Origin of the sequence: Streptomyces roseicoloratus (assembly GCF_004117935.1) — a bacterium.
GTDB lineage: Bacteria > Actinomycetota > Actinomycetes > Streptomycetales > Streptomycetaceae > Streptomyces > Streptomyces roseicoloratus.
Genome location: NZ_SDOY01000062.1, coordinates 1 through 56,865, shown reverse-complemented (window position 1 = coordinate 56,865; position 56,865 = coordinate 1). Strand labels below are relative to the sequence as shown.

Below are 56,865 nucleotides of genomic sequence, written 5' to 3'. Positions count from 1 at the left end.
GGCGGGCTCGTCGAGGAGGAGCAGGTCGGTCGGGCGGGCGAGGAGCCTGGCGAGCGCGAGCCGGCGGCGCTGTCCCGCGCTGAGGCTGCCGACCGGCACCGTGAGGTCGGCCGGGCGGAAGAGTCCGTACGAGAGGAGCAGTTCGGCCCCCTCGTCCTCGGCGAGGGCGAGTCCGCGTCCGAAGGCGGCGAGGACCCGCTCGGCCGGCCGGTGTGCCGGTATCTCCTGGGCCAGGAACCCGATCCGGCCGCGGCGGGTGACCCGTCCGGCGTCGGGCTCGACGAGGCCGGCCATGACCCGGAGCAGGGTGGACTTGCCGGCCCCGTTGCCGCCGTGGACGAGGAGCCGCTCGCCGGCCTCGACGGTCAGTCCGTCGACGGTGAGCCGGTCGCCGACCCGTACGCCGTCCAGCTCGACCAGCCGGCCCTCCGCGCGGCCGGCGAGGGGCCGGGCGGTGAAGGCGAGCGGGCGAGGCGGTTCGGCGACCGGCTCCTCGTGGAGCCTGCGCAGCCGTTCCTGGGCGTTGCGCACGCGTCCGGAGACCGAGGCCTGCACGCGGCCTCCCGCCCGGTCGTACGCCATCTTGTTGTTGTCCTTGATGGCCCGTCCGGCGGCGACGCCCTGCGCCGTGGTCCGGGTGTAGTCCTCCAGGCGGGCGATCTCCGCGCGCCATTCCGCGTGGGCCTGTTCCCAGCGGCGGCGGGCGGCCGCCCGCTCGGCGCGGAAGCCCGCGTACCCCTCGCCGTACCGCACGACCGTGCGGCGGTCGGCGTCGACCTCCAGGATCGCCGTGGCGACCCGTTCCAGGAAGACGCGGTCGTGGGAGACGGCCACGACCGTGCCGCGGTGGTGGAGCAGGGCGTCCTCCAGCCAGTCGAGGGCGGCGGCGTCGAGGTGGTTGGTCGGCTCGTCGAGGAACAGGACCTCGGGGGCGGCGGCGAGCGCGCAGGCGATGCCCAGCCGGGCCTGCTCGCCGCCCGACAGGCTGCCGAGCGACCGCTCCCGTCCTATGTGGCCCAGCCCGAGTCCGTGCAGAGCCTTGTCGACGCGCGCGTCGGCCTCGTAGCCCCCGCGCTGCTCGAAGGCGGTGAGCAGCTCCCCGTACTCCTCCAGGGCGCGCTGGTCTCCGCTGCCGAGCGCGGCCTCCAGCGTGCGCAGTCCGCGCTCCATGGTCCGTAAGGCGACGAGAGCGGCGTCGACGGCGTCCTCGACCGTGGCGTGCGGAGGGAGTTCGGGCGTCTGGGCGAGGAGCCGGGATCCGCCGTCCGCGACGGTGACGGCGTCACCGCTGTCGGGCGTGTCCAGTCCGGCGAGCACGCGCAGCAGGGTGGACTTGCCCGCGCCGTTCTCCCCCACGATCCCGATCCGCTCGCCGGGACGCACGGCGAGCGAGACCTGATCGAGCAGCAGTCGTTCGCCGCGGGTCACGGTCACGTCGTGAAGAGAGATCTGGGTGGGCAAGAGGCGCCTCCAAAGCAACAGGGAAACTGATTAACGCAACCGGTGTCGCGTTATGGAAAGTGTGGCACACTCGATCCACTAACGCAACGGGAGTAGCAATTGAACGTGTCGCGCAACGAGCCGCCGGCGGAGGAGAACGGCCCCGCCCCCGCCCCCACCTCCGGCGCCGCCCCCACCTCCGCCCCCGCCCCCGGACCCTCTTCCGGCTCTTCCGCCTCTTCCGGCTCTTCCGCCTCTTCCGGCGAGGCCCCGGCTCCCGCCCCCGGCAGTCGGCGCCCGGGCGGACGCACCGCGCGGACCCGGGCCGCGGTCCGCGACGCGGTCCTCACCGGACTGGCCGAGCGCGGCTATCCGGCGCTGACCGTGGAGTACGTGGCGGAGCACTCGGGTGTCCACAAGACGACGCTGTACCGGCGCTGGGGCGGGGTGGAGGGCATGGTCGCCGACGCGCTCGCCCTCGCGGGCGAGGACGAGTGGAGGGCCCCTGACACCGGAAGCCTCGGGGGTGACCTGCGCGCGCTCGCCGGCGAGGTCGCCGAGGCCTTCGCCGATCCGGCGCGGGCGGCGGCGCCGACGGCGTTCGTCGCCGCGGCGTTCCAGTCGCCACAGGCCGCCGACTCCCTGCGGGCGTTCTACGAGGAACGCTTCCGGCGCTGCGAGCCGGTGGTCGACCGGGCCGTCGCCCGCGGCGAGGCGCCGGCCGGCACGGACGCGGGCGCGGTCGTCCGCGCCGTCTCCGCGCCCCTCTTCCTCCGCCTCTTCGTGACGCGCGAGCCGGTGGACACCACCGTGGCGGAGCAGGCGGCCCGCGCGGCCCTGGCCGCCGTGGAGGCGGGCGCGTTCACCGGCGGGACCGAAGGCACCCACGACCCCCGCGCCGACACGCCCGGCGCACCCGGCGCACCCGGCGCACCCGGCGCACCCGGCAGCTCTACCCCTGCCTCGTCTGCGTCTGCGTCTGCGTCTGCGTCGACCTCACCCTCGGCCGGCCAGACGACCTAGCCTCCGGACCTCACACCGTCCAGGCGGATTCGAGCTGCACCACGTCGCCGGTCATCGCCGCGACGTCGGCCTCGGTCTGCGCCCGCAGACCGAGGCGTTCGATGCGCTCGACGCGGTACTTGCCGTGTTCCGCCGTCGAGTTCCACATCGACAGGACCAGGAACTCGTGCCCGGGCGCCTCGCCGAACAGGCCCCTGAGCATGCCGGGGGACCCGGCCATCGCCGGGTTCCACACCTTCTCCTGCATCAGGGCGAAGTGCTCGACGCGCTCCTCGTGCACCCGGCAGTGCGCGACCCGGGCGACGTCCGCGTCGGCGAACCGAGGCTCGAAGCCGGTCTTCACGTCGAAGCGGTGGTCGAACAGTTTGACCTGGGCGCCCCGGAACGTGCCCACCTGAGCGGCGGCGAGACGATCGTGCGAGCGGGCCATGAACGAGTCGTAGAAAGCCCGGCTCTCCCAGAACGAGAAGACATGGGCGACATCCGGCCGCCGCCGGCTCCACCCTCCGCCCTGTCCCCGGAATCCCGGCTCACCGAGCAGCCCCGCCCACTTCCGCTGCCCCCGTTCGAACCCACGACGGTCCACCACGGTGCAGCGAATCCACTTGACCAGCACCGCGCCATGGTACGGGGCGGAACGACCCGCCGTCAGACCTCGCCGGAGTGGACCCGCAGCAGACCCGCGGCCTCCTCCTCGTCCGGTTCGATCCCGAAGACCTCGGAGAGGGTGGCCACCAACTGCCCTGCATCCACGAGGCGTTCCTGACGCGAGCCGTCGACGTTCACCGAGGTCAGGCCGTCGCGCACCAGCGCCCGGCGCACGGTCGCGCCCGGCAGATGGGCCACCACCTGACCGAGGAAGCGGGACCGGGGATGTCCGGAGCTGTAGTGGTTCATCAGCTCGAAGTCCACGGGGAACAGGGTGTGCGGCGCGAAGGCGTAGAGGTCGGTCCACCCCTCCGGGCGAAGCGCGCGCAGCACGTGGACGCCCTCCGCCTCGACACCGACACCGAACACCCAGCCGTCCTGCTCGACCCGCACGCCGTCGGCCAGCGGCACCGGCTCCAGCGGCCCCTGCCAGCCGAATCCGGCGTCCGCGAGCCACGGCTCGCCGTCGACGGTGACGACGAGCACCGCGTGGGTGATCGGCGTCACGACGTCCGCGTGGCCCCGGCTGCGATTACGGGCGCCGCGTCCCGCGACCTCGAAGCCGATCCGTTCCAGGGCGGCCGCCAGCAGCGAGTTCTGCTCGTAGCAGTAGCCGCCGCGGCGCCGGCCGACCAGTTTGGCCTGCAGGCTCTTCACGTCGAGCGGGATCCGGCGCCCGAGCGCCACGTCCAGGTTCTCGAAGGGGATCGTCTCGACGTTCGCCCGGTGCACGGAGCGCAGGGTGGCGAGATCCGGGGCGAGCTCGCCCGAGTGTCCGATCCTCGCCAGATATGCGTCCAGATCCAGCTCTTCCCCGCCCCACATGCGGCACTCCCCCGTCGACCGATGACATGTTGATCACATGACACCATGAGCAGCTCTCAGGCGTCAGGAACCGTACAGAGAGAGGGGATTCACCGTGAGCGGGCTCAACAAGGGGGTCGGCAAGGTCGAGGTCTCGCTCAAGTGGGACCCCAGTCCGGCCGGTGCTCCCGCACACGACCTCGACCTCGTGGCGGCGGTCTACGCGGCGGACGCCCCGTACGGCCCCCCGGCCTATCTGGTGCACTTCGACAGCCGCTCCCCCGACGGCACGATCACCCTGCACCGCGACAGCCGCACGGGCCAGGGCCTCGGCTACGACGAGTCGATGACGCTGGAGCTCACCAGGCTCGCGCCGCGCTACGCGCGCGTGGTGGTGGGCGTCGCCATCCAGCAGGGGGGTGGGCGGCTCACGTTCGGGCAGGTGGCACGGACCGGCGTGCGGGTGCGCGAGGGCTACACCGACCTGCTCGAGGACGAGCTCGCGTCCGTCGCGGACGCGACGGCGGCGACGGTCGCCGAGTTCGTCCGCGACGGGTTCGGCGAGGGCGACCAATCCGACGGCTCCGAGGAGTGGCTGTTCCGGCCCCAGCTGCGAGGCTTCGACATCGACCCGAGCGCCTTCGGCACCGTCATGGGCGAGCAGCACCCCTGACCGCGCGGGGGACCCGATCGGTCACACGACGAAGGGGACCGGCCTCGATGGCCGGTCCCCTTCGCGCACCAGCGGTCACCCTTCAGCGCGTCGGCACGTCCGTGCGTCGGCGCCTGCGCGTCACCACGTCAGTGCCTCGGCGCGTCGGTGCGTCACCACGTCCGTGCGCCTGCGTGCCAGTGGGTCAGTGCGTCAGCTGCAGCCGCTCGTCGAGCCGCAGCCCTCGCAGATGTAGCAGGAGCCGGCGCGCTGCATCTTCGTGCCGCAGGAGAAGCAGAGCGGGGCGTCGGCGCTGATGCCGAGCTGCATCTCGACGAGCTCCGCGGAGGTGTGGGCCTGCTTCGGGGCCGGGATCTCGGCCTTCGCCGGGGCGGCGACGGCCTTCAGCTCCTGGGTGCGGGGCGCCGACTGGGCCAGGCCCTCGACGTCGACCTCGGCATCGTCGATGGACGCCTCGTACGAACCGGTCTCCAGGTGGCGCTGGCGCTCCTCGGCGGAGTGGATGCCGAGCGCGGAGCGGGTCTCGAAGGGCAGGAAGTCCAGCGCCAGGCGGCGGAAGATGTAGTCGACGATCGACTGCGCCATCCGCACGTCCGGGTCGTCCGTCATGCCGGCCGGCTCGAAGCGCATGTTGGTGAACTTCGAGACGTAGGTCTCCAGCGGCACGCCGTACTGCAGACCGACGGAGACGGCGATGGAGAAGGCGTCCATCATGCCCGCGAGGGTCGAGCCCTGCTTCGACATCTTCAGGAAGACCTCGCCGAGACCGTCGTCCGGGTAGGAGTTGGCGGTCATGTAGCCCTCGGCGCCGCCGACGGTGAAGGAGGTGGTGATCCCCGGGCGGCCCTTCGGGAGGCGCTTGCGGACCGGGCGGTACTCGACGACCTTCTCGACGGCCTCGCGGATCGTCGCCTCGGTCTTCGCGGTCACCTCGGCCTTCTCGTCCTCCTTCTTCTTCGCGGAGAGCGGCTGGCCGACCTTGCAGTTGTCGCGGTAGATCGCGAGCGCCTTGACGCCCAGCTTCCAGGCCTCGAAGTAGATCTCCTCGACCTCCTCGACGGTCGCCGTCTCCGGCATGTTGACCGTCTTGGACAGGGCGCCCGAGATCCAGGGCTGGATGGCGGCCATCATGCGGACGTGGCCCATCGCGGAGATGGAGCGCTCGCCCATGGCGCAGTCGAAGACCTCGTAGTGCTCGGTCTTCAGGCCGGGGGCGTCGATCACGTTGCCGTGCTCGGCGATGTGGGCGACGATCGCCTCGATCTGCTCCTCCTGGTAGCCCAGGCGGCGCAGGGCCTGCGGAACGGTGCCGTTGACGATCTGCATCGAGCCGCCGCCGACGAGCTTCTTGAACTTGACCAGGGCGAGGTCGGGCTCGAGGCCGGTGGTGTCGCAGGACATCGCGAGACCGATGGTGCCGGTCGGGGCGATGACCGAGGCCTGGGAGTTGCGGAAGCCGTTCTTGGCGCCGAGGCGGATCACGTCCTGCCAGGCCTCCGTGGCGGCGGCCCAGATCGGGGTGTCCAGGTCGTCCATGCGGACGGCCTTCTCGTTGGCGTCGGCGTGCTGCTGCATGACGCGCTGGTGCGGCTCGGCGTTGCGGGCGTAGCCGTCGTACGCGCCGACGACCGCGGCGAGCTCGGCGGAGCGCTTGTACGAGGTGCCGGTCATCAGGGAGGTGATGGCACCGGCGAGGGCGCGGCCGCCGTCGGAGTCGTACGCGTGGCCGGTCGCCATCAGCAGGGCGCCGAGGTTGGCGTAGCCGATGCCGAGCTGGCGGAAGGCGCGGGTGTTCTCACCGATCTTCTGGGTGGGGAAGTCGGCGAAGCAGATGGAGATGTCCATCGCGGTGATGACGAGCTCGACGACCTTGGCGAAGCGCTCGACGTCGAAGGACTGGTTGCCCTTGCCGTCGTCCTTGAGGAACTTCATGAGGTTGAGCGAGGCGAGGTTGCAGGACGTGTTGTCCAGGTGCATGTACTCGCTGCACGGGTTCGAGCCGTTGATGCGGCCGGACTCGGGGCAGGTGTGCCAGTGGTTGATCGTGTCGTCGTACTGGATGCCCGGGTCGGCGCAGGCCCACGCGGCCTCGGCCATCTTGCGGAAGAGCGCCTTGGCGTCGACCTCCTCGATGACCTCGCCGGTCATGCGGGCGCGCAGGCCGAACGTGCCGCCCTGCTCGACGGCCTTCATGAACTCGTCGTTCACGCGGACGGAGTTGTTGGCGTTCTGGTACTGGACGGACGTGATGTCGTCGCCGCCCAGGTCCATGTCGAAGCCCGCGTCGCGCAGGGCGCGGATCTTCTCCTCCTCCTTGACCTTGGTCTCGATGAAGTCCTCGATGTCGGGGTGGTCGACGTCGAGGATGACCATCTTGGCGGCGCGGCGGGTGGCGCCACCGGACTTGATCGTTCCGGCGGAGGCGTCGGCGCCGCGCATGAAGGAGACGGGGCCGGAGGCGTTGCCGCCGGAGGACAGCAGCTCCTTGGAGGAGCGGATGCGGGAGAGGTTCAGGCCGGCGCCGGAGCCGCCCTTGAAGATCATGCCCTCTTCCTTGTACCAGTCGAGGATCGACTCCATGGAGTCGTCGACGGACAGGATGAAGCAGGCGGAGACCTGCTGGGGCTGCGGCGTGCCGACGTTGAACCACACCGGGGAGTTGAAGCTGAAGATCTGGTGCAGGAGGGCGTAGGCCAGCTCGTGCTCGAAGATCTCGGCGTCGGCGGGCGAGGCGAAGTAGCCGTAGTCCTCGCCGGCCTTGGTGTAGGTCTTCACGATCCGGTCGATGAGCTGCTTGAGACCGGTCTCGCGCTGCGGGGTGCCGACGGCCCCGCGGAAGTACTTGCTGGTGACGATGTTGACCGCGTTCACCGACCAGAAGTCGGGGAACTCGACGCCGCGCTGCTCGAAGTTGATCGAGCCGTCGCGCCAGTTGGTCATGACGACGTCACGACGCTCCCAGGTCACCTCGTCGTACGGATGCACGCCGGGGGTGGTGTGGATGCGTTCGATTCGCAGGCCCTTGCTCGCCGCCTTGGCTCCCTTGGCGCGGGAACCACGTGCCGGACCGCTCGCCGTCTCTGTCATGCCGCCTCCCATATACGGGCAAAACACCCTGGAGCGCCCGGAAAATTCCAGGGCTCCGTTTTCTGTACCGCTGTCTGTAGTGCTCTTGCCGCGAACGCCTCACGGAACGCTCGGGGCAGGTCTTGTGGGCCGCGTGGCGGCCGGTCGCCGGACCTGCGCGGCCCGGCCCGCCGGCCTATTCGGCGGCGGTGGCGGGGACGGGGACCCCGGGGGTCACCCCGGCGCCACCGCCCTCGGCGGGAGGCCGCTCGCGGAGTTCCGCGATGGCGGCCTCGAAGTCTTCGAGGCTGTCGAAAGCCTTGTAAACGGACGCGAAGCGCAGGTAGGCGACGAGGTCGAGTTCCTGCAGGGGGCCGAGGATGGCCAGACCCACGTCGTGGGTGGTCAGCTCGGCGCTCCCGGTGGCGCGCACCGCCTCCTCGACCCGCTGGCCGAGCTTGGCGAGGGCGTCCTCGGTGACGGGCCGTCCCTGGCACGCCTTGCGCACGCCGGAGATGACCTTGGTACGGCTGAAGGGTTCGGTGACCCCGGACCGCTTGACCACCATGAGCGAACACGTCTCCACCGTCGTGAAACGACGGGAGCAGTCGGGGCACTGGCGGCGGCGGCGGATCGACGTCCCGTCGTCGGTCGTACGACTGTCGACGACGCGGCTGTCGGGGTGCCTGCAGAAGGGGCAGTGCATTGGTTCCGACCCTCCCTCATGGCACGACTGAATAGCCCCGCCCGGCCCTTCGAGGCCCTGCGAAGCGACCACCAGCATAGGCGATCCGAGCGGCTCCGGCCGACCGGGGATCCCTGCTCGACCACTACTTGTGGGTGGCTGATGCCATACAACCACTAGATCTTGGGTTGGCCCGCATTTCCGGCACCACGCGCGTGTCGCCCGTCCAGCGGGCTCGCGGGGCGCCCACGACCGGCCACGAGGGTACGGGAAGGGCGCGGCGCCACGGATCCCGGGGGGGGCCGGTGCGAAACTGGGAGGGCACCCTCGGCGAGCGCCCGGCCGGCCGCGGGGCCCGAGCGGAACCGTCGCTTCCACGCCGGTCGACCGGACGTCGAACGTTACCGTAATGACCGTTTTGAGAAGGGCCCCGGGGTCTGCATATACACCCACCCATGGGCACACGTAAGGCGAACTGCAAATTTTCACTCGAACGTGTGTTTGGCGCAACCTTTCGAAAGCCACTACCGTTGTGCCAGCCAGGGAGACCATTCGAGAGGGGCCGCCGACGTGACCACCACCGCAGACAGTGCCACCATCACTGCCCAGGGCCGCGCCCAGGGCCGACTCGAGCCGGTGCATGCCATGAATGACGCCGCCATGAACGGGGAGGAGCCCGGCCGGCCCGCGCGCTCGCTTCCCGGACGACCTCCGGGCATCCGCGCCGACAGCTCCGGCCTGACCGACCGGCAGCGCCGCGTCATCGAGGTCATCCGCGACTCCGTGCAGCGCCGCGGCTACCCGCCGTCGATGCGCGAGATCGGCCAGGCCGTCGGCCTCTCCAGCACCTCCTCCGTGGCACACCAGCTCATGGCCCTCGAGCGCAAGGGCTTCCTGCGCCGCGACCCGCACCGTCCCCGGGCGTACGAGGTCCGCGGCTCGGACCAGCCCAGCACCCAGCCGACCGACACCACCGGCAAGCCCGCCGCCTCCTACGTCCCCCTGGTCGGCCGGATCGCGGCAGGCGGCCCCATCCTGGCGGAGGAGTCCGTCGAGGACGTCTTCCCGCTGCCCCGGCAGCTCGTCGGTGACGGCGAGCTGTTCGTCCTCAAGGTGGTCGGCGACTCCATGATCGAGGCCGCGATCTGCGACGGCGACTGGGTCACGGTCCGCCGCCAGCCCGTCGCCGAGAACGGCGACATCGTCGCCGCCATGCTCGACGGCGAGGCCACGGTCAAGCGCTTCAAGCGCGAGGACGGTCACGTCTGGCTGCTGCCGCACAACGCGGCGTACCAGCCGATCCCCGGTGACGAGGCCACCATCCTCGGCAAGGTCGTCGCCGTGCTCCGGCGGGTGTGACCCCGCCTCGCCGGCCCTGAACCGGGCCCCGGGACCCACTGCGCCGGTCCCGGGGCCCTGCCGTGCGCCCGGCCCCCCGAACCCACGCCCCCCGCTACGCCTCCGCGGCCTTGGCCGCCGCGTCGATGGCCGCCAGGGACTTCCGCACCTGGTTGCGGTCCGTCGTGTACCAGAAGTCCGGCAGCGAGGCCTTCAGGTAGCTGCCGTACCGCGCCGTCGCCAGCCGCGGATCCAGCACCGCGACCACGCCACGGTCCCCCGTCGCCCGTACGAGACGGCCGGCGCCCTGCGCCATCAGCAGCGCCGCGTGGGTCGCCGCCACCGCCATGAAGCCGTTGCCCCCGGCGTCCTCGACGGCCTTCTGGCGCGCGCTCATCAGCGGGTCGTCCGGGCGCGGGAACGGGATCTTGTCCATGACGACCAGCTGACAACTCGGCCCGGGGACGTCCACGCCCTGCCACAGCGAGAGGGTGCCGAAGAGACAGGTCTTCGGGTCGGCGGCGAAGTTCTTGATCAGCTCGCCGAGGGTGTCCTCGCCCTGGAGGAGGATCGGCAGCTCGGGAATCCTCGTGCGCAGCTCCTCGGCCGCCTGCTGGGCCGCGCGCATCGACGAGAACAGCCCGAGCGTGCGGCCGCCGGCGGCCTGCATCAGCTCCGTCAGCTCGTCGAGCATGTCACCGCGCTCGCCGTCCCGCGCGGGCCGGTTCAGATGCTTGGCGACGTAGAGGATGCCCTGCTTCGGGTAATCGAAGGGCGAGCCGACGTCGATGCCCTTCCAGACCGGCATGTCCTCGCCGTGGCTGCCCTCGGGGGCCAGCCCCAGCGAGGCGCCCACCCCGTTGAAGTCGCCGCCCAGCTTCAGCGTGGCCGAGGTCAGCACCACCGAGCGGTCCGCGAACAGCTTCTCCCGCAGCAGGCCCGAGACGCTGAGCGGCGCGACCCGCAGCGAGGCGCCGAAGCGGTCGTGCCGCTCGTACCAGACGACGTCGTACTCCGAGCCCTGGGTGATCCGCTCCGCGACGCCGTGGACCGTCTCCACCGAGGCGAGGGCCTGCTTGCGGACGGCGTCCTCGTCCTGCACCGAACGGTCGCGCGTGTTGCCGAGGGCCGTGATCACCGCGCGCGAGGCGTCGCGCAGCGCCATCAGCGCGTACCCGAGGTCCTCCGGGATCTCCTCGAGGCGGCCCGGCAGCGCCAGCTCCATCAGCCGTTCGAAGCCCTCGGCCGCGGTCTGCAGCTGGTCGGCGGCCTTCTCGTCGGCCAGCTTCGCCGCGCGGCGCACCGCCCGGTTCACCTGGCCCGGCGTGAGCTCACCGGTGGCCACCCCGGTCACCCGGGAGACCAGCTCATGGGCCTCGTCGACGATCAGCACCTCGTGCTGCGGCAGCACCGGCGCGCCCTCGATCGCGTCGATGGCGAGCAGCGCGTGGTTGGTGACGACGACCTCGGCGAGCTTGGCCCGCTCACGGGCCGCCTCGGCGAAGCACTCCGCCCCGTACGCGCACTTGCTCGCACCCAGGCACTCCCGCGAGGAGACCGAGACCTGGCCCCAGGCCCGGTCGGACACACCCGGCGTGAGGTCGTCGCGGTCGCCCGTCTCCGTCTCGTCCGACCAGTCGCGCAGCCGCAGCAGGTCCTGGCCGAGCTTGCTGGTGGGGGCCGCCGCCTCGAAGGGGTCGAAGAGGCCCTCCTCCTCGTCCTGCGGCACGCCTTCGTGGAGGCGGTGCAGGCACAGGTAGTTCGACCGGCCCTTGAGCATGGCGAACTCGGGGCGGCGGCGCAGCTGCGGGTGCAGTGCGTCGACCGTCCGCGGCAGGTCGCGCTCGACGAGCTGGCGCTGGAGCGCCAGCGTCGCCGTCGCGACGACGACCCTCTCTCCCTGCGCGAGGGCGGGAACGAGATAGCCGAGGGACTTTCCGGTGCCGGTGCCGGCCTGGACGAGGAGGTGAGAACCGTCGTCGATGGCCTCGGTCACGGCCTCGGCCATGGCGACCTGGCCGGGGCGCTCCACACCGCCGACGGCGGTCACGGCGGCGTGGAGGAGATCGGGGAGGGATGGCTTCGTCATAGCCCTCCCACCCTACGGGGCACCACCGACAGCCGGGCCCGTCCCGGCGGTCACGCGAGCGGGTTCGGCACGGTGCCGTGGACGGCGGCGTGCGGCCGCTCGGGTCGGTCGCGGTAGCCGTCGAGATGGAGACGGTTCCGGTTGAGACAGAGCCGCTCGATCCGCGGGACCAGGAGATCGAACAGCTCGAACCGTTCCTTCAGCTCCGGGAAGCGGGCCTGGTGGCGCAGGATCTCGGCGCGCACCAGGGACCAGAACTCGTCCTCCGGGACGCCGAGTTGCTCCTCGCACAGCGGTGCCAGGAAGCGGAAGACTCCCACGAAAAGGCCCGAATGGATGAACTGGGTGAGGAAGTCGGGCTGCTCCGTGAGGAGCACGGCCCGGACGTCGTCCGGCATCGTGTCGTGCTCGGGAAGCGGCACGGCGCTGATGTTCACGTCGTCGACGAAGTCCTTGATCGCCAGCCGGACGGGCACGTCCTGCTCGTCGTAGACGACGATGGCGTTCTCTCCGTGCGGGGAGAAGACGGTGCCGTACCGGTAGAGGAAGTGCAGCAGCGGCGGCAGGAGGGCCGCGAAGAGCCGCTGGAGCCAGGCCCGCGGCGCCAGGCCCGAGCGCTCGACGAGCTCGGCGACGAAGGCCCGGCCCCCGGGGTCGGTGTGCAGCAGCGCGGCCAGGGTGCGGGCGCGCTCCCCCGGCGGCAGCCGCAGCGGCTCGCGCCAGATCGCGCCGAGGAGCTCCTTGTACTGGTACGGGACCTCCGGCAGCCGGTCGTAGAGCGGGTGCTCGACCGTGATGGAGGCGACCTCGCCGAGGAGGATCACTCCGCATTCCTCGCGCAGGAAGGGGTCGGCGTCCCGCAGGCCGTGGACCCAGGAGGTGACGGCGGGAGCGGCGAGCGTGCGCTCGGTGGGCAGTCCGCGCCAGACGAGGGTGTTGAGGACGGACAGCGGCAGCTTCACGGTGTGCCGGTCGGGCCGGGTGGTGTTGAGGAAGGTACGGACGGACTGCTGCGGCAGCCGGAGGTCGCCGTCGGCGGGCAGCGGGACCACGGCCCCGGAGGCGATGGCGGGGGCGAAGAGCGGCAGCAGGACCTCGTCCCACTGCCAGGGGTGGACGGGCAGCAGCAGGTAGCCCTCCGGGTCGAGGCCGCGGGCGCGCAGCACGGCGCGGAAGGCCTCGCGCACCTCGGGGTCGAGCTCCCGCTCGTAGAGCACGTCGGGGGTGTCCAGACCGGGGACGCCCCGGTAGGCGGCCATGCGGCTGCTGACGGCGATCCACGGCAGCCGGGCGGGACGGCGGGCCTCGGGCGACCAGCGGGCCGCGTCTCGGGCGGAGAACCCGATCCGGCCCTTGTTGACGACGAGCCACGGATGACCGGTCTGGTGGCCTTCGAGTTCCGCGTAGCCGAGCTCGGCGAGGCGGGCGGCGGGCAGGGCGGTGTGGTCGAGCCGGGTGTCGGCGGCGAGCGTGGTGCTGAGCTCGCGGATGAGGTGGCCGAGGGTGGCGCCGTCGAGGCCGAGGAGTCGGCGGGCGCGGACGAGGAAGGCGAGGGGGTCGGTCGCGGGCGCGCCGTCGAGGGTGAGCGAGCCCGGGTCGACGCGCCAGCCGCCGTAGGCGCCGCGCCGGGCGGTGAAGGCGAGGGTGCCGCCGTCGTCGAGGGCGAGGGTGTGACGGCCGGGGCCGTCGGCCGGCCGCGGTGTGACGATCTCCTCGTACGCGAACTCGCCGACGGCCTTGGCGAGCAGACGGGCGCCGGCCCTGGCCCAGGCCTCCGGGGTGAGTTCCGGCGGGCCGTACAGGTCCGGCGGGACGGGCGGCTCGGACGGTGTGGGTCGTGCGGAGTCGTGGGGTGCAGGGGACGTCGACACGAGGACTCCTCGGAGTGGGAACCGCTGTGGGTCGAGCGGTGTGCGTGAGGCAGAGGGGTGGTCAGAGGACGTGACGGAGGGCCCGGTCGCGGACCATGAGCGCGGCTCGTTTGTCGGGGAGGTCGACTTCCGCGGAGAGGCGGAAGCCGGCGCCGAGGAAGGCCGCCACGGACGGGGTGTTGCGCAGGTCGGGTTCGGCGAGGACGCGGGTGCAGCGGGGCCGGTGGTCGAGGACGAGGTCGGCGGCGGCCCGGATCAGGGTGGTGCCGACGCCGCGGCCCCGGTCGGCGACGCCGCCGATGAGGAGGTGGATGCCGGTGTCGTGCGGGCGCGCGGGGTAGTGACGGGCGAGCGGGTCGAGGTCGGCGCGGTAGACCTCGAAGTAGCTCATGGGCGTGGAGTCGAGCACGCCGAGGCAGGGCACGCTGCGCCCGTCGCCGTCGAGCTGGGCGCGGAGGTGCTGGGCGGTCACGTCCTCGGGGCCCTGAAGCTCCCAGAACGCCGCCACCGCCGGGTCGTTCATCCAGCGCGTGAGCAGCGGCAGGTCGCGGTCGAGACGGACCGGGACGAGCTGGAAGAGGCCGGCGGAAGTGACGGCCGGCTGCCACCTCGCGAGGTCGTCGAGGAGGTCGCCTTCGGCGCTCCGGCTCTGCTCGTCGGCGGCGAGCAGGGCGACGAGTTCCTCGGGCAGGTGCAGGTCCAGGGTGTCGTCGGGGCTCGGCTCGGCGCCGGGCGGGGTCGTGCTGCCGGGGCGCGCTTCGGTGGGAGGCACGGGGCGCCCTCCTCTCGGCGGTGGATGGTCGGTTGATCGGTGGCGGGTTACCCGGTGGCGGGTTACCCGGTGGTGGGCTTCTCGGTGGTGGGTTTCCCGGTCGTGGGCTTCGGCGGGCTTCCCGGTCGTGAGCTTCCCGGGGGTGGTTTCCGGTGGCGGGTTTCCGGTGGTTTCCGATGGTTTCCGGTGGTGGCTTTCCGATGGTGGCTCAGGGGCGGAGCGGGTTGGTGATGGTGACGTAGACCGACTGGGTGTCGACCGGGCCGACGAGCTCGTCGAGGCCGTGCAGCCGGGTGAGGAGGTTGGCCTTGCAGCGCAGGGTCGCGGCTTCCAGGAGCCGGTGCGGCAGCGGCGAGCCGAGGCCGGTCGCGCCGGTGAGGAAGCGGCGCAGGGCCGCGAGCAGGACGCGTTCGTCGGCCAGGTGCTGGGAGCCGAAGGCTCCGATGAGGCCGAGGACGTTGTTGATGCCGAGGTAGTAGGCGAAGCGCTCGTCGGTGACCTGGTCGGACACGAAGGTGTCGCTGGTGCGGCCGATGCCCGGAAGGCGGCTCTCCAGCTCGTCGCGACGGGACTCGCGGAAGTAGTAGCCCTGGTTGTCGCGGTAGCGGCCGCCGGCGGGCCAGCCTTCGGCGTCGAGGAGGACGAGGGTGTTCTGCTGGTGGGCCTCCAGGGCGACGCCGGCGTGGCCGTCGAGCCACAGCACCGGGCGGACCACGAGGTCGAGGTAGCGCAGGAACCACTCGGTGGCGACGGCCGTGGTGGGGCGGCCGGTGCGCGCGGCGAGGCGCAGGACGAGTTCGGCCAGGCGCGAGCGCATCCGTACGGAGCCGGGCCAGGGCCGCGGGGTGGTGAGCGCGGCCAGGCAGACGGCGTCGTCGCCGGCGGTGAAGGGGTTGTGCCGGATCATCACGTCGAGTCCGGGCACCGGCTCGCCGTCGGGGGTGTCGACGGCCAGCCAGGCCGGGTCGCGGACGATGTCGAAGCCCGGGTGGGCGGCCTGCCACTGGTCGACGAGGCCGGTGCGCAGCAGGCGGTGCACCTCGACGCCGCGGTGGAGTTCCTTGCGCAGGTTCTCCCGGCGGGAGTTGGTGATCCGGACGCCGAGGGAGAGCTTGAGCATGGCCCGGGCGCCGGGGCGGTGCACGGTGCGCACGGAGGAGGTGGGGTGCCAGGGGCCGCCGTGGGTGCCGAGGTCGTGGAGGAGGCCGGCGTCGAGGAGGGCGGCGACGGCGGGGCGGTGCCGGAGCTCCCGGGCCTGCCAGGGGTGGAGCGGCAGGGCGGCGGTGCCGGCGGGGAGTTCGAGGTCGTCGGCGAGGCCGGCGGTGAGCTGGGCCGCGGCGACCGGGCGGCCGTGTTCGGTCCAGGCGGAGTCGGTGGCGAGGACGGTGTGGTCGACGGCCATCCAGTGAAGCGGGAAGGAGCCGTGCAGTTCGGGCGAGTAGAGGCGGGCCTCGGCCTCGGAGAGCCCTTCGCGGCTCTTGGGCGTGGGGTGGAGCGGGTGGCCGAGGAGCAGGGACTGCTCAGCGCTGAGGAAGAGGTCGGCTTCGGGGGCGGGACGCGGGTCACGACGGCGCTCGGCGATGAACTCGGCGGTGCGGCGGGCCGAGTCGGCGACCCGGCCGACGAGTTCGGTGGCTTCGGAGCTGCCGGTCTCGCGGCTGAGCAGGGCGGCGAGGGTGACGGCGTCGACGGCGGGGGCCGTGGCGGCGAGGCCTTCGAGGACGGGGGTTCCGAATCGGTGCCAGCCGGTGGGCGACCAGTGGCGGACGGGGACGAGGAGGGCGGTGCCGCTGGCATCGAGCGGGATGCGCAGGGTGGGGGCGCCGTTCGCGGTGCCGCCCGGCGCGGCCGGCCGGGGTGCGGGGAGGTTCTTCTCCCGTACCCAGCAGCGCAGGAGGTTCTCGACGGCGGCGCTGTCGGCGGCGCGCGCGGGATCGGGGTGGTCGAGCGGGTCGGGGTGGTCGAGCGGTTCGGGGGTCCTCGCGGTGGCCGGGGCGGCCGGGGCGGAAGGGGCAGTCGGGACGGAAGGGGCGGCCGGGGCGGAAGGGGCGGCCGGGGCGGAAGGGGCGGTCGCGGCGGCGGGGCCTGAGGCCGGGGTGACCGGCGCGGCCGCGCCGGAGGGGCCGGCGTGGGGCAGGGTGTGGAGGCCGGTCCGGTGCCCGGCGTGGGAACCGGCGCGGTGTCCGGGGTACTGGCGGGGCACCGTCGGCTCCGCGACCGGCAGTTCGTCGGCGGCACCGCTCGCCGCGGCGGACGACTGGGCGTCGGCGATGGTGAGGGAGCCGGCCGTGGTGGGGGCGCTCGTAGCGGGGTCGGCGTCGGCCGGCGTCTCGGTGGCCGGCAGACCGTCGAGGGTGGCGGTCGCCGTGAGGGAGGCGGCGGTGGCCGAGGCCGCGACGGTCGCCATGGCGGCTCCCGCCGGCACGGCCGTGTCATGGGCCATGGCGGCTCCCGCCGGCTCGCCCATGACATGGGCCATGGCGGCTCCCGCCGGCTCGCCCGTGACGAGGGCCATGGCGGCTCCCGCCGGCTCGTCCAGAACATGGGCCGTGGCCGGTCCTGACGGCTCGGCCGTGACGGTCGCCGTGGCCGTGCCCGTCGTCCCGGCCGCGGCGGACGCCGGGGCGCGGGCGGGGTCTGGAGCGGAGCCGGGGCCCATGGCGGGAGCGGGGGTGGTGGGGGTGGGGTTCACGGAGGCTTCCTTGGGAGGGGGAAGGGGCCCGGGTGGGGCGGGCCGGTTCAGCGGGACGGCTCGGTCGGGCGGGGGCGGTGGACCCGTTCGGCCGCGGTCAGGGCGTCGGCGAAGCGGTCGAGGACGGCGGCCGCCTGCTCGTCGGTGAGGGTCAGCGGGGGAAGCAGCCGGACGACGGCGTTGTACCGGCCGCCCAGTTCGACGATGAGGCCGCGGTCGAGGCACTGGCGCTGGACCTCGCCCGCGAGCTCGGGGTCGGGCGGCGGGGCGAGGTCGTCCGGGCCGGTGCTCCCGGCGTCCGGGTCGACGAGTTCGACGCCGAGCATCAGCCCGCGCCCGCGGACGTCGCCGATGCGGGAGTGCGTGGCGGCGAGACCCTGGAGCTGTCCGAGCATGCGGGCGCCGAGGGTGCCGGCGCGCTCGGCCAGTCCGTTCTCCCTTACGTACGCCAGGGTGGCGGCGCCGGCGGCCATGGCGAGCTGGTTGCCGCGGAAGGTGCCGGCGTGGGCGCCGGGCTCCCAGGCGTCGAGCTCGGAGCGGTAGACGACGACGGCGAGCGGGAGGGAGCCGCCGATGGCCTTGGACAGCACCATCACGTCGGGGACGATCCCGCTGTGGTCGACCGCCCAGAAGGCGCCGGTGCGGCCGACGCCGGTCTGGATCTCGTCGGCGATCAGCGGGATGGAGCGGGCCGCGGTGAGTTCTCGCATGCGGCGCAGCCAGCTGTCCGGGGCGGGGATGACGCCGCCCTCGCCCTGGACGGGTTCGAGGATCATCCCGGCGGGGGCGGGGATGCCGCTCTTGGGGTCGTCGAGCACGGTCTCGGTCCAGCGGGCCGCCAGTTCGGCACCGCGCTCGCCGCCGACGCCGAAGGGGCAGCGGTAGCTCCGCGGGTAGGGCAGGCGGGCCACGCGGACGTCCTCGGCGCCGCCGGAGACGTCGAGGGCGCCGGCCGTCATGCCGTGGTAGGCGCCGCTGAAGGCGAGGACGCCCCGTCGGCCGGTGGCGGCGCGGACGAGTTTGAGCGCCGCTTCGACCGCGTCGGTGCCGGCGGGTCCGCAGAACTGGATGCGGGCGTTCGCGGCGAGTTCGGCGGGAAGCGTGGCGAACAGCTCGGTGACGAAGGCGTCCTTGACCGGGGTGGCGAGGTCGAGGACGTGCAGCGGGGCACCCGAGTCGAGGACCCTGCGGACGGCCTCCAGGACGACCGGGTGGTTGTGCCCGAGGGCGAGGGTGCCCGCGCCGGAGAGGCAGTCGAGGTAGCGGCGGCCGTCGGCGCCCTCGATCGTCAGGCCCCTGGCCCGTACGGGGACGATCGGCAGGGAACGCGCATAGGTACGCGCGGCCGATTCGCGCTGCGCCTGGCGGCGCAGGATGCCTTCGTGGGCGCCCCCCTCGCCGGTCGTGCGGGCGTCCTCACGGATCCGCGCGCCCGGTGGTACGGCCGGAGCTGGTTCGGTCACGGCCACGGCTCGTCGTCCTCCCGCTGTAACGGTTGCGTTGCACATCGGTACGTTGCAGGGCCGCACGCAACGGCGCCCGGGAAGCCGCCGACGTGTCCCCCGCACGTACCAACGACGGGGTCTGCCGGGGATCACGGGCGGGAGGCAAGTTCCTTGGCGTGTCCCGGATCACGGCATGGCAACGGCCGGTCGGGGTCCGGAACCGCGGACCTGCGTCGTACCGTCCCCTCCGGCACCGGCATAGTGGGGGCTTCATGTGACGTGGGTGTCCACGTCGCCGCTGTTCACTGATGCACAAGTTGACGTAGTCCCAGGGGGATCACGAGATGCGATCGATTCGTCCGCTGCTGGCCGCAGCGTCCGCCGTCGCGGCGCTGACGCTGACGGCGACTGCCTGCGGTCCGACCGAGGACAACGCGGGGGGTGACAAGCCCAGCGCCGCGACGCCTTCCGCCGACGGCAAGATCACGATTCCGGACGACCTGAAGGACCGTCTGAAGGAGCACGGGATCGACGTCGACAAGTGGCGTGGCGGGGAGTGGAAGAACTGGGACCGGGACAAGTGGCTGCGTGAGGCGAAGGACTTCGTCAACCCGATCATCGAGGACCTCTGGGACCCGGACCGGATGCGGGACGCCGAGCGCCCCGACAAGCCGGTCGAGGAGGAGGACATCTCGGGTGACGAGGGCGTGACCGACCCGACGCCGGCCAAGGTGCGGGCGAAGGCCGTGCAGCCGCCGTACCACTCCAGCTCACCCGCCTCCGGCAAGGTCTTCTTCGACGGTCCCGAGGGCTCGATGGTCTGCTCGGCGACGGTCGTGCAGGACCCGGCGCACCCGGGCAAGTCCAACATGGTCTGGACGGCCGGACACTGTGTGCACGCCGGCAAGAAGGGCGGCTGGTACCGCAACATCGCCTTCGTGCCGTCGTACAACGACAAGGGCCGGCCGACGTCCGCGCTGGAGAACGCGACCCGCGAGGAGATCGCTCCGTACGGCGTGTGGTGGAGCGACTGGGCGCAGACCTCGGACCAGTGGATCGACCAGGGCGGTCAGACGGGCGGCAAGGGCGCCCCGTACGACTTCGCGGTGCTGCACGTGACGCCGGAGAAGGGCTCCACGGGCAAGTCCCTGGAGGAGACGGTGGGTTCGGCGCTCCCGGTCGAGTTCAACGCCCCTGCGGTGCCGAAGATCGCGAGCATGACGGCGACCGGCTACCCGGCGGGCAAGCCGTTCGACGGCCAGAAGATGTACCAGTGCACGGACAAGCCGGGCCGGCTGTCGGTGAAGGCCGACCAGCCGACGATGTACCGGATCGGCTGCACGATGACCGGTGGTTCCTCGGGCGGCGGCTGGGTGGCCACCGGCCAGGACGGCAAGCCGGCGCTCGTGTCGAACACCTCGATCGGCCCGGTCACGGCGGGCTGGCTGGCCGGTCCCCGGCTCGGCCCCGAGGCGAAGTCCCTCTACGAGGGCGTGAGCAAGAAGTACGCGAACCAGTAGGACCCGACGTACCCGTTAGAGAACGCGAAACGGCGGTTCGCGAAGCAGAAGTACGCGAATCGCCGTTTCGGCGCGACGGTGGGGGCGGACCCAGGCTGTCCCGCCCCGACCGGCCGTGCATACTGCGCACTTGCAAGTGACGCGTCCATGGCAAGGCCATCGGTGGCGGCCACCGCAGGCCGCCCGTCCGCAGGACGTGCGAACACCCCAGGGGGACACCACTTCATGCGTTCCATACGACTCCTGCCCGCCGTGTCCGGCGTGGCGGCGGCGCTCGCGCTCGCGCTGACCGCCACCGCCTGCGGCCCCACGGAGGACCAGTCGGCGGACAAGCCCGCCGGCAGCACCGCCACCGCGAGCCCCGCCGAGGGCGGCTCCGGCACCGACGTCTCCGACCTGTCGAAGGGCTTCGCCGACAAGCTGAAGAAGCACGGCGTCGACGTCGACAAGTGGAAGAACGGCGAGTGGAAGAACTGGGACCAGTCCACCTGGCTGCGTGAGGCCGAGGACTTCGTCAACCCGGTGATCGACGACCTCTGGGACTCCGAGCGGATGCAGACCGCGAAGAGCCCCGACCAGACCATCGAGACGCAGGCGACCAGCGGGGGCAGCGACCCCACGCCGCGGCCGGTGACCGCGCAGCGCGAGAAGACCCCGTACCACCGCCACGCGGCTCCGGTCGGCAAGATCTTCTTCGACGCGCCCGAGGGCCACATGGCCTGCTCCGGCACGATCGTGAAGGACCCGCGCCACCCCGGGAAGTCCAACCTGGTGTGGACCGCCGGACACTGCGTGCACGCGGGCAAGCGCGGTGGCTGGTACCGCAACATCATGTTCGCGCCGGCCTTCAACGACAAGGGCAAGACGCCCGGCGCCCTGCGCAACTCCCAGGCGCACGAGGTCTACCCCTACGGCCAGTACTGGGCCGACTGGGCCGTGACCTCCGGCGAGTGGATCCGGTCCGGCGGCACCAACCAGGCCTGGCCGTACGACTACGCCGTGCTGCACGTGAAGCCGCAGAAGGGCCGCAAGTCCCTGGAGGAGACGGTGGGCGTGGCCCTGCCGATCGACTTCTCCGCCCCGCAGCCGGCCCAGGCCGGCACCATCGGCGCCTGGGGCTACCCCGGAGCCGCGCCGTACAACGGCGTGATCATGCACAAGTGCCTGGACCGCGCCACGCGCATGTCCACGGCCCCGGCGACCCCGGTCATGTACCGGATCGGCTGCACGATGACCGCCGGCTCGTCGGGCGGTGGCTGGTTCCGCGTACTGCCGAACGGCAAGACGGCGCTGGTCTCGAACACCTCGATCGGCCCGGCGGGCAGCAACGGCTGGCTGGCCGGACCGCAGCTGGGCAGGGGCGCGAAGGCGGCCCACGAGATGATCAGCAAGAAGTTCGGCTGATCCGGACGTAGGGACGGCCAGGCCGTTTCCTCCGGATCCGGTCGCGGACCGGCCGCGGTACGGAAACGGCCGGGGCACGGAACAAGCGGCCGAGGTACGGAGCAAGCCGCCGAGGTACGGAAACGGCCGGGGTCCGGGTCCAACGGCCGAGGCACGGAAACGGCCGAGGGCGCCGGCCGTCTCCCGAGAGGGAGGCGGCCGGCGCCCTCGTGCGTGTCGGAGCGTCGTCCGGAGCCGACGGTCTCAGTGCGCGTCGCCCGGAGCCGACGGTCTCAGTGCGCGGCCGGAACGAACGGCGCGAGCAGCGCCGCCAGTTCCTCGTGCACCCGCGCCTTGAGCAGCGTGCCCTCCGGGGTGTGCTCCTCGGAGATCACCTCGCCCTCGGCGTGCACCCGCGAGACGAGCCCGCCCTGCGTGTACGGCACGAGGACCTCGAGCTCGACCTTCGGCCGCGGCAGCGCGGCGTCGATCAGGCCCAGCAGCTCCTCGATGCCCGCGCCCGAGCGGGCGGAGACGGCGATGGAGCGCTGCTCGACCCGCAGCAGTCGCTGGAGCACCAGCGGGTCCGCCGCGTCCGCCTTGTTGATCACCACGATCTCCGGCACGTCGACCGCGCCGACCTCGCGGATCACCTCACGCACGGCGGCCAGCTGCTCCTCCGGGGCCGGGTGCGAGCCGTCGACCACGTGCAGGATGAGATCGGAATCGCCGACCTCCTCCATCGTGGAGCGGAACGCCTCGACCAGGTGGTGGGGCAGATGCCGGACGAAGCCGACCGTGTCGGCCAGGGTGTAGATCCGGCCGGTGGGCGTCTCGGCCCGCCGGACGGTCGGGTCGAGGGTGGCGAACAGCGCGTTCTCCACCAGCACGCCCGCGCCGGTGAGGCGGTTGAGCAGGGACGACTTGCCGGCGTTGGTGTATCCGGCGATGGCGACCGACGGCACCTTGTTGCGACGCCGCTCCTGCCGCTTGACGTCGCGGCCGGTCTTCATCTCCGCGATCTCCCGGCGCATCTTCGCCATCTTCTCGCGGATCCGTCGCCGGTCCGTCTCGATCTTGGTCTCACCGGGACCACGGGTGGCCATGCCGCCACCGCCGCCGCCACCCATCTGACGGGACAGGGACTGACCCCAGCCGCGCAGTCGCGGCAGCATGTACTGCATCTGCGCGAGCGCGACCTGCGCCTTGCCCTCTCGGGACTTGGCGTGCTGGGCGAAGATGTCGAGGATGAGGGCGGTCCGGTCGACCACCTTCACCTTGACGACGTCCTCGAGGGCGATCAGCTGGCCGGGGCTGAGCTCACCGTCGCAGACGACGGTGTCGGCACCGGTCTCGAGGACGATGTCCCGGAGCTCCTGCGCCTTGCCCGAACCGATGAAGGTCGCCGGGTCCGGCTTGTCGCGGCGCTGGATCACGCCGTCGAGCACGAGGGCACCCGCCGTCTCGGCGAGGGCCGCGAGCTCCGCGAGGGAGTTCTCCGCGTCCTGCACCGTCCCCGAGGTCCACACACCGACCAGCACGACGCGCTCGAGGCGCAGCTGGCGGTACTCGACCTCGGTGACGTCCTCGAGCTCGGTGGAGAGGCCCGCGACACGGCGCAGAGCCGCTCGCTCGGAGCGGTCGAACTGGTCGCCGTCCCGCTCTCCGTCGATCTCGTGGCTCCAGGCGACGTCCTCTTCCATCAGGGCATCGGCCCGAAGGCTCTCGGTGCGGCTGGTCTCCGCGAAACTCGACTTGTCCTGGGAAGGGGATGAAGAGGAGGTCATTGGATCCTTACGTCGAAGAGACATCCGTTACGGCAGTCACAACGCGTGACGCCCGGGAAGAATTCCCGCCGCCCGGCCGCGCCGCCGACCCGACGATGGTGTCACGGCCCCGGCGGGCCCGTCACCCCGGTTTTCCCGCCTTCGGCGCCCGGGAGCGCCAGTCGGGGTGCCCGGGCATGGGCGGTGTCTTCTCCGCGTACAGCCAGTCGGCGAAGAAGCGGGTGAGGTCCCGCCCGGAGACCTCGGCGGCCAGGGCCGTGAAGTCGGCGGTCGTGGCGGTGCCGTCGCGGTGGTCGGCCACCCAGCGGCGCTCCAGCCGGTCGAAGGCCTCGGTGCCGATCTCGTACCGCAGCGCGTAGAGCGCCAGGGCGCTGCCGTCGTAGACCACGGGCCGGAAGAGGCTGATCTTCTCGCCGGGCTCCGGGGGCTTCGGGGCGGCCGGCGGGCCGCCGTCCCTGCGCCACTGGTCGGAGGCGGTGTACGCGGCCTTCATGCGGCGCTCCAGGGTGGGCCCGCCGCGCTCCTCGGCGTACATCGCCTCGTACCACGTGGCGTGTCCCTCGTTGAGCCACAGGTCGGACCAGGTGCGCGGCGCGACGCTGTCGCCGAACCACTGGTGGGCGAGCTCGTGGACCATGATCGAGTCGACGTACCACTCCGGGTAGCCGGGCTCGGTGAACAGGCCGCGCTCGAAGAGCGAGAGGGTCTGGGTCTCCAGCTCGAAGCCGGTGTCGGCGTCGGCGACCAGGACACCGTAGTTCTCGAAGGGGTACGGGCCGACCCGGCTCTCCATCCACTCCAGGTGCCCGGGCGTGCGCCGCAGCCAGGGTTCGAGCAGTTCCCGGTCGGCGGCGGGCACCACGTCGCGTACGGGCAGGGCGTGCGGGCCCTCGCGGTGGACGACGGCCGACTCGCCGATGGACACCTGGGCGAGCTCGGTGGCCATGGGGTGGGCCGTGCGGTAGGTCCAGGTGGTGGTGCCGTCCGCTCGGCGCCGCCGGTCCTCGCGGAGGCCGTTGGCGACGGCGGTGAAGCGGTCGGGCGCCGTGATCCGGAAGGTGAAGAAGGCCTTGTCGGAGGGATGGTCGTTGGAGGGGAAGACCCGGTGGGCGGCGTCGGCCTGGTTGGCCATGGCGAGGCCGTCGCCGGTGCGGACCCAGCCGCCGGAGTCCGCGGGACCCGTCGGGTCGCTGGTGTGGGTGACGGCGATCTCGACCGCCTCGCCGCGCCCGACCGGGCGGTCGGGGGTGATCACGAGGTCCTCGCCGCTGCTCGCCCAGTCGGCCGGTGCGCCGTCGACGGTGACGGCGGAGACGGTGCCGTGCGTGAAGTCGAGGTTGATCCGCGGCAGGTCGTCGGTGGCGAGCGCCTGGATCCGGGTGACGCCGGCGAGCGGCTCGGTGTTGCGGCCCGTGTAGGTGAGGCCGATGTCGTACGTCAGGACGTCGTAGCCGGGATTGCCGAGATGCGGGAAGAGCCGGTCGCCGATGCCGAGCGGAGCGGGGGCGGGCAGGGCGGCGGCGACGAGCCCGGCGGAGAGGGCGACGAGGACGGCGGAACGCAGCGCACGCGCGCGTGGGGAGGGCCGGCGGGAGGCGCGTCCACGCGCGCGTGGAGAGGGGCCGGCGGAGAGGCGGGTGGGGAGCGGCATGGGCTACCGCTACCAGGGCCCGGGCCGCTCCCCCGGGCGGCGCGCGCGCCCGCCACCCGAAGGGGTCAGGCCGCGGGGTACGCGCGCGGGGCGCGGGATCGGCCGGGTGGCTCCGGACGGTGCCGGCCGCCGGTTCCCCCCGGTCCCGGCCCCCGGCCCTCCGCCCCGGCCTCCGGGTCAGAGCGCGGGGGACGCGGGGTGACGGGCGCGGCGCACGTCGTAGACGCCGGGCACGTCCCGCATGGCCCTCATCAGGGCGGGCAGCCCTGCGGCGTCCGGGAGTTGGAGGGTGTACGTGTGGCGGACCCGCTGCTCGCTCGGCGGCTCGACGGTGGCGGAGACGACGGCGGCGCCCTCGCCGGCGATGGCCTCGGTGAGGTCGGCGAGCAGCCGCGGACGGCCGAAGGACTCGGCGACGAGGGTGACCCGGCATTCGGCCGTGTCGCCCCAGTGGACGGTGACCGGGGTCCGGCCGAGCCGTGCCATGGCGTCGGCGGAGGCGCAACCGGTGCGGTGGACGGTGACGGAGCCGCCGCGGACGACGAAGCCGGTGATCTCGTCGGGCGGTACGGGCGTGCAGCAGCCCGCCGGGCGGACGGAGGGCGGTGCGGCGCCCGCCGCCGCCTCCGGGAGCTCGGCACGCAGCCGGGTGCCGGAGCGCCGGTCCACGGTGACGCTCGCGGGCGGGCGGGGGGTCGCGGCGGGGATCTTGGCGGCTTCGGGGTGGGTCTGGAGCCAGCCGGTGATGGCGATCCGCGCGGCGGGCGTACGGGCGTGGTCGAGCCACTGCGGCGAGGGACCCGAGGTGGCGTCCTGGGCGAGCAGCAGCTGCACGGTGTCGCCGTCGTGGAGCACGGTGCTCAGCGGGGCGAGCCGGCCGTTGACGCGGGCGCCGAGACAGCCGTGGGCGGCCTCGCCGTGTCCGGCGTAGGCGGCGTCGACGCAGGTGGCGCCGGCGGGGAGGCTGATCATTCCGGGCGTGCCGCCGTCCGCGCGGAAGACGGTGATCTCCCGGTCCTGGGCGAGGTCGTCGCGCAGGGAGGTCCAGAAGGTGTCGGGGTCGGGGGTGGACTCCTGCCAGTCGAGGAGCCGGGACAGCCAGCCGGGGCGGGTGGGGTCGACGCGCTCACCGTCCTCGGCGCCGTCGCCGGCGTCGGTGCCGGCCGCGTACGGGTTGCCGAGGGCGACGACGCCGGCCTCGGCGACCTTGTGCATCCGGTGGGTGCGGATGAGGACTTCGGCGACGGCGCCGTCGGGGGCGGCGACGGCGGTGTGCAGCGACTGGTAGAGGTTGAACTTGGGTGCGGCGATGAAGTCCTTGAACTCGGACATCACCGGGGTGAAGCAGGTGTGGAGCTCGCCGAGGACGGCGTAGCAGTCGGCGTCCTCGGCGACCAGGACGAGGAGCCGTCCGAAGTCGCTGCCGCGCAGGTCGCCGCGCTTGAGGCGGACGCGGTGGACGGAGACGAAGTGCCGGGGCCTGACGAGGACTTCGGCGCCGATGTCCGCTTCGCGCAGGACGGCGGAGACCTGTTCGGCGATCGTGCCGAGGGCGTCCGCGGCGCCGGCGTTGTCCGCGATGAGGGCGCGGGTGGCCTCGTACTCCTCGGGGTGGAGGATCGCGAAGACCAGGTCCTCCAGCTCGGTCTTGAGCGCCTGGACGCCGAGGCGTTCGGCGAGCGGGATGAGGACGTCGCGGGTGACCTTGGCGATGCGGGCCTGTTTCTCGGGGCGCATCACGCCGAGGGTGCGCATGTTGTGCAGCCGGTCGGCGAGTTTGATCGACATGACCCGGACGTCGTTGCCCGTGGCGACGAGCATCTTGCGGAAGGTCTCGGGCTCGGCGGCGGCGCCGTAGTCGACCTTCTCCAGCTTGGTGACGCCGTCGACCAGGTACGCGACCTCGTCGCCGAACTCGCGGCGCACCTGGTCGAGCGTCACCTCGGTGTCCTCGACGGTGTCGTGGAGCAGGGCGGCGGTCAACGTGGTGGTCTCGGCGCCGAGTTCGGCGAGGATCAGGGTGACGGCGAGCGGGTGGGTGATGTACGGCTCGCCGCTCTTGCGGAACTGGCCGCGGTGGGAGGACTCGGCGAGCACGTACGCGCGGCGCAGTACGGCCAGGTCGGCGTCGGGGTGGTGGGCGCGGTGGGCCTCGGCGACGTGTCCGATGGCGTCGGGCAGCCGGTGGCGGGCGGCGGGCCCGGCGGTCGCGCCGAGCAGGGCGGCCCGTCCGAGCCTGCGCAGATCGATCCTGGGGCGGCCTCGTCTGCGGCCGGGAGCGTCCGGGCCGGCGGCCTCGGCGTCGCTCACGGGGTTGGTGGCCTCTGCGCTCATGGGCAACCTCCGGCGGCGTCGACCGGCGGTGGGCCGGGCAGGCGTGCCCGGTGGGGCCGGTGCTTGATGCTACCGACCCCACCACGTGGCGCAGTCCCGCTCTCGCCGAGCGTGAACGGGATCACCCATTCGAGCGATGAATCCGTCGTTGACGGTTTCGATTCCCTCACGTCGGACGAGGGCGCCGGCCGGCCCGCGCGACGGCCCGGGACGGTCCGCGTGGGGCCGGTCGCGGGGGGCCCGGTGGCGTCAGACGGTCCGGGCAGGCGGTTCCGCGTCGGGCCGGTCGCGGAGGGGCCGGTGGCGCCAGACGGTCCGTGGCAGGCGGTTCCGCGTCGCGCCGGTCTCGTCGGCCCGGTCGCGTCAGGCGGTTCCTCGTCAGCAGTTCCGCGTCAGGCGTCGAGCCAGGTCGGTTCGACGGTGCCCTCGGCCACGATGACCGCGGGGCCGGTCATCTCGATCTCGCCGTCGGGGTGCTCGGTGATCACCAGAGTGCCGCCGAGGACGTCGACGGTGTACGTGGCGGGCATGCCGGTCACGGCCGGGTCGGCGCCGTCGCGGCGGGCGGTGGCGACGGCGACGGCGCAGGCGCCGGTGCCGCAGGAACGGGTCTCGGCGGCGCCGCGCTCGTGGACCCGCATGGCGACGTGACGCGGACCGCGGTCGGCGACGAACTCGATGTTGACGCCCTCGGGGTAGACGGCGGCCGGCTCGTACGGCGGCTCGGCGTCGAGGCTGCCGGCGTGGTCGAGCGACTCGACGAAGGCGACCGCGTGCGGGTTGCCCATGTTCACGTTGCGGGCGGGCCAGCTGCGGCCGTCGACGGTCACGGTGACGCCGGCCTCGGGCAGCACGGCCTTGCCCATGCGGACGGTGACGGAGCCGTTCTTGTCGAGGTGGACGTGCTTGATCCCGCCGCGGGTGGCGACGGGGACCTCGCCCGCGGTGACGTGACCGGCGTGCTGGAGGTAGCGCGCGAAGACGCGGACGCCGTTGCCGCACATCTCGGCGACGGAGCCGTCGGCGTTGCGGTAGTCCATGAACCACTCGGCCTCGTCGGCCAGGTGCTTGGCCTCGGGGTGGGCGGCGCTGCGCACGACGTGCAGCACGCCGTCGCCGCCGATGCCGGCCCGCCGGTCGCAGAGCCGGGCGACGACCGCCGGAGGCAGGTCGACGGCGTTCTCCGGGTCCGGAAGGATCACGAAGTCGTTCTCGGTGCCGTGTCCCTTGAGGAAGGCCAGGGGCGAGGTCATCTGCGCGTTGCTCACGCGACCAACTGTACGGGGCGGGCCCGGCAGGGGGCGCGGTCGTCCGGGTCGCGATACGGGGCGGGCCGCGGGCCGTACGGGGGGGCCGCGGGGCCGTACGGGAGGCCGGCGCGGGGCGGTCCGCCCGGCGGCGCGTTCAGCGCAGGCGGGCCACGCGCCAGACCGCCAGGGCCACCAGGACGGCGCTGAAGACCACGTACAGGGCGAGGGCGCGCCAGTTCGGGCGCTCACCGGAGCCGCGGGCCGGCAGGCCCGGCCAGGTGTAGCCGACCCGGCGGGCGGCCATCATGCCCCAGCCGGCCGCGCAGCAGCTGATCAGCAGCCCCAGCATGGCGACGACGGCGCCGCCGTCGCCCGAGCCGAAGGCGAGCGGGAAGGCGAACATGAGGGAGCCGACGGCGGCGAGCGCGACGATCGGGGCGAGCTGCCAGATCCGCAGCCGGCGCTGCGGGCGCAGTTCCACCTCGACTTCCGCCGCGTCCACCTCGACGGCGCTGCCCTCGGCCTCGTCCGGGCCGTCCGGCGTCAGACCGGGCGCCTCACCGGGGACGTTCCCCCGGACGGCGGCCTGCTGCTCGGTGTCGCGAGGGCCGGCCTCCATCGCCACGCGCCCTCCCAACTCGGACTCCACTTGGTCGATCGATGCTCGATGATGGCACGCCGCACACCCCCGGAATGACGGGCATGACGTCCCGATGCCATCACGTGATCAGGCTGTAACCGCTCGTTCGACCAACGTCAGCGCGCGCCCCGGGAGTTCCCCCCGGTCCTCGGCCGCGCCACTGAGCCAGTGGACCCGGGGATCGCGCCGGAACCAGGAGTCCTGACGGCGCGCGAAACGCTTGGTGGCGCGGATCGTCTCGGCGCGCGCCTCGTCCTCGGTGCACTCCCCCGCGAGCGCCGCGAGCACCTGCTGGTACCCGAGCGCGCGGGCGGCCGTGCGCCCCTCGCGCAGACCGCGCGCCTCCAGGGCGCGGACCTCGTCGACGAGACCGGCTTCCCACATGCGGTCCACCCGGGTGGCGATGCGCTCGTCGAGCTCGGGGCGGGCGACGTCGACGCCGATCTGCACGGTGTCGTAGACGGAGTCGTGCCCCGGGAGGTTCGCCGTGAACGGCTTGCCGGTGATCTCGATGACCTCCAGGGCGCGGACGATGCGCCGCCCGTTGCTCGGCAGGATCGCCCGGCCGGCCTCGGGGTCGGCGGCCGCGAGCCGGGCGTGCAGCACTCCGGGGCCGCGCTCCTCCAGCTCGGCCTCGAGCCGCGCCCGGAGCTCCGGGTCGGTGCCGGGGAAGTCCATCACGTCCAGGGCGCCCCGGACGTACAGCCCGGAACCACCGACCAGGATCGGTGTGCGGCCCGCGGCGAGGAGCCGGTCGATCTCGGCGCGGGCGAGGCGCTGGTACTCGGCGACGCTCGCGGCCTCGGTCACGTCCCAGATGTCGAGGAGGTGGTGCGGGACGCCGCCGCGCTCCTCCACCGTCAGTTTGGCGGTGCCGATGTCCATCCCCCGGTAGAGCTGCATGGAATCGGCGTTGACGACCTCGCCGCCGAGCTGCTGGGCGAGGAATACGCCCAGATCGGACTTTCCGGCCGCTGTGGGACCGACGACGGCGATGACCCGCGAGGCGGGAGCTGCACTTCTCACCGCCCCAGTCTCGCAAACCTCACGGCGCGTCCCCGAACGAGCTACGTGACGGCCCTCATCCGCCTTCGTTGCCTGTTGCGGAATGAGGACCCTGAGTACGCTAGGGAGCAGATATGGGCGTTTTCTCACTGTTTCGCCGTAAGAGTAAGGACAATGTCGCGGAGGTTTCCGAGGTTTCCGAGGCATCGGAGGCGACGGCCGCGGCGGACGACGTGACCGAGGCGGAGGACGGGACGGAGGAGTCGACCGGCTCAGGGACGCCGGAGGCGTCCTCCGAGACGGTGGACTCGTCCGAGACCGTGGTGACCGTGGACACCGCCGACGCCGTGGAAGCCGCGGAGGCCGCGGAGGCCGTGGCCGTCGCAAGCCGGGAGACCGCGGACGCGGCGACCGACGCGGAATCCGCCGGGTCCCTCGACTCCGCCGGATCCACCGGGTCCGCCGGATCCACCGGGTCCGTCGAGTCCGTCGAGATCCCGAAGCAGCAGTCGGCGGAGGAGGCCGCGGACAACGAGGCAGGCGAGGGCGCCCGGAAGTAGGCCCCGGAAGGGGCACGACGAACGCGGAGGGACGGTGACCCCATGGGTCTCCTGGATTCACTGAAGGCCAAGCTCGCCCCGGCCCGGGACAAGGTCTCCCACCAGGTCTCCCACCTTGCCCAGGAGCACGGGGGCAAGGTCGGGCACGGCCTGGAGAAGGCCGCCAGGAAGGTCGACGAGAAGACCAAGGGCAAGTACAGCGACAAGATCGAGTCCGGCACCGGGAAGGCGAAGCACGCCATCGACCGCCTCGCCCACAAGGACGAGGGCCCGGCGGGCCCCTCCGATCCGCCCCCGCCGCCGGCCTCCTGACTCCGGTCGCCCTCCCCGCGGAACACGCAGCTCACGCAGGACCCGCACAACCCGCAGGACCGTAAGACACGCAGGACACGCAGAACGGCGGACGGCCGCGGAGCGCGAAGCTCCGCGGCCGTCCGCCGTCACGTCGTCCGGGGTCAGCTCCAGGCAGCGACGAAGTAGCCGACTCCGTAGGGCGCGTCCTCGTAGAGCAGCCGCCCCGCGAGGTCCGCGCCCTCGGCGGCGCCCGCGAGCACCTGCCAGGGCGCCCGTCCGGCGGCCTTCAACTCGTGCGCCAGGTCCGCGTCCAGGGCGAGCAGTGCGGCCGGATCCGCCGCGCCCAGGGCGCGGGCGACGGCCGCGTCGAAGTCCTCGGCGCGCTCGTCCAGGTAGCCGGGTGCCTTGACCGTGCGGCAGGCGCTGCCGTCGCCCATCACGAGCAGGGCGACCCGGTCCGCCGACGCGGCGAGGTCCCGGCCGGTCGCGGCACAGCGCGCGGTCTCCAGTGGCTCGCCGACGCCCAGGCCCTCGATCGGCGCGTCCGCCCAGTCGGTGTGCTCCAGGAGCCAGGCCGCGACGGCCAGCGAGGCGGGCAGCGGCCGGTCGCCGCCGGGCCCGTCGCCGAGCCGTACGGCCAGGTCGACGCCGAACGCCGCGAAGGAACCGCCCGCACCCGCCGGGTGGACGCCCCAGCCTTCCTCGGCGGCGGGCCCGACGACCACGAGCCGGTCGGGCCGGGAGGCGGCGAGCACGCCGAGCGCGTCGGAACACGCCGTACGCGCCTCGGCGAGCTCGGACGCCGCCCCGGCCGCGACGGCGGGGACGAGGAGCGGGGGGCAGGGACACACGGCGGCGGCGACAAGCATGATCCGCAGCCTAACGCGACCGCACGCCGCAGGCGCCCGAACGGGCCGCCGTCACGGGTTCCGTCAGTGGCTGCCGCAGGCCGGTGCGTCCATCGCCGGGAGGGGCTCCGGGACGCCGATGCGGGGCAGGCCGAGCAGGACGCCCGCCGGCTTCGCGGCCGCCGCGGCCTGGCGCTTCTCCCAGGCGTCGCCCGCGCGGGTGCGGCGGACGGCGGTGGTCGGGCCCTCGGCGAGGAGGTGGTGCGGGGCGGCGTAGGTGATCTCGACGGTCACGACGTCACCCGGGCGCACGTCGTCGTCCGGCTTGGTGAAGTGGACGAGACGGTTGTCGGGGGCGCGGCCGGACAGGCGGTGGGTCTCGCCGTCCTTGCGGCCCTCGCCCTCGGCGACCATGACCTCGAGCGTGCGGCCGACCTGCTTCTTGTTCTCCTCCCAGGAGATCTCCTCCTGGAGGGCGACCAGACGCTCGTAGCGCGCCTGCACGACCTCCTTCGGGACCTGGCCCTCCATGGTGGCCGCGGGGGTGCCGGGGCGCTTGGAGTACTGGAAGGTGAAGGCGTTCGCGAAGCGGGCCTCGCGCACCACGTGCATGGTCTGCTCGAAGTCCTCCTCGGTCTCGCCGGGGAAGCCCACGATGATGTCGGTGGAGATGGCGGCGTGCGGGATCGCGGCGCGCACCTTCTCGATGATGCCGAGGAAGCGCTCCTGCCGGTACGAGCGGCGCATCGCCTTCAGGACCGTGTCCGAGCCGGACTGCAGGGGCATGTGCAGCTGCGGCATCACGTTCGGCGTCTCGGCCATGGCGGCGATCACGTCGTCCGTGAAGTCGCGCGGGTGCGGCGAGGTGAAGCGGACCCGCTCCAGGCCCTCGATCTCGCCGCAGGCGCGCAGCAGTTTGCTGAAGGCCTCGCGGTCGCCGAGGTCGGAGCCGTACGCGTTGACGTTCTGGCCGAGCAGCGTGATCTCGGAGACGCCCTCGGCGACCAGCGCCTCGATCTCGGCGAGGATGTCGCCGGGACGGCGGTCCTCCTCCTTGCCGCGGAGCGCCGGGACGATGCAGAAGGTGCAGGTGTTGTTGCAGCCGACAGAGATCGAGACCCAGGCGGCGTACGCGGACTCGCGGCGGGTCGGCAGGGTCGACGGGAAGGCCTCCAGGGACTCCGCGATCTCGACCTGCGCCTCCTCCTGGACGCGGGCGCGCTCCAGCAGGACCGGCAGCTTGCCGATGTTGTGGGTGCCGAAGACCACGTCGACCCAGGGGGCCTTCTTGACGATGGTGTCGCGGTCCTTCTGGGCCAGACAGCCGCCGACGGCGATCTGCATGCCGGGCCGGGCGGCCTTCTTCGGCGCGAGGTGGCCGAGGTTGCCGTACAGCTTGTTGTCGGCGTTCTCGCGGACCGCGCAGGTGTTGAAGACCACGACGTCGGCCTCGCCGTCCGAGCCCTCGGGGGCGCGGACGTAGCCGGCGTCCTCCAGGAGGCCGGACAGCCGCTCGGAGTCGTGGACGTTCATCTGACAGCCGTACGTCCGGACCTCGTAGGTACGGGGGAGTTCGGTCATGATCAACAACAATCCAGACGAGACGGTGGACGGGTACGCACGGCGGGTTCCGGCAGAAGCGCGGCGGGTTCCGACAGAAGCCCAGTGAGACAGTCTACGGGTACGGCTCCCCCCTCCAGCGCGCGAAGGCGCCGCATCCGGGCGGGCCGATCGCCGTCGCCGTGACGGCCCTCCTCGTGGGCCGGAGGCGGACGGGCGCCGCCGGCCGCCCGCCCCCGGCTCGTCGATCCGGTCACCGGCCGGGCGCTGCGGCCGCCTCCGTGAGCAGGGCGTGGAGGCGGAGCAGGGCCTCGTCGTCCCCGAAGCCGCCCGCCTTGACGAGAACGGGCAGCCGGGGCAGGCGGCCCGGCGCGTGAAGGGTGCCACGGGCGATACCGGGTTCGGGTTCGTCGTGGAGCTCGACGCCGTCGGCTCCGAGGGCGTCGAGGACGGCCGCGGCGGTCTCGCCTCCGGTGAGGACGAGGCCGTCGGCGCCGCCGTCGGTCACCGCGCGCCAGACCTTCTCGACGAGCAGGGCCAGCAGGACGGCCGGATCGGTTCCCCGTTCCTCGGGCGTGTGGAGGACGGCGACGGGACCGGTCGCCCGCTCGCGCAGGACGGCGAGCTGGCGGCGGCTCGCGGGATGGGCGCTGCCGACGACGACCAGCGGGCTCTTCACCGGCGGGAGCGCGGACAGTGCGGCGGCCGGGTGTCGGGAGTGGCGGCGGGCCAGGGCGTCGGCGAGGCCCGGCGAACCGACCCAGAGGACCTCATCGGGGCGGGGCACGGCGGCCACGATCGCGTCCAGGTCGGCGTCGGTGGCCGCCGAGCAGACCAGTACCCCGCCCTTCCCGGCCGCGTCCGGCAGCCCGTCGGGGCCGACGAGCACCGCCTCCGGGAACACGCGCGCGAGGTCGGCCGTGCGGACGGGGTGCGCCGGGTCACGGTCGAACTCGCTCTCGTCGACGCGTACGCCCCGCACGTACTGGACGCCTTCGACCGTCGTACGGCCCTCGCCGGGGAACGCGGGCGCGACGATCGCGGCGCGGCGCCCGGACCCGGCGAGCGCGGCGCGCAGCTCGGCGGCCACGTGACCGCGCAGCGTGGAGTCGACGGTCTTGATCAGCAGCTCGGCGCCGGCGAAGACCCCGGCCGCCCGGCGGGTACGGGCGGCCGCCTCGGCCGCGTCCACGATCCGGGTCCCGAGGTCGACGGCCGTGACGCCCTCCCCCGGCGACGCGGCCGACGGCCCGGCCGGCGGACCGGAGGGCGTGCGGGAGGACGGGGCGGCGGCGGGACCGGCGGGCACGTCGCACAGGACGACGGCGCTGTGGCCGTTCCTGCGGAACGGCGCGGCGCCGTCGGCGGCACTGGTGAGATCGTCGGCGAGGATGGCAACGGTGGCGGGCGACATGGGGAGATGATCGCTCAGGCCGCCGACCCACCGGGGCGGGTCGGCGGGAGCGACCGCGGCGATGCCGACCGCGGCGGGACCGGTACGGCGGCCTGCCCGCCGCGGGCAGGAGGAGCAGGCGGAAGCGGCAGGGCGAGCCCGCCTGCCCTCCCGCCCTCGCCCCGCCCTCGCTCCGTGGCGCCACCCGCCTATCCCCCGTAGTCGCCTACCCCCCGTAGTCGCCCCACCCCCGTCCCGTGGCGCCACCCGCCCGCGCCACGGCCGGCCTGGCCAGGAGGCTTCGGCAGCTGGCAGGATCGCCGCATGTTCCCCGCGCTGTCCCGTTCCGCCCGTCGTCGCCTGCTCCAGGTCTCGGCGGCGTTGCTGGTGCTGGCCGGGGTGCTGGTCTGGTGGCTGGTTCCGTTCGGCGCGAAGACGCCGAGCGGGCAGGTCACCTTCAGCACCGGCGTGCCCACGGGTGTCTACCAGCGGTACGGCAAGCTGCTCCAGCAGGCCCTCGCGCGCGACCTCCCCGAGGTCCGCATAACGCTGACGGACAGCGAGGGATCCCAGCAGAACCTCGCCAGGCTCGCCTCGGGCGAGGCCGATTTCACGCTGGCGACGGCGGACGCCGTGGCCCAGTACCTGCGGGACCGCAGGCCGGGCTTCGAGAAGCTGCGCGGTTGCGCCCGGCTCTACGACGACTACGTGCAGCTGATCGTCCCCAAGGGCTCGCCCGTCGAGACGGTGGCCGATCTGCGCGGGCGCCGCGTCGGCGTCGGCCAGCCCGGCTCGGGCGTGCGGCTGATCGCCGACCGGGTGCTCGCGGCGGCCGGGGTCACGCCCGACGTGGACATCGTCCCGGTCTCGGCCGGCATCGACACGATGCCGGACCTCATGGAACGGCGGCAGCTCGACGCCTTCTTCTGGTCGGGCGGTCTGCCCACCCAGGCCGTGCAGGAGCTGTCCGAGCGGCTGCCGATCCGGCTGGTGCCGCTGGACTCCGCCCTGGTGGACAGCCTGCACGACGTGGGCGAGTCGACCCGCCACTACCGCTCGGCGACCATCCCGGGCGACGCGTACGGTCTCGCCCAGAGCGGCAACCCGGTGGACACCCTCGCCGTGGCCAACATCCTCGTCACCACGGACGACGCCGATCCGGACCTGGTGGAGGGCTTCACCCGTACGGTGATCGCCAGCCGGGACGGGATCGGCAAGCAGGTGCACCCGGCCCAGCTGGTGGACCTGCGGACGGCGATCTACACGGAACCGCTGCCCCTGCACGAGGGCGCCCGGCGCTACTACCGCTCCGTGAAGCCCTGATTCCGGCTCTGAGCCGGGGCCCTGTTCCTGCCCCTCGCGGCCCCAGCCGCGGTCCAGCTCCTGACCCTCGCGACCTCAGGCACCGCCCTGCTCCTGGCCCTCGCGACCTCAGGCGCCGCCCTGCTCCTGACCCTCGCGGCCCCAGTCCCGTTCCTGCTCCCGGCCTCCCCGGCCCTGCGAGGCACCCCGCGGCCTCGGGTCCTCGCGCGGCACCGCGACCGTCACCCGCAGGCCGTGGGGTGTGTTGCGGGCGAACGTGATGGTGCTGCCGCCCGCGGCCAGCAGGACCCGGGAGATGGACAGGCCCAGGCCTGAACCCTTGACGTTCTGGTGCCGGTTGGAGCGCCAGAAGCGGTCGCCGACCCGCTCCAGTTCCTCGTCGGTGAGTCCGGGTCCGCGGTCGGCGACCGCGATCTCGACCGTGCGGCCGTCGGCGGCCAGCCGTACCGTCACTCCGACGTCCTCGCCGGCCGGGGTGAACTTCAGGGCGTTGTCGATCACCGCGTCGAGGGCGCTGGACAGGGCCACCGGGTCCGCCCAGGCCGTGACGGCCACGGTGGCGGCGTCCAGCGTCACGCCCTTGTCCTCGGCGACCGCCCGCCAGGACGCGACCCGCTCGTCGGTGAGCGCGCCGATGTCGGTGAGCCGCAGGTCCGCTGCCGTGTGCTCGGCGAGCGCGAGGTCGAGGAGGTCGTCGAGGACCTGGGCGAGCCGCTTGCCCTCGGTGCGTACGGACGCGATCTCCTCGTTGCCCTCGGGCAGTTCGAGGGCGAGCAGCTCGATCCGCAGGAGCAGCGCGGCGAGCGGGTTGCGCAGCTGGTGGGAGGCATCGGCGACGAAGGCCCGCTGCTGGTCGAGGACGTCCTCGACGTGGTCGGCCATCTCGTTGAACGAGCGGGCCAGGCGGCGCAGTTCGGGCGGGCCGCCGGTCTCGGCGACCCGGGAGTTCATCCGGCCGGTGGCGATGTCGTGGGTGACGGCGTCGAGCACGCGGACGGGCCGCAGCACCCAGCCGGTGAGCCGGAAGGCGGCGCCGACGGCGAGGAGCATGGCGGCGGTCTCGCCGGCGAAGAGCAGCAGCCAGTCGTGCAGGATGCGGGAGCGGAGCCGGCCGGTGGGCGAGTCGGTGACGACGACGGCGAAGACGTCCCCGTCCCGGACGACCGGGGAGGCGATGGTGAGCCGGGCGTCGCCCTGCCAGGGCCACACCTGCGGCGGGTCGTGGCTGCGGCGGCCGAGCAGGGCCTCGTTGAACGCGCGCCTGCCCTCGCCGTCGTACGGGACGACCCAGTCCTCGGGCGCGCTCGTCATGGTCCGGTTGTCGCGGTAGAAGATGCCGGTCCTGATCCCGTAGACCTCGTGGTAGCTGGCGAGTTCGCCGCCGAGGGTGGCACGCCGCTCGTCGGGGCCGAAGCGGCTCTCGTTGACGAACTGGGCGAGCGCCGCGAACCGTGCGGCGTCCTCGAGCCGGTCGACGACCACCCGCTGCTGCTCCGACGCGGCGGTGCTCGCCGCGAGCGGAAAGCCCAGGGCGAGCAGGACACCGGCCATCAGGACGATGAGGAGCGGGAGGAGTCGGGTGCGCACGGGCGGACGGTCGGGGGGTTACGCGGTGGGCGGGACCAGGCGGTAACCGACGCCCCGCACGGTCTCGATCAGGGCGGGCATGCGCAACTTCGAGCGCAGGGAGGCGACATGGACCTCCAGGGTGCGGCCGGTGCCTTCCCAGTTGGTCTGCCAGACCTCGCTGATGATCTGCTCGCGGCGGAAGACCACGCCGGGGCGCTGGGCGAGCAGGGCGAGCAGGTCGAACTCCTTGCGGGTGAGCGGCACGGCGTCGCCGTCGACGCTGACCCGGCGGGTGGGCAGCTCGACGGTGACGGAGCCCAGCCGCAGGGTGCTGTCCTCCGCCGTGGTGCCCTGGTCCTCGCCGCCGGCGCTGCGCCGGCTGACCGCGTGGATCCGGGCGAGCAGTTCGCCGGTGTCGTAGGGCTTGACCACGTAGTCGTCGGCGCCGAGATTGAGACCGTGGATCCGGGAGCGGACGTCGGCGCGTGCGGTCACCATGATCACGGGCGTGCTGGTGAGCTTCCGGATGCGGCCGCAGACCTGGTAGCCGTCCTGGTCGGGCAGGCCCAGGTCGAGCAGGATCACCCCGTACGAGGGCCGTTCGCCGTGCGCGGCGGGCAGCACGGCCTGCAGCGCCTCCTCACCGTTGCGGGCGTGGGTGACGGTGAAGCCGTGCCGGGCGAGGATCGCGGAGAGCGCGGCGGCGACGTGGTCGTCGTCCTCGACGAGCAGCAGTCTCATGCGCCCTCCTTCGTTTTCTCGTACGGACTCGTGGGCGGTGACGGCGGGTGATGACTATCTGTGTACCAGGGCGGGAACTACGGGGCCATCCCGTTCACGCAGAGTGTCCGGTTGCGACCGTATCGTTATGCTCAAACTTCGCTCAGATGTGGTGACGCCCCTCCGCCCCGATCTCTAGTGTCCTCCCCAACCGAGCAGGACGGAGCAAGAAGCCGATGAGCGGAGTGTCAGTGACCAAGGTTTCGAAAGGCCCCGTGCCGGCCACGGACGACCTGGTCGTGCTGTCCGACGTCAACAAGCACTTCGGCGCGCTGCACGTGCTGCAGGACATCGACCTGACGATCCGCCGCGGCGAGGTCGTGGTGGTCATCGGGCCTTCCGGGTCCGGCAAGTCCACGCTGTGCCGCACGATCAACCGGCTGGAGACCATCGACTCCGGCAGCATCACGATCGACGGGAAGCCGCTGCCCCAGGAGGGCAAGGAGCTGGCGCGGCTGCGGTCCGACGTCGGCATGGTCTTCCAGTCCTTCAACCTCTTCGCGCACAAGACGGTGCTCGAGAACGTGATGCTGGGGCAGATCAAGGTCCGCAGGACGGACAAGAAGGCGGCGGAGGCCAAGGCCCGCGCCCTGCTCGACCGGGTCGGCGTCGGCACCCAGGCCGACAAGTACCCGGCGCAGCTCTCCGGCGGTCAGCAGCAGCGCGTCGCCATCGCCCGCGCCCTCGCGATGGACCCGAAGGTCATCCTGTTCGACGAGCCGACCTCGGCCCTCGACCCGGAGATGATCAACGAGGTCCTGGAGGTCATGCAGCAGCTGGCGAGCGAGGGCATGACGATGGTGGTCGTCACGCACGAGATGGGCTTCGCCCGCTCGGCCGCCAACCGCGTGGTCTTCATGGCCGACGGGAAGATCGTCGAACAGGCCACCCCCGACGAGTTCTTCAGCAACCCGCGCAGCGACCGCGCCAAGGACTTCCTTTCCAAGATCCTCCACCACTGAGACGGCGCGCCCGGAACTCCGTAGTGACAGCGTGCGACGTACTGCACACTGACGATCAACCAACCACGACCTGAGGGATGTTCACGATGAAGCTCCGCAAGACCGCGGCCGTGGCCGTCGCCGTGCTCGCGCTGACCGCGACCGCCTGTGGCGGCAAGGAGGGCTCGGCCGGCGACAAGCCCGCCACGAAGCCCGGAGACGCCTCCGCGCCCAAGCTGCCCACGTACACCGTCGCGAGCGGCGTCTCCCTCGACTCGCCGACCTTCAAGAAGGCCAAGGAGCGCGGCAAGCTGGTCATCGGCTCGAAGGCCGACCAGCCGTACCTCGGCTTCGAGGACCAGGCGACCAAGAAGCGCTCCGGCTTCGACATCGAGATCGCCAAGATGATCGCCGCCGACCTGGGCTTCTCCGAGGAGCAGATCGAGTGGAAGACGGTCGACTCCAAGCTCCGTGAGACCGCCATCTCCACCGGCCAGGTCGACTACTACGTGGGCACCTACACGATCAACGACAAGCGCAAGGCGCAGGTCGGCTTCGCGGGCCCGTACTACAAGGCCGGCGCCGACCTCCTGGTCCGCAAGGACGAGACCGCCATCACCGGCCCGCAGTCGGTGAAGGGCAAGAAGGTCTGCTCCATCTCGGGCTCGACCCCGCTGCAGGAGATCAAGAAGCCGGAGTACGGCGCGGAGACGGTCGAGCTCGGCAAGTACTCCGACTGCGTCCAGCAGCTGCTCACCAAGCAGGTCGACGCCGTCACCACCGACGACTCGATCCTCAAGGGCTACGCCGCCGCCAACGCCGGCAAGCTGAAGGTCGTCGGCAAGCCGTTCACCGAGGAGCCGTACGGCATCGGCATGAACAAGGACGACAAGGTCCTCCGCGACAAGGTGAACGACATCCTCGCCAAGTACCAGGGTGACGGCACCTACAAGAAGATCTACGAGGCCACCCTCGGTCTCTCGGGCTCCGGCTACGTCGCGCCGCCGGCGATCGTCCGCTACTGACGCCGCCCGAACCCCCGTACGCGAGCGCCCCGCACGCCCTGTGCGCCGCGGGGCGCCGCGCCCCCTGCCCGTACGCCTGCCGCACGTAGCCCCGCCGCACGCACCAGCCTGCCGCGGGTCCGTCCGCCGCACGCCCGCCCGCCGCCGACTGCCGACGCGGAGTCCTCATGAACGTACTGCTCGACCATTTCGCGGAGTTCCGCAACGGCTTCATAGGAACCGTGGAGATCACCGCCGTCAGCTCGGTCATCGCGCTGCTCCTCGGCATCGTCGTCGCCGGCTTCCGGGTCTCCCCCGTCCCTCCGCTGCGTGCCTTCGGCACCGCGTGGGTGACGCTGCTGCGCAACACCCCGCTGACGCTGCTCTTCCTGGTCTTCGTCTTCGTCGTGCCGGAGATCCTCTTCCCGGGCATGAGCCCGTTCGTGCTCGCGTCGCTCGCGCTCGGCTTCTACACGTCCTCGTTCGTGTGCGAGGCCGTCCGCTCCGGCATCGGCACCGTGCCGCTGGGCCAGGCCGAGGCGGCCCGCTCGCTCGGTCTGACGTTCTCCCAGACGCTGCGCCTGATCGTGCTGCCGCAGGCCACCCGGACCGTGCTGCCGCCGCTGAGCTCGATCTTCATCGCCCTGACGAAGAACTCGGCCATCGCCGGCGCCTTCAGCGTGACCGAACTCTTCGGCTGGCAGACGCTGATGAGCGAGCAGGGCTACGCGATCATCCCGATCTTCCTCTGGGTCGCCGCCGCCTACCTGGTCATCACCTTCGCCATCAGCGGACTCTTCCGACTCCTCGAGCGCAACCTGGAGGTCGCCCGATGAGCGCCAGCGTTCTCTTCGACGCCCCCGGCCCCAAGGCCCGGATCCGCAACCGGATCTACGCCGTCGTCGGCAGCCTCGCCATCCTCGCGCTGCTCGCGGTCAGTCTGATGCGGCTGGCCGACAAGGGCCACCTCGCCCCCGAGATGTGGGACATCTTCAACTACGCGGGCATCCGGCAGAACATCGCCGACGCGCTGCTCGCCACCCTCAAGGCGTTCGCCCTCGCGGCCGTCGGCTCGCTCGTGCTCGGCGTGCTGCTCGCCGTGGCCCGGCTCTCCGACCACAAGCCGGTCCGCTGGTTCGCCACCGCCTTCATCGAGGTCTTCCGCTCGATCCCGCTGCTCATCACGATCTTCGCGGTGTGGGTCGCCTTCCTGACGGACTACTCGATGTGGGCGCTCGCGCTCGGTCTGTCCGTCTACAACGGCTGCGTCCAGGCCGAGGTGCTGCGCGCCGGCGTCAACGCGGTGCCGCGCGGCCAGCGCGAGGCCGCCTACGCACTGGGCATGACCAAGACGCAGGTGATGACCTCCGTCCTGCTGCCGCAGGCGGTCCGGTCCATGCTGCCGACGATCATCAGCCAGCTGGTGGTCACCCTCAAGGACACCTCGCTCGGCTTCGTGATCCTCTATCCCGAGCTGCTCTACTCGGCCCGGCTGATCGCGTCCAACACCCTGGTCAACGGCCAGTACCCGTACGTCTCCGTGATCGTGGTCTTCGGCGCCATCTACATCGCGCTGTGCCTCGCCCTCTCCGCCCTCGCCACCTGGATCGAGAAGCGGGGACGCCGCTCGAAGACCGGCACGCCGGTCTCCGACTCCGAGGCCCGGGCCGTCGTGCTCGCCGCCGACGCCGGTGGCGCGGGTGGCATCGCAGGGGCGCTCGGCGCGCCCGCCGACGGCCCTGACATCACGAAGAACTGACGGCATGTGACATCATCCGGGGGCAGTGGCGACGCCGCTGCCCCCGTCACTTGACGCACGCACCCCCAGTGGGTTGCATACGTTCTGTGATCAAGCTCCGGGACCGCGCCACACCCTGCTGTGCTTCCCGTACGACCGTACGGATCTGCCCGCCTCCAGGAGTCGCGCCGTGGACCCGGTGATCATCGTGGGCGCGGGGCCCGTCGGCCTCGTGCTCTCCCTCGCCCTGGCCGCCCAGGACGTGCCCAGCGTCGTCCTCGACGAGGGCCCCGGCAAGGAGGAACCGCGGCCGGCCCGCACCGCGGTGCTCCGCGCCGACATGGCCGCCCTGGTCGAACGGCTCGGCTGCGCCACGCTCCGTGACGAGGGGGTCCGCTGGGTCGGCTGGCGCACGCTGCGCCGACGGCAGCAGACCCGGCACGTGCGGCTCGACCTCGGCCTCGGGATCGCCGGCGACGGCTCGGACGGTGAGCCCGCGGGGCCGCCCGCACCGCTGCACATCCCCCAGCACGCCCTGGCCCGCGGGCTGCGCGACGCCATCGCCCGGCAGGACCTCGTCACCCTGGTCACCGAGGCCCGGGTCGACACCATCGAGCAGGACGAGCACGGCGTCAGCGCCCACACCCGGGGGGTCGACGGCACCTGGTGGCGCGGCAGCCATCTGGTCGGCTGCGACGGCGCGCGCTCCACCGTCCGCAAGCTGCTCGGCGTCCGTTTCCCCGGCCGTACGGCGGTGGAACGGCACGCGGTCGCCGCGCTGCGCACCGAACTCCCCTGGGCCGGCGAGGCCCTGCTGCACCGTCAGCCGGTCTGGCGCGGCGTCGGCGACGAGATCACGGCCAGGCCGCTGCCCGACGGGGTGTGGCGGATCGACTGGCTGCTGCCGCCGCGCGGCGAGCTGGTCACGCCCGACGCCCTGGTCGCCCGCATCCGCGACACCCTGGCCGGCTGGTGCGAGGGCGCCACCCCGCCGTACGAGCTGATCGACACCGGCGTCCACACCGTCCATCACCGGCTGGCCCGGCGCTGGCGGGTGGACCGGGTCTTCCTCGCGGGCGACGCGGCGCACCTGCTGGGCGCGGTCGGCACCCAGGGGCTCGACGAGGGCCTGCGGGACGTCGACAACCTGTCCTGGAAGCTGGCCCACGCCTGGCACCACCGCGACGCCTCGCCGGCCCTGCTCGACAGCTACCAGAGCGAGCGGCGCTCGGCCGTCGCCTCCCGGCTGCGCGCCGCCGACCAGTCGCTGCCCGTGCTGCGCGGCGGCGGAGGGCTGCGGACCTATCTGCGGGGCGGGTCGCGCGGCCATGACGCCCTGCTCACCGACGGGCACCTCGGGCGCGGGCCGCTGGGCGCGCCGCCCGCGTATCCGCACTCGCCGCTGGCGCCCGAACCCGCCGAGGGCCGGATCCCGGTGGGCACGCCGGACGGCGCGCCGGTCGAGGACGTCCGGGTGACCGCGCCCGACGGCACGACCGTACGGCTGCGGGACCGGCTCGGTCAGGGCCGGCTGCTGGTACTGCTCGTCGCCCCCGGGACCGGTGTGTGGGACCGGCGGCACTGGGTGAGTGCGGGGGTGATGCCCCGGCTCGCCGAGGCCGTGGACGCCCTGCCCGCCCCGGCCGAACTCCTCGTGACGGAGGCCTATCCCGGCGCCCCCGCCCACGCCGTCCTCCTGGTCCGCCCGGACGGCCACCTGGCGGCGGCGTTCGCCGGGGTGCGGCCGGAGGAACTGCACGCGGCGGCCGACTCGGTCCGGGGCGGAGCCGCGGCCGAGGAGGAGCCGGCGGGAGCGGAGACGCCGGGCGCGAGCGGGGCGAGGAGCGGAGGCGGTGGCCGTGGCGGTGGCGGTGGCCGTGGTGGTGGCGGGGATCGTACGGCGGACGTGAACTGAGGCTCGGAGACCGGTCCTCAGGGGGTGTGACGGTCGTGTTGACACCTGATGAACGTCGATTGACCGCCGCGGAGGCACGTGGTGTACTCCGGAGCGTGACCGACACCGATGTGCGCCTGTGGCGGAGGGTCCACATGGACCTGCTCCGCTACGCGGGCTGCACGTGTCGCCCGTCCTGCTGAATTCGCCTCCCCTTCCCCTTGCTGCGCGGGCCCACCGGGTTTTCGCGCGCGCTCGCGAACCTCAGGACGGTCCTCCGTGTCCCGGACACAGCACGCCCCCGCGCCCGTTTCGGGCTCTTCCGCTCCCACCGAGGCCGAGTTGCTGGACTTCGTCCGGCGCACGGCCGCCGACGCCGCCCTCGTCCTCTCGCTCCCGCTCGATCCGGAGGGCCGCACCTGGGTGCGGCTCGACGGTCCGGGCGGCTGCGAGGCCTGGCTCATCGGCTGGCCGCCGGGCACCGGCACCGGCTGGCACGACCACGCCGAGTCGCTGGGTGCCTTCGCCACCGCTCGCGGCCGCCTGCGGGAGAACTCCCTCGCCGTACGGCTTCCGGCGGGCGGCTGGAAGAACCTGGAGCTGGCCGAAGGCGTCGACCGCAGCCGTGAGCTTCCGGCCGGCCGGGGCCGCGCCTTCGGGCGCCACCATGTGCACGAGGTGTTCAACGAGTCCGCGTCCGAGCACGCGGTCTCGGTGCACGCCTACTATCCGCCGCTGCCGCTGATCCGGCGCTTCAGCCGGACGGGCGCGGTGCTCCGTCTCGAGCAGGTCGAACGCCCGGAGGACTGGCAGTGAGCGGCAAGGCACCCACCGACGCGCCCCACGAGGTTTCGAGCGGGTCTCCCGTCGGCTCCCCCACCGACTCCCTCGCCGGGACTCCCACCGGCTCGCCCGTCGGCTCTCCCACCGGGTCTCCCATCGGCTCTCCCACCGGTATCGACGAGCTGCTCGAACGGGTACGGGCCCGTCTCGACCGTGTCGAGGCCCGCACGGCGTACGAGGCGCACCAGGCGGGCGACGTCCTTCTGGTCGACACGCGCTACGCGGCCCTGCGTGAACGGGACGGGCTGGTCCCGGGTGCGCTGGTCGTCGAGCGCAACGAACTGGAGTGGCGGCTCGACCCGCTGGGCAGCCACCGCCTGCCCGAGGCCGACCGTCACGACCTGCGGATCGTCGTCTTCTGCAACGAGGGCTACGCCTCCTCCCTCGCGGCCGAGTCCTTGCGCCGGCTGGGCCTGTACCGCGCGACGGACCTGATCGGCGGCTTCCAGGCCTGGAAGGCGGCCGGCCTCCCGGTCCTCCCGCCGACGGCGGCCGAGGCGGGCGCGACGAACCGGGCCCCGTCCGGTGGATCAGGGCTGCGTGAGGCCGAGCAGCAGGGAGCCGGCCCGCACGGCGCTGAGCCGCATGGGGCCGGACCGCACGATGCTGAGCCGGACGGTGCTGAGCCGCACAGTGCTGAGCCGGACGGTGCTGAGCCGCATGGGGCGGGGCCCGCACGATGCTGAGCCGGACGGTGCTGAGCCGGACAGGCCCTAACAGGTAACAGGGCCCTAGAAGGGCTCTTCCAGGCCCTCGGTGTCCTCGCCCTCCTCCTCCTCCAGGGCCTGGCGGACCACCCTCAGGGCCATGCCCTCCGGGTATCCCTTGCGGGCGAGCATGCCGGCGAGCCGGCGCAGCCGGCGGTCCCGCTCCAGGCCGCGGGTCGCGCGCAGCTTGCGGTCGACCAGCTCGCGGGCCCTGGCCTCCTCCTGGTCGGAGTCGAGCCGGTCGACCGCATCCTGGATGAGGCCGGGGTCGACGCCCTTGGTCCGCAGCTCGCGGGCGAGGGCGCGGCGGGCGAGGCCACGCCCGTGGTGACGGGACTCGACCCAGGCCCCGGCGAAGGCGGCGTCGTCGATGAGCCCGACGTCCTCGAACCTCGACAGCACCTCGTCGGCGATCTCGTCGGGGATCTCCCGCTTGCGCAGGGCGTCGGCAAGCTGCTTGCGGGTGCGGGGGGTTCCGGTGAGCAGGCGCAGGCAGATCGCCCGCGCCCGCTCAGCCGGATCCTGGGACGACAGCTCCTTCTCGGCCCTCGACGAGTCGGGGCTGCCGTCCGGCCATTCGGTGCGACCGGTCACCGGGTCAGCTCTTGGCCGCGGTGGCCTTGGTCGCCTTGGCGGCCTTGGCCGGGGCCGGGACGGACTTGCCCGCCTCGTCCGCGCCCGCCGCGTCCGTGCCGCTCGCCGCGTCCGCACCCGGCTCGGCCGAGGGCTCCTCGGGCCGGACACCGACGCCCAGCTTCTCCTTGATCTTCTTCTCGATCTCGTTGGCGAGGTCGGGGTTGTCCTTCAGGAAGTTGCGGGCGTTCTCCTTGCCCTGGCCGAGCTGGTCGCCCTCGTAGGTGTACCAGGCGCCGGCCTTCCGCACGAAGCCGTGCTCCACGCCCATGTCGATCAGGCCGCCCTCGCGGCTGATGCCCTGGCCGTAGAGGATGTCGAACTCGGCCTGCTTGAACGGGGGCGCGACCTTGTTCTTGACGACCTTGCAGCGGGTGCGGTTGCCGACCGCCTCGGTGCCGTCCTTCAGGGTCTCGATGCGGCGGATGTCGATGCGCACCGAGGCGTAGAACTTCAGGGCGCGGCCACCGGTCGTGGTCTCCGGCGAGCCGAACATGACGCCGATCTTCTCGCGGAGCTGGTTGATGAAGATCGCGGTGGTCTTGGACTGGTTGAGCGCGCTGGTGATCTTCCGCAGGGCCTGGCTCATCAGACGGGCCTGGAGACCGACGTGCGAGTCGCCCATCTCGCCCTCGATCTCCGCGCGCGGGACGAGCGCGGCGACGGAGTCGATGACGATGAGGTCGAGGGCGCCGGAGCGGACCAGCATGTCGACGATCTCGAGGGCCTGCTCGCCGTTGTCAGGCTGGGACAGGATGAGGTTGTCGACGTCGACGCCCAGCTTGCGGGCGTACTCGGGGTCGAGGGCGTGCTCGGCGTCCACGAAGGCGACCTGACCGCCGGCCTTCTGCGCGTTGGCCACGGCGTGCAGGGTCAGGGTCGTCTTGCCGGAGGACTCCGGTCCGTAGATCTCGACGACGCGGCCGCGCGGCAGGCCGCCGACGCCGAGAGCGACGTCGAGGGCGGTCGACCCGGTCGGGATGACCTCGATCGGCTCCTTCGAGCGCTCTCCCATGCGCATGACGGCACCCTTGCCGAATTGCCGTTCAATCTGTGCGAGCGCGGCGTCGAGCGCCTTCTCGCGGTCGGTTCCTGCCATGGGTTCCACCCGGTTTGCTTGAGTCGATCGCTTCATGGGAAAGACGCTAACCCCTGCCACTGACAACGGGCCCCGACGTCCTCTCCGGCCTGTGGACAACCCGGCGACAAGCCCGGGTTCCCAAGGCCCCGAACCTCCATGAGAATGGATGTTCGATTTTTGTGTCAAGCGCACCACGCCGGGGAGGACGGGACGTCGACGACCCGCGCGGCGGGCCCGCGCCTATCCTTCCGGCATGGCCCTCTCCCTCCGCCCGCGGGACGTGCGCGACGGCGTCGTGGCCCTGGTCGTGCTGCTCGTCGTGGCGGTCTGGACGCTGATCGTGGCGCACTACGAGCCGGAGCCGGCCGGGCGCACGGCGATCGGCTGGGCGCTCATCCTGGTCGGGTGCGGAGCGCTGTGGTTCCGTCGCAGGCAGCCCGTGGCGGTGGCCGTCGTGACCCTCCTCGCCTGCGCCGTCTACTACCCGCTGTCCTCCCAGGACGGCCCGCTCCTGATCGCCTTCGCGCTCGCGCTGTACACCACCGCCGCCGAAGGGCGGTTCGCCGCCGCCGTCGCGCTGGCGGCCGTGACGCTGCTCGCGGTCGCCCTCGGCGAGATCCGTCAGGAGCCCGGGCAGCGGCAGATCGACGACACCTCGCTCGCGATGATGGCCGGCTGGCTGATCAGCCTGGTCGCGGTCGGCCGTGCCCAGCGCAACCGGGTCGCCTATCTCCACGAGGTGGAGCAGCGCGCGCTCGCCGCAGAGCGGGAGCAGGAGGCCAGGGCCCGGCAGAGCGCCACCGAGGAGCGGCTGCGGATCGCCCGCGAGCTGCACGACATCCTCGGCCACAGCATCTCGCTGATCAACGTCCAGTCGGGCGCCGCGCTGCACCGCCTCGGCAAGAAGCCCGCGCCCGACCTGGCCCTCGCCACCGCGCAGGACGCGCTGCGGGCCGTACGCGACACCAGCAAGGAGGCGCTGCGCGAGCTGCGCGCCACGCTCGGGGTGCTGCGCCGGGCCGACGAGGCCGCACCGACCGCTCCGGCGTCCGGACTGGCACTGCTCCCGGAGCTCGTGGAGCGGGCCGGGAGCACGGGCCTCGACGTCCGTACCCGGGTCGACGGCAGTCCCGTACCGCTGGCGCCGCCGGTCGACCTCGCCGCGTACCGGATCGTGCAGGAGTCGCTCACCAACGTGACCCGGCACTCCGGCGCGCGCTCGGTGCTCGTGACGCTCGGCTGGGGCGCGGAGGAGCTGCGGCTGCGGATCGAGGACGACGGCCACGGCACGCCCGACGACCGGCCGTCGGGCAGCGGCATCCGGGGCATGGCCGAACGGGCCCGGGCCTTCGGCGGCGAGCTGACCGCCCGTAACATCCCCGGTGGTTTCCGGGTCGACGCCCGGCTCCCGTACACGCCCCTCGCCGACAAGGGAGATCCCGCATGATCCGCGTCGTGCTCGCCGACGACCAGACCCTGGTCCGGGCCGGCTTCCGGTCGATCCTGGCCGACGAGGACGACATCGAGGTGGTCGGCGAGGCGGCGGACGGCGAGCAGGCCGTGGCACTGGCCCGCGAGCTGCGCCCGGACGTCGTCCTGATGGACGTCCGGATGCCGGTCGTCGACGGCCTGGAGGCCACCCGCCGCATCACGGAGGACGACCGTCTCACAGGGGTGCGGGTGGTCATGCTCACCACCTTCGACGTCGACGACTACGTGTACGGGGCGCTGCGCGCCGGCGCCAGCGGCTTCCTGGTGAAGGACACCGAGCCGACGGAACTGCTGCATGGGGTGCGGGTGGTGGCCCGCGGCGACGCCCTGATCGCCCCGGCGGTCACCCGCCGGCTGATCGCCGAGTTCGCGGGCCGGGTGCGCCGCCCCGACCCGAGCCCCCGGCTCAACGCCCTGACCGAGCGGGAGCGCGAGGTCATGGGCCTGGTGGGCGCGGGCCTCTCCAACGACGAGATCGCCACCCGCCTGGTGCTCTCGCCGGCGACGGCGAAGACCCACGTGAGCCGGATCATGACCAAGCTGGACGTGCGGGACCGGGCGCAGCTGGTGATCCTCGCGTACGAGTCGGGGATGATCACACCGGGCTGGATGGCCTGACCGCGGGGCGTCACCTCCGCACCCTCCGCGGGTCCCGCCGTCCCCTAGGGGACGGGGCCGGCCGGACGCAACCGTGGTGGTACGCGCGCGTGGACGCGCGCAACCGGGGCGGTAGGCGGACTGTCCACCACGGGCGGACGCCGCGGCCCTGACCGTACGCCGACGCTGAGGGGGTGAATCCCGACGTACTCGATCTCGCGCGGCTGCAGTTCGCCCTCACCGCCGGCGGACACTTCCTCTTCGTCGCCCTCACCCTCGGTCTGGCGACGGTCGTCGCCGCGCTCCAGACGAAGGCCACCGTCTCCGGCAAGCCGCTGGACGCGCGCCTGGTCCGCTTCTGGGGCCAGCTGTACGTGATCAACTACGCGGTGGGGATCGTCACCGGCCTCGTGATGGAGTTCCAGTTCGGCATGAGCTGGAACGGCCTCACCCACTACGCGGGAAACGTCTTCGGCGCCTCGCTCGCCGTCGAGACGATCGTCGCCTTCTTCGTCGAGTCGACCTTCCTGGGCCTGTGGATCTTCGGCTGGCACCGGCTGAACCGCTGGGCGCACCTCGCCGCGATCTGGGTCGTCACCCTCACCGCGTACCTGTCGGCCTACTGGATCCTGGTCTCCAACGGCTTCCTCAACCATCCCGTGGGCCACCGCACCGAGAACGGGATGCTGGTCCTGGACGATCCGGTCGCCGTGCTGACCAATCCCTCCGCGCTGCTCGCGTTCGGGCACATCGTGGCCGGGGCGCTGCTGACGGCCGGGTTCTTCATGGCGGGAGTGAGCGCCTACCACCTGTTCCGGCGCAGCCCGGAGTGGCGGTTCTTCGGGCGGAGCCTGCGGATCGGGGTGTTCCTGTCGTTTCCCGCGCTGATGGTGACGGCGGTCTTCGGCGGGCTCCAGTTCTCCACACTGAGCACCTTCCAGCCCATGAAATCGGCTGTGTTCGGTCAGAAGACCGCCGAGATCGCGCAGATCCAGGCGGACATGGTCGCCCGGTTCGGACCCGGCGACTACGTGCCCTCGATCGGCTGGACGCGCGGCGCGGGGCTGGTCATGCTCATCTGCTTCGCCCTGATGATGTACTTCACCTTCGCCGGCGTCATCCTGGCCTTCTTCAGGACCGTCGTCTTCCGCTTCCGGCCCTGGCACGTGGCCCTGATGGCCGCCGTCCCGCTGCCGTACCTCGCGATGATCAGCGGCTGGGTCTTCCGGGAGGCGGGCCGCCAGCCCTGGGTCGTGTACGGCCTCCTGAAGACCGAGGACGCGGTCTCCGGCCTCTCCGCCGGGCAGATGCGACTCTCGCTGACCGTGTTCACCACGCTCTTCGTGCTGCTCGTCGTCCTCAACGCCTGGCTGCTCGTCCGGCACGCCCGGCGCGGTCCCGTCGAGGCCGGCGGCCTCGGCCACGACGACCGCGGGGAGGGACCCGACGCACCGGACCCGGCCGACGCCCTGCCCGCGGCCCGCTACTGACCCGCCTCACCTCCCACTGAGCCGCCCTGCCGACCCGCCCCGCCCACCCGAGGAGCCGATTCGACCGTGGACACTCTCGCCCTCGCCCTGCTCGCCTTCTTCGTCTCCGGCTGGTTCGTGCTCGCCGGCGCGGACATCGGCACCGGCATGCTCCTCCCGTACCTGGGCCGGGATTCCGGCGAACGGCGGCTGGTGATCGCCTCCTTCGCGCCGTTCTTCCTGGGCAACGAGGTCTGGCTCGTCGCCACCGCCGGCCTGCTCGCAGGCTGCTTCCCCGAGCTCGAAGGCGCGCTGCTCACCGGTCAGTTCCCGGTGCTCCTGCCGCTCCTGGCCGGCTGGATCGTGCGGGACCTCGGGCTGTGGACGCGCGGCCGAGGGCCGGGGCGGCGCTGGCGGGCGCTGTGCGACGGGGCCGTGACGGCGGGCAGCTGGAGCCTCGCGCTCTCCGCCGGCTGGCTGCTCGCGGCCCTGCTGACCGGCCGCCCGTACGAACCTGCCGGCGGGCCCGTCGCCGTCCTCACCGCCCTCGCGGTGGCCGCCCTGTTCGCCGCCCACGGGCTCGGCTTCGCCTCGCTGCGCCTGACGGGCGTGCCGTACGAGCGCACCCGGCGGCTCGTCGGGCGGGCCGGCCGCCCCTGGCACCCGTTCGCGCTCACCGCCGTGCTGCTCGGCGGGCTCCCGCTCGCCGCCGGCGGCACCCTGGCCCCCGGCTCGTACACCGCCGACCCGGCGACGCTGCGGCTGCTCGTCCCGGCGGTCCTCGCCGTGACGGCCGGGACGGTCGCCGTACAGGCGTGGATCTGGCGGCTCTTCCGCCACCGGGTGACGGGCCCGTCCTACCTCTGACCGCCGCTCGTGGGCCCGTCCGGCTCCGCCGGTTCCTTCTTGCCGTGGTGCAGCGCCTTCTGGAGGCGGGCGACGACGGCCTCCCCGTACCGCCGGTGGCCGTGCACGCGCGGGTCGTCGGTCACGTCGTACCGCTTCACGTAGGCGCCCAGGAAGGCCTGGAGCGTGGCGACGGCGGGGATCGCGATCAGCGCGCCGACCGCGCCGAGCAGCGCCGTGCCCGCGATGACCGAGCCGAAGGCCACGGCAGGGTGGATGTCGACGGTCTTCGACGTCAGCTTGGGCTGCAGCATGTAGTTCTCGAACTGCTGGTAGACCACGACGAAGATCAGCACCCACAGCGCGTACCAGGGGTCCACGGTGAAGGCGATGAGCATCGGCAGGGCGCCCGCCAGATAGGTGCCGATGGTCGGGATGAACTGGGAGACCAGTCCGACCCAGACCGCCAGCGCGGGCGCGTACGGCACGTCCAGGATCTCGAAGAGCACGAAGTGCGCGACTCCCGAGATCAGGGCCATCAGACCGCGCGAGTAGAGGTAGCCGCCGGTCTTGTCGACGGCGATCTCCCAGGCCCGCAGCACCTCGGTCTGCTTGGCCGGAGGCAGGACCGAACACAGTGCGCGGCGCAGGCGCGGGCCGTCGGCCGCGAAGTAGAACGAGAACAGGAAGATCGTCAGGAGCTTGAAGAGCCCGCCGAGGAGGGTGGCGGACACGTCCAGGACGCCGGCGGCGCTGTTCTGCACGTACTTCTGCAACCAGCCCGAGCGCAGCACGCTGTCCTGCACCTCGACCCGGGACAGCTCGGTGTGGAAGTGCTGGTTGATCCAGTTGATCAGCGAGTCGAGGTACTTGGGGAAGTTCTCGACCATGTCGACGATCTGGCCCGCGAGCATCGAGCCGAGGAGGACGACGAAGCCGACGCTGACGACCAGGACGCCGAAGAAGACGATGAAGGTGGCCAGGCCCCGGCGCATCCCGCGCGCCGCCATCCGCCCGACCGCCGGCTCGATGGCGAGGGCCAGGAAGAAGGCGAGCAGGATGTTGACGAGCAGCCCGATGAGCTGGTGGAACGCCCAGCTGCCGAGCTGGAAACAGGCGTAGAGCGCGAGCGCGAGCACCAGGGCGCGGGGCAGCCATCGCGGCATGTGTGCCGCCGTGGCGGGGCCGGCCGTGGCGGGGCCGGCCGTGGCGGGGCCGGCCGTGGCGGGGCCGGCCGGAGCGGCGCCCGTCGGGGCGGATTCCGTCGGAGCGGCGCCGGTCAGGGCGGAGCCGACCGGTGGCGCGCCGGTCGCGGTCACGTCGGCCGGCGCGGGAGCGGGCGCGGGCGCGGGGCCGGACGGCGCGTCCGCGATGCGGCCGGTCGCTGCCGTTGCCGCCGGCTCGACGTACTCGACGCCCTCGCGGGCCTTGCCGGTGCTGTCCGTCCTGCCGGTGTTGCTCGTCTCGCCGGTCTCGCCGGTCTCGTCGGTCTTGCCGGCGTCGCCGTTCCTGTCCGTCCTGCCGGTGTTGTTCGTCTCGTCGGTCTCGTCGTCGTGCTCGTCAGTCGGGGCCACCCCGCCAGTCTCGCGCACCGCTCGGACATTCCGGCCAGGGGCCGTCACATCACCGCTTCTCGTCCGGCACGCCGACCGCCGCGCAGACCGCACGCCACACGTCCTTGGCCTCCCAGCCCGCGTCGAGGGCCTGGTGCACCGTCCGCCCGCCGAGTTCCGTCATGACGTGGTCCCGGGCGAAGGACTCGACGTAGGACGTGCCGAAGTGCTCGGTCATCCGTTCCCAGAAAGTCGTCAACCGCATGACCCCAGTATCCCGCCCTCAAGGGTGCAGCCCGGTCCGTAGCCCTTGTCAGACGGGCGTTCCGGCCTACGGTCGGACCATGGCCGGAAAACCTCCAGAAACCCCCGCTCCGCCCGACTCGCCCCTCGCACGGGCCGAGCAGTTCGTCTGGCTGACCGCCCGTGTGCTCGAACAGCGCCGGTTCGCCTACCACTTCCTGCGCGGCGGGGCGGATCCCGTCGAGGCCGCCCTCACCGCGTACCTCAACGAGGACGGCGGCTACGGGCACGCCCTCGAACCCGATCTGCGCGGACCGGTCAGCCAGCCGCTGCACACCGCGCACGCGCTGCGCGTGCTCGACTCCATCGGCCGGTGCGGCGGCCTGCGGGTCGAGCGGATCTGCCGCTATCTGACCGAGGTCTCGACCCACGACGGCGCGCTGCCCGCCGTCCACCCCTCACAACGCGGCTACCCGGCGGCGCCGTTCGTCCCGGTCGTCGACGAGCCGCCGAGCGAGCTGCTCACCACCGGCCCGGTGGTCGGGCTGCTGCACCGCAACCAGGTGTGGCACGCCTGGCTGTTCCGGGCCACCGAGTTCTGCTGGGCGGCCGTGGACGCCCTGGACAAGACCCATCCGTACGAGGTGCAGGCCGCCGTCGCCTTCCTCGACGGGGTCCCGGACCGCGCCCGCGCGCAGGCGGCGAGCGACCGGCTCGGGCGGCTGGTGCGCGAGCGGCGGCTCGTCGTGCTGGACCCGGACCGGGCGGAGGACCACCCGGTGCCCGACGGATACGCGCCGGGCGAGTACCACCACCCGTACGACTACGCGCGCGTGCCGGACTCGCTGGCCCGCCGCTGGTTCACGGACGAGGAGATGAGCCGCTCCCTGGACCACCTCGCGGCGGCGCAGGAGGAGGACGGCGGCTGGCCCGTCACCTGGCGCCTGTGGGCGCCGGGCAGCGCGCTGGAGGCCCGGCCGATCGTCACCGTGGAGGCGCTGCGGACGCTGCGCGCGCACGGCCGCCGGATCGGCTGACCCTCCCGGCCGGCACGGACGGCCGGGCCGGGCCGGTCAGCCGCCGAGGGCGCGGACGCCGGCCGTGACGAGCACCGCCGCGCCCACGACCACGAGGAAGGGGGCGCGCAGCAGCAGCGCGAGGGCCGCGGCGGCGAGACCGGCGGCACGGGCGTCGGCGGTGAGGGCGCCCTGGCTGCTGAAGGTCTGCTGGGCGGTGAGGGCGGCGAGCAGGGCGACCGGGACGAGCGCGGCGAGCCGGCGGACGAGGGGCCGCTCGAGGGTGCCGGCGGGGACGAGGAGGCCGAGCAGCTTGACCAGGTAGCACCCGGCGGCGGTCAGCGCGATGGCGATCCAGACGTTCATCGGCTCTCGTCCTCCGGTCGGCCTTCCGTCGTCCGTCGGCCGCCGGTCGGACGGCCGTCCTCCTGGTGACCGTCCGACTCGGGGCCGTCCTCCTGGCGACCGTCCGACTGGCGACCGTCCGACCTGCGACCGGCCGGCTGACGGCCGTGCGCTTCGCGGCCGCGGAACCAGAGCACGGCGGGAGCGGCGAGCGCCGCGGCGAGGACCGGGACGCCGGCCGGCAGCACGGGCAGGAGGCCGAGGCCGAGCAGCACGGCGAGCGCGGCGGTGGCGCGCTCGGTGGCGCTGCGGAGCATGGGGGCGAGGAGGGCGAGGAAGACCGCAGGCCCGGCGGCGTCCAGGCCCCAGGCGGCGGTGTCGCCGATGGCCTCCGCACCGAGGGCGCCCAGCAGGGTGGTGACGTTCCACAGCACGTACAGGGTCAGTCCGGTGACCGTGAAGCCGAGGCGCGCGGACCTGCGGTCCGGCTGCGCGAGGGCGACGGCCGTGGTCTCGTCGATCACCCACTGCGCGGCGAACGGCCGGGCGAGCGGGCGCAGGGCGAGCAGCTGGCTGAGGCGCAGCCCGTAGAAGGCGTTGCGGGTGCCGACGAAGAACGCCCCGGCGGCGGCCGTGAACGGGTTCCCGCCCGCGGCGAGGGCGCCCACCAGCGCGAACTGCGAGGCACCGGTGAAGACGAGCAGGCTCAGCGCACAGGTCTGGAGGAGGCTGAGCCCGGCGCCGGCCGAGGTCACGCCGAAGGCGAAGCCGGAGAGGCCGACGGCGATGCCGACGCCGAGGGCGTCGCGCACGACGGCGGAGTCGCTCTTGGCGGGCCCGGCGGCGGTCGCGTCCCGGCGTGCGTCCGGAGGTGCTGTCTGTTCTGCCACGTCAGCGACGGTACGGAGGGAGGGCGGGCCGGGTCTTGTACGTTCTTGCGGCGGTACGCGCGCGTGGCGCCGCCCAGCCCCCTCGGGGCGGGGCACGTGGCGCCGCCCAGCCCCCTCGGGGCGGCCGCGGCCCTCGCGGCGGCCCCGCTCCTATCCGCGCGGGTTGCGCCAGTCGCCCAGGTCGCGCAGTCCGTGGGGATCGCGCAGGCCGCGTGCCCGCTGGTAGGCACCCGGAGGCACGCCCACGCTGCGGGTGAAGTGCCGGTTGAGGTGCGGCTGGTCCGTGAAGCCCACGGCGACCGCGGCCTCCGCCGGTGGCGTCCCGGCGTCCAGGAGACGCCGTGCCCGCCGTACCCGGGCGTCGGTCAGCCAGGTGTGCGGCGGCATGCCGTACGCGGCGCGGAAGGCCCGCAGGAGGGCGAAGGGACTGGTGCCGAGCTCGGCGGCGAGCCGTTCCAGAGTCGGCGGGTCCGCCATCCTCTCCTCGAGGACGGCACGCGCGCGTGCGGCGTCCCGTGCGCCGGCCGACAACGGTGCCGGCGGCCTGACGCGGCCGCCGTGGCTGCGCAGCATCCGCGCGATGACCAGCCGCAGCAGGCTGTCGGCGGCGAGCGCGTTGCCTTCCTCGGCGGCCCGGTGCACCTCGACGACGAGCCGGGCCGCGTACGGGTCGTCGACGACGGGCTGGGCGAAGCCGATGTCGCCGCGCAGCGCGACGGTGTCGTCGGCGATCTCCCGGATCAGCCCGGCGTCGGGATAGATCGTGCGGTACGTCCAGCCCTCGGGCACCCCGGCGTGCCCGGTGTGCGGGGTGTCGGGGTTGACCAGCGCGATCTGGCCGGGCCCGGCCCGGACGAGGTCGCTGCCGTAGTGGAAGGCCTCGACGCCCTCGGTGATGGCGGCGAGGACGAAGCTCTCGTGGGTGTGCCGGGAGAAGGACTTCCGGACGTAGTGGGCGTGCAGCAGATCGACGCCCGGCAGCTCCACCGGCCGCCAGTACCGCGCCCGCTCTCCGCGCGTGGTGTTCCGCCCCTGGCTCTCGGCGGGCGCGCCGCTGTGGTCGCCCTCGGCCACGGCATGCCCGCGCGGCGCGCCGACGGCGCGGGCCGGCCCTCCGGCGGCGCGGGACGG

Annotated in this window: 47 protein-coding genes and 2 pseudogenes (1 of these 49 only partly in view); 21 read left to right on the top strand and 28 right to left on the bottom strand. The window is 72.9% G+C overall.

Going from position 1 to position 56,865, the window contains the following annotated elements; translation table 11 throughout:
- Window positions 1-1,479, bottom strand: partial view of an ABC-F family ATP-binding cassette domain-containing protein gene (locus tag ESG85_RS05455; RefSeq protein ID WP_425471162.1) — the 5' portion only. Its footprint begins 150 nt before the window's first position; only the first 1,479 of its 1,629 coding nucleotides appear in the window; the start codon lies at window positions 1,477-1,479; its stop codon lies beyond the left edge, outside the window.
- 234 nt (window positions 1,480-1,713) lie between these two features.
- On the opposite strand from ESG85_RS05455, the pseudogene ESG85_RS35690 reads away from it, so the two are divergent.
- Window positions 1,714-2,307, top strand: a pseudogene (locus ESG85_RS35690) (TetR/AcrR family transcriptional regulator); the annotation flags it as partial.
- A gap of 166 nt (window positions 2,308-2,473) precedes the next feature.
- Here ESG85_RS35690 and ESG85_RS05445 read toward each other — a convergent pair.
- Window positions 2,474-3,079 (bottom strand): YdbC family protein, encoded by a 606-nt coding sequence (locus tag ESG85_RS05445; RefSeq protein WP_128976872.1) that lies wholly within the window; start codon window positions 3,077-3,079, stop codon window positions 2,474-2,476.
- 32 nt (window positions 3,080-3,111) lie between these two features.
- The gene (locus tag ESG85_RS05440; protein WP_128976871.1) at window positions 3,112-3,936 is read right to left on the bottom strand and encodes an arylamine N-acetyltransferase family protein; all 825 of its coding nucleotides are present in this window, start codon (window positions 3,934-3,936) and stop codon (window positions 3,112-3,114) included.
- Window positions 3,937-4,030: 94 nt separating this feature from the next.
- On the opposite strand from ESG85_RS05440, the gene ESG85_RS05435 reads away from it, so the two are divergent.
- Window positions 4,031-4,588 carry a TerD family protein gene (locus tag ESG85_RS05435; protein ID WP_128976870.1) on the top strand — a complete coding sequence of 186 codons (558 nt, stop codon included), beginning with the start codon at window positions 4,031-4,033 and terminating at the stop codon, window positions 4,586-4,588.
- A gap of 192 nt (window positions 4,589-4,780) precedes the next feature.
- Here ESG85_RS05435 and ESG85_RS05430 read toward each other — a convergent pair whose 3' ends face one another.
- Both ESG85_RS05430 and nrdR read right to left on the bottom strand, forming a co-directional pair.
- Window positions 4,781-7,675 carry a vitamin B12-dependent ribonucleotide reductase gene (locus ESG85_RS05430; protein ID WP_128976869.1) on the bottom strand — a complete coding sequence of 965 codons (2,895 nt, stop codon included), beginning with the start codon at window positions 7,673-7,675 and terminating at the stop codon, window positions 4,781-4,783.
- A 175-nt stretch (window positions 7,676-7,850) separates the two neighbouring features.
- Window positions 7,851-8,360, bottom strand: coding sequence for a transcriptional regulator NrdR (gene nrdR / locus ESG85_RS05425; protein ID WP_128976868.1), 510 nt, complete (start codon window positions 8,358-8,360; stop codon window positions 7,851-7,853).
- A gap of 549 nt (window positions 8,361-8,909) precedes the next feature.
- Here nrdR and lexA point away from each other — a divergent pair.
- Complete coding sequence (gene lexA / locus ESG85_RS05420; protein WP_128976867.1) at window positions 8,910-9,698, top strand: transcriptional repressor LexA; 789 nt, start codon at window positions 8,910-8,912, stop codon at window positions 9,696-9,698.
- A gap of 94 nt (window positions 9,699-9,792) precedes the next feature.
- Here lexA and ESG85_RS05415 read toward each other — a convergent pair whose 3' ends face one another.
- From ESG85_RS05415 to ESG85_RS05395, 5 genes are all read right to left on the bottom strand, one after another.
- Window positions 9,793-11,766 (bottom strand): ATP-dependent DNA helicase, encoded by a 1,974-nt coding sequence (locus tag ESG85_RS05415; protein WP_128976866.1) that lies wholly within the window; start codon window positions 11,764-11,766, stop codon window positions 9,793-9,795.
- Window positions 11,767-11,816: 50 nt separating this feature from the next.
- Window positions 11,817-13,637: an IucA/IucC family protein gene (locus tag ESG85_RS05410; protein WP_181018969.1), complete on the bottom strand. Its 1,821-nt coding sequence runs from the start codon at window positions 13,635-13,637 to the stop codon at window positions 11,817-11,819.
- Window positions 13,638-13,698: 61 nt separating this feature from the next.
- Entirely contained in the window at window positions 13,699-14,409 is a 711-nt protein-coding gene (locus tag ESG85_RS05405) for a GNAT family N-acetyltransferase (RefSeq protein ID WP_128976865.1), read from the bottom strand.
- A gap of 208 nt (window positions 14,410-14,617) precedes the next feature.
- Window positions 14,618-16,546 carry an IucA/IucC family protein gene (locus ESG85_RS05400; RefSeq protein ID WP_128976912.1) on the bottom strand — a complete coding sequence of 643 codons (1,929 nt, stop codon included), beginning with the start codon at window positions 16,544-16,546 and terminating at the stop codon, window positions 14,618-14,620.
- A 602-nt stretch (window positions 16,547-17,148) separates the two neighbouring features.
- Window positions 17,149-18,570: a diaminobutyrate--2-oxoglutarate transaminase family protein gene (locus ESG85_RS05395; protein ID WP_425471161.1), complete on the bottom strand. Its 1,422-nt coding sequence runs from the start codon at window positions 18,568-18,570 to the stop codon at window positions 17,149-17,151.
- A gap of 320 nt (window positions 18,571-18,890) precedes the next feature.
- On the opposite strand from ESG85_RS05395, the gene ESG85_RS05390 reads away from it, so the two are divergent.
- Window positions 18,891-20,066 (top strand): trypsin-like serine peptidase, encoded by a 1,176-nt coding sequence (locus ESG85_RS05390; protein ID WP_128976863.1) that lies wholly within the window; start codon window positions 18,891-18,893, stop codon window positions 20,064-20,066.
- 225 nt (window positions 20,067-20,291) lie between these two features.
- Window positions 20,292-21,470, top strand: a complete 1,179-nt coding sequence (locus ESG85_RS05385) for a trypsin-like serine peptidase (RefSeq protein WP_128976862.1) — start codon at window positions 20,292-20,294, stop codon at window positions 21,468-21,470.
- Between the two features lie 272 nt (window positions 21,471-21,742).
- On the opposite strand, the gene hflX is transcribed toward ESG85_RS05385, so the two are convergent.
- From hflX to miaA, 6 genes are all read right to left on the bottom strand, one after another.
- Complete coding sequence (gene hflX, locus ESG85_RS05380; RefSeq protein WP_128976861.1) at window positions 21,743-23,236, bottom strand: GTPase HflX; 1,494 nt, start codon at window positions 23,234-23,236, stop codon at window positions 21,743-21,745.
- A 121-nt stretch (window positions 23,237-23,357) separates the two neighbouring features.
- Window positions 23,358-24,887 carry a M1 family metallopeptidase gene (locus ESG85_RS05375; RefSeq protein WP_128976860.1) on the bottom strand — a complete coding sequence of 510 codons (1,530 nt, stop codon included), beginning with the start codon at window positions 24,885-24,887 and terminating at the stop codon, window positions 23,358-23,360.
- Between the two features lie 177 nt (window positions 24,888-25,064).
- Window positions 25,065-27,221 (bottom strand): RelA/SpoT family protein, encoded by a 2,157-nt coding sequence (locus ESG85_RS05370; RefSeq protein ID WP_128976859.1) that lies wholly within the window; start codon window positions 27,219-27,221, stop codon window positions 25,065-25,067.
- Window positions 27,222-27,613: 392 nt separating this feature from the next.
- A complete protein-coding gene (dapF, locus tag ESG85_RS05365) occupies window positions 27,614-28,474 on the bottom strand; it encodes a diaminopimelate epimerase (RefSeq protein ID WP_128976911.1) in 861 nt (286 codons plus the stop codon).
- Window positions 28,475-28,625: 151 nt separating this feature from the next.
- Window positions 28,626-29,090 carry a hypothetical protein gene (locus tag ESG85_RS05360; protein WP_128976910.1) on the bottom strand — a complete coding sequence of 155 codons (465 nt, stop codon included), beginning with the start codon at window positions 29,088-29,090 and terminating at the stop codon, window positions 28,626-28,628.
- A gap of 108 nt (window positions 29,091-29,198) precedes the next feature.
- Window positions 29,199-30,137, bottom strand: coding sequence for a tRNA (adenosine(37)-N6)-dimethylallyltransferase MiaA (miaA, locus tag ESG85_RS05355; protein ID WP_128976858.1), 939 nt, complete (start codon window positions 30,135-30,137; stop codon window positions 29,199-29,201).
- A 212-nt stretch (window positions 30,138-30,349) separates the two neighbouring features.
- Here miaA and ESG85_RS34840 point away from each other — a divergent pair, with 212 nt between their 5' ends.
- Both ESG85_RS34840 and ESG85_RS05345 read left to right on the top strand, forming a co-directional pair.
- On the top strand, window positions 30,350-30,676 hold the full coding sequence (locus ESG85_RS34840) for a hypothetical protein (RefSeq protein ID WP_164986171.1): 327 nt from the start codon (window positions 30,350-30,352) through the stop codon (window positions 30,674-30,676).
- A 42-nt stretch (window positions 30,677-30,718) separates the two neighbouring features.
- Window positions 30,719-30,988, top strand: coding sequence for an antitoxin (locus ESG85_RS05345; protein WP_128976857.1), 270 nt, complete (start codon window positions 30,719-30,721; stop codon window positions 30,986-30,988).
- Window positions 30,989-31,131: 143 nt separating this feature from the next.
- On the opposite strand, the gene ESG85_RS05340 is transcribed toward ESG85_RS05345, so the two are convergent.
- The 3 genes from ESG85_RS05340 to ESG85_RS05330 form a co-directional block, all read right to left on the bottom strand.
- Complete coding sequence (locus ESG85_RS05340) at window positions 31,132-31,839, bottom strand: class III extradiol dioxygenase subunit B-like domain-containing protein (protein WP_128976856.1); 708 nt, start codon at window positions 31,837-31,839, stop codon at window positions 31,132-31,134.
- A 63-nt stretch (window positions 31,840-31,902) separates the two neighbouring features.
- A complete protein-coding gene (miaB, locus tag ESG85_RS05335; RefSeq protein WP_128976855.1) occupies window positions 31,903-33,399 on the bottom strand; it encodes a tRNA (N6-isopentenyl adenosine(37)-C2)-methylthiotransferase MiaB in 1,497 nt (498 codons plus the stop codon).
- Window positions 33,400-33,631: 232 nt separating this feature from the next.
- Complete coding sequence (locus tag ESG85_RS05330) at window positions 33,632-34,792, bottom strand: four-carbon acid sugar kinase family protein (RefSeq protein ID WP_128976854.1); 1,161 nt, start codon at window positions 34,790-34,792, stop codon at window positions 33,632-33,634.
- 303 nt (window positions 34,793-35,095) lie between these two features.
- Between ESG85_RS05330 and ESG85_RS05325 the strand changes: the two genes are divergently transcribed.
- Window positions 35,096-36,094, top strand: a complete 999-nt coding sequence (locus tag ESG85_RS05325) for a TAXI family TRAP transporter solute-binding subunit (protein WP_128976853.1) — start codon at window positions 35,096-35,098, stop codon at window positions 36,092-36,094.
- Between the two features lie 108 nt (window positions 36,095-36,202).
- On the opposite strand, the gene ESG85_RS05320 is transcribed toward ESG85_RS05325, so the two are convergent.
- Both ESG85_RS05320 and ESG85_RS05315 read right to left on the bottom strand, forming a co-directional pair.
- A complete protein-coding gene (locus ESG85_RS05320; RefSeq protein WP_128976852.1) occupies window positions 36,203-37,681 on the bottom strand; it encodes a sensor histidine kinase in 1,479 nt (492 codons plus the stop codon).
- A gap of 18 nt (window positions 37,682-37,699) precedes the next feature.
- Window positions 37,700-38,404, bottom strand: coding sequence for a response regulator transcription factor (locus ESG85_RS05315; RefSeq protein WP_128976851.1), 705 nt, complete (start codon window positions 38,402-38,404; stop codon window positions 37,700-37,702).
- Between the two features lie 215 nt (window positions 38,405-38,619).
- Here ESG85_RS05315 and ESG85_RS05310 point away from each other — a divergent pair, with 215 nt between their 5' ends.
- The 8 genes and pseudogenes from ESG85_RS05310 to ESG85_RS35680 all read left to right on the top strand — a co-directional run.
- Window positions 38,620-39,405, top strand: coding sequence for an amino acid ABC transporter ATP-binding protein (locus ESG85_RS05310; protein WP_181018968.1), 786 nt, complete (start codon window positions 38,620-38,622; stop codon window positions 39,403-39,405).
- An 86-nt stretch (window positions 39,406-39,491) separates the two neighbouring features.
- Window positions 39,492-40,409: a glutamate ABC transporter substrate-binding protein gene (locus ESG85_RS05305; RefSeq protein WP_128976849.1), complete on the top strand. Its 918-nt coding sequence runs from the start codon at window positions 39,492-39,494 to the stop codon at window positions 40,407-40,409.
- Window positions 40,410-40,576: 167 nt separating this feature from the next.
- On the top strand, window positions 40,577-41,224 hold the full coding sequence (locus ESG85_RS05300; RefSeq protein WP_128976848.1) for an amino acid ABC transporter permease: 648 nt from the start codon (window positions 40,577-40,579) through the stop codon (window positions 41,222-41,224).
- On the top strand, window positions 41,221-42,147 hold the full coding sequence (locus ESG85_RS05295) for an amino acid ABC transporter permease (protein ID WP_128976847.1): 927 nt from the start codon (window positions 41,221-41,223) through the stop codon (window positions 42,145-42,147). Before ESG85_RS05300 ends, ESG85_RS05295 begins: the two co-directional genes overlap by 4 nt.
- 169 nt (window positions 42,148-42,316) lie before the next feature.
- Window positions 42,317-44,041: an FAD-dependent monooxygenase gene (locus ESG85_RS05290; RefSeq protein WP_128976846.1), complete on the top strand. Its 1,725-nt coding sequence runs from the start codon at window positions 42,317-42,319 to the stop codon at window positions 44,039-44,041.
- A 26-nt stretch (window positions 44,042-44,067) separates the two neighbouring features.
- Window positions 44,068-44,223: a putative leader peptide gene (locus tag ESG85_RS36870; protein WP_425471160.1), complete on the top strand. Its 156-nt coding sequence runs from the start codon at window positions 44,068-44,070 to the stop codon at window positions 44,221-44,223.
- Between the two features lie 76 nt (window positions 44,224-44,299).
- Complete coding sequence (locus tag ESG85_RS05285) at window positions 44,300-44,836, top strand: cupin domain-containing protein (protein WP_246094811.1); 537 nt, start codon at window positions 44,300-44,302, stop codon at window positions 44,834-44,836.
- Between the two features lie 122 nt (window positions 44,837-44,958).
- A pseudogene (locus ESG85_RS35680) lies at window positions 44,959-45,348 on the top strand (rhodanese-like domain-containing protein); the annotation flags it as partial.
- A gap of 246 nt (window positions 45,349-45,594) precedes the next feature.
- Here the strand turns inward: ESG85_RS35680 and recX are convergent.
- Window positions 45,595-46,281 carry a recombination regulator RecX gene (recX, locus tag ESG85_RS05275; RefSeq protein ID WP_246094810.1) on the bottom strand — a complete coding sequence of 229 codons (687 nt, stop codon included), beginning with the start codon at window positions 46,279-46,281 and terminating at the stop codon, window positions 45,595-45,597.
- Window positions 46,169-47,302 carry a recombinase RecA gene (gene recA / locus ESG85_RS05270; protein ID WP_128976843.1) on the bottom strand — a complete coding sequence of 378 codons (1,134 nt, stop codon included), beginning with the start codon at window positions 47,300-47,302 and terminating at the stop codon, window positions 46,169-46,171. Before recA ends, recX begins: the two co-directional genes overlap by 113 nt.
- Before the next feature lie 235 nt (window positions 47,303-47,537).
- On the opposite strand from recA, the gene ESG85_RS05265 reads away from it, so the two are divergent.
- From ESG85_RS05265 to ESG85_RS05250, 4 genes are all read left to right on the top strand, one after another.
- A complete protein-coding gene (locus ESG85_RS05265) occupies window positions 47,538-48,731 on the top strand; it encodes a sensor histidine kinase (RefSeq protein WP_128976842.1) in 1,194 nt (397 codons plus the stop codon).
- The gene (locus ESG85_RS05260; RefSeq protein WP_128976841.1) at window positions 48,728-49,393 is read left to right on the top strand and encodes a response regulator; all 666 of its coding nucleotides are present in this window, start codon (window positions 48,728-48,730) and stop codon (window positions 49,391-49,393) included. The genes ESG85_RS05265 and ESG85_RS05260 overlap by 4 nt, the downstream gene beginning before the upstream one ends.
- A gap of 173 nt (window positions 49,394-49,566) precedes the next feature.
- Window positions 49,567-50,862 carry a cytochrome ubiquinol oxidase subunit I gene (locus ESG85_RS05255; protein WP_128976840.1) on the top strand — a complete coding sequence of 432 codons (1,296 nt, stop codon included), beginning with the start codon at window positions 49,567-49,569 and terminating at the stop codon, window positions 50,860-50,862.
- A gap of 66 nt (window positions 50,863-50,928) precedes the next feature.
- Window positions 50,929-51,708, top strand: coding sequence for a cytochrome d ubiquinol oxidase subunit II (locus ESG85_RS05250; protein WP_128976839.1), 780 nt, complete (start codon window positions 50,929-50,931; stop codon window positions 51,706-51,708).
- On the opposite strand, the gene ESG85_RS05245 is transcribed toward ESG85_RS05250, so the two are convergent.
- Complete coding sequence (locus tag ESG85_RS05245; protein WP_128976908.1) at window positions 51,699-52,853, bottom strand: AI-2E family transporter; 1,155 nt, start codon at window positions 52,851-52,853, stop codon at window positions 51,699-51,701. The genes ESG85_RS05250 and ESG85_RS05245 overlap by 10 nt on opposite strands.
- A gap of 457 nt (window positions 52,854-53,310) precedes the next feature.
- On the bottom strand, window positions 53,311-53,505 hold the full coding sequence (locus tag ESG85_RS05240) for a DUF3046 domain-containing protein (RefSeq protein WP_128976838.1): 195 nt from the start codon (window positions 53,503-53,505) through the stop codon (window positions 53,311-53,313).
- 79 nt (window positions 53,506-53,584) lie between these two features.
- On the opposite strand from ESG85_RS05240, the gene ESG85_RS05235 reads away from it, so the two are divergent.
- Entirely contained in the window at window positions 53,585-54,520 is a 936-nt protein-coding gene (locus ESG85_RS05235; RefSeq protein ID WP_128976837.1) for a hypothetical protein, read from the top strand.
- 36 nt (window positions 54,521-54,556) lie between these two features.
- Here the strand turns inward: ESG85_RS05235 and ESG85_RS05230 are convergent, their stop codons facing one another.
- The 3 genes from ESG85_RS05230 to ESG85_RS05220 all read right to left on the bottom strand — a co-directional run bounded on the left by ESG85_RS05230 (window position 54,557) and on the right by ESG85_RS05220 (window position 56,721).
- Window positions 54,557-54,865, bottom strand: coding sequence for an AzlD domain-containing protein (locus ESG85_RS05230; RefSeq protein WP_128976836.1), 309 nt, complete (start codon window positions 54,863-54,865; stop codon window positions 54,557-54,559).
- A complete protein-coding gene (locus tag ESG85_RS05225; protein WP_128976835.1) occupies window positions 54,862-55,734 on the bottom strand; it encodes an AzlC family ABC transporter permease in 873 nt (290 codons plus the stop codon). Before ESG85_RS05225 ends, ESG85_RS05230 begins: the two co-directional genes overlap by 4 nt.
- Before the next feature lie 150 nt (window positions 55,735-55,884).
- A complete protein-coding gene (locus tag ESG85_RS05220; protein WP_246094814.1) occupies window positions 55,885-56,721 on the bottom strand; it encodes an AraC family transcriptional regulator in 837 nt (278 codons plus the stop codon).
- Window positions 56,722-56,865 lie beyond the last annotated feature (144 nt).

Excerpts from the sequence above, each read along its gene's own strand:
- ESG85_RS05440 (WP_128976871.1), bottom strand. The coding sequence starts at position 3,936 with ATGTGGGGCGGGGAAGAGCTGGATCTGGACGCATATCTGGCGAGGATC.
- ESG85_RS05430 (WP_128976869.1), bottom strand. The coding sequence starts at position 7,675 with ATGACAGAGACGGCGAGCGGTCCGGCACGTGGTTCCCGCGCCAAGGGA.
- nrdR (WP_128976868.1), bottom strand. The coding sequence starts at position 8,360 with ATGCACTGCCCCTTCTGCAGGCACCCCGACAGCCGCGTCGTCGACAGT.
- ESG85_RS05415 (WP_128976866.1), bottom strand. The coding sequence starts at position 11,766 with ATGACGAAGCCATCCCTCCCCGATCTCCTCCACGCCGCCGTGACCGCC.
- ESG85_RS05390 (WP_128976863.1), top strand. The coding sequence starts at position 18,891 with ATGCGATCGATTCGTCCGCTGCTGGCCGCAGCGTCCGCCGTCGCGGCG.
- ESG85_RS05385 (WP_128976862.1), top strand. The coding sequence starts at position 20,292 with ATGCGTTCCATACGACTCCTGCCCGCCGTGTCCGGCGTGGCGGCGGCG.
- hflX (WP_128976861.1), bottom strand. The coding sequence starts at position 23,236 with ATGACCTCCTCTTCATCCCCTTCCCAGGACAAGTCGAGTTTCGCGGAG.
- ESG85_RS05375 (WP_128976860.1), bottom strand. The coding sequence starts at position 24,887 with ATGCCGCTCCCCACCCGCCTCTCCGCCGGCCCCTCTCCACGCGCGCGT.
- ESG85_RS05370 (WP_128976859.1), bottom strand. The coding sequence starts at position 27,221 with ATGAGCGCAGAGGCCACCAACCCCGTGAGCGACGCCGAGGCCGCCGGC.
- dapF (WP_128976911.1), bottom strand. The coding sequence starts at position 28,474 with ATGACCTCGCCCCTGGCCTTCCTCAAGGGACACGGCACCGAGAACGAC.
- ESG85_RS05360 (WP_128976910.1), bottom strand. The coding sequence starts at position 29,090 with ATGGAGGCCGGCCCTCGCGACACCGAGCAGCAGGCCGCCGTCCGGGGG.
- ESG85_RS05345 (WP_128976857.1), top strand. The coding sequence starts at position 30,719 with ATGGGTCTCCTGGATTCACTGAAGGCCAAGCTCGCCCCGGCCCGGGAC.
- ESG85_RS05340 (WP_128976856.1), bottom strand. The coding sequence starts at position 31,839 with ATGCTTGTCGCCGCCGCCGTGTGTCCCTGCCCCCCGCTCCTCGTCCCC.
- miaB (WP_128976855.1), bottom strand. The coding sequence starts at position 33,399 with ATGACCGAACTCCCCCGTACCTACGAGGTCCGGACGTACGGCTGTCAG.
- ESG85_RS05330 (WP_128976854.1), bottom strand. The coding sequence starts at position 34,792 with ATGTCGCCCGCCACCGTTGCCATCCTCGCCGACGATCTCACCAGTGCC.
- ESG85_RS05325 (WP_128976853.1), top strand. The coding sequence starts at position 35,096 with ATGTTCCCCGCGCTGTCCCGTTCCGCCCGTCGTCGCCTGCTCCAGGTC.
- ESG85_RS05315 (WP_128976851.1), bottom strand. The coding sequence starts at position 38,404 with ATGAGACTGCTGCTCGTCGAGGACGACGACCACGTCGCCGCCGCGCTC.
- ESG85_RS05310 (WP_181018968.1), top strand. The coding sequence starts at position 38,620 with ATGAGCGGAGTGTCAGTGACCAAGGTTTCGAAAGGCCCCGTGCCGGCC.
- ESG85_RS05305 (WP_128976849.1), top strand. The coding sequence starts at position 39,492 with ATGAAGCTCCGCAAGACCGCGGCCGTGGCCGTCGCCGTGCTCGCGCTG.
- ESG85_RS05300 (WP_128976848.1), top strand. The coding sequence starts at position 40,577 with ATGAACGTACTGCTCGACCATTTCGCGGAGTTCCGCAACGGCTTCATA.
- ESG85_RS05295 (WP_128976847.1), top strand. The coding sequence starts at position 41,221 with ATGAGCGCCAGCGTTCTCTTCGACGCCCCCGGCCCCAAGGCCCGGATC.
- recA (WP_128976843.1), bottom strand. The coding sequence starts at position 47,302 with ATGGCAGGAACCGACCGCGAGAAGGCGCTCGACGCCGCGCTCGCACAG.
- ESG85_RS05265 (WP_128976842.1), top strand. The coding sequence starts at position 47,538 with ATGGCCCTCTCCCTCCGCCCGCGGGACGTGCGCGACGGCGTCGTGGCC.
- ESG85_RS05260 (WP_128976841.1), top strand. The coding sequence starts at position 48,728 with ATGATCCGCGTCGTGCTCGCCGACGACCAGACCCTGGTCCGGGCCGGC.
- ESG85_RS05245 (WP_128976908.1), bottom strand. The coding sequence starts at position 52,853 with ATGCCGCGATGGCTGCCCCGCGCCCTGGTGCTCGCGCTCGCGCTCTAC.
- ESG85_RS05240 (WP_128976838.1), bottom strand. The coding sequence starts at position 53,505 with ATGCGGTTGACGACTTTCTGGGAACGGATGACCGAGCACTTCGGCACG.
- ESG85_RS05235 (WP_128976837.1), top strand. The coding sequence starts at position 53,585 with ATGGCCGGAAAACCTCCAGAAACCCCCGCTCCGCCCGACTCGCCCCTC.
- ESG85_RS05230 (WP_128976836.1), bottom strand. The coding sequence starts at position 54,865 with ATGAACGTCTGGATCGCCATCGCGCTGACCGCCGCCGGGTGCTACCTG.